Here is a 57,671-nt window from a genome sequence, read left to right as displayed (position 1 = left end):
CACAGAAAATGTATCTGGAGCGACGAAATTGGATTGATACGCTGCATTCACTGCATCAGCGCCGTCAACCACGCAGGAGCGGCATCGGGCCTACGCCATGGGGGCAATCGATGACGATTCAGACGAAGTTCGCGGCTTCCCTTACTAGTTAGTCGGGATGACAGAATGGCTCCAAATCTGACGTTTGCGCCGGGCGATGTACTGCCCCCCGGGGCAATCCACACCGGCGGTTCGCCGTCGATCGCCCGGTCGAGCATCGCAACCGGAACGGACATCCTGACCGTCAAGCGCCTGTCGAAGATTTTCGGTCCGAAACCCGAGCGTGCGATCGAGATGATGAAGCGCGGCGTCGGCCGCAACGAGATCTTCGCGGAAACCGGCAACATGGTTGCGGTCAACGACGTGAGCCTGAGCGTGCGCGCCGGCGAGATATTCGTGATCATGGGGCTGTCGGGTTCGGGGAAGTCGACGCTCGTGCGATTGCTGAACCGGCTGATCGAGCCGACGGCCGGGCAGGTCGTGCTCGAAGGCCGCGACATCGCGCCGATGTCGACGCCGGAACTGCGCGACGTCCGGCGCCAGAAGATGGCCATGGTGTTCCAGTCGTTCGCGCTGCTGCCGAACCGCACCGTGCTCGACAACATCGCGTACGGGCTCGAAGTCGCGGGGATCAGGAAGGCGCAGCGCTACGAGGTCGCGCGCGCGGCGCTGGAGCGCGTCGGCCTCGGCTCGTACGAGAAACTGCTGCCGAGCGAATTGTCCGGCGGCATGCAGCAGCGCGTGGGCCTCGCCCGCGCACTGGCGGTGAATCCGTCGGTGCTGCTGATGGACGAGGCATTCTCCGCGCTCGATCCGCTGATCCGCTTCGAAATGCAGAACGAGCTGCTGCGCCTGCAGAAGGAAGAGCAGCGCACGATCGTGTTCATCTCCCACGATATCGAGGAAGCCGTCAAGATCGGCGGCCGCATCGGCATCATGAAGGACGGTTGCCTGATCCAGGTCGGCACGCCCGCCGAACTGATCCAGACGCCGGCCGACGCATATGTGCAGGACTTCTTCCGCAACGTCGACGTGTCGCGCTTCCTGAAGGCGTCGAGCATGATGACGCCGGTCGAGCGCGGGCTGCTCCGCTGCGATGCGCTCACGCCGTCCGACCGCTATCTGAACCAGCTGATCGACAGCGGCGCGGAATGCGGCTACGTGTGCGACGAATCCGGCCGTTACCTTGGCTGCGTCACGCCCGCCACGCTGCACCGGTCCGGCACGAAGCCGATTCGCGACGCATTCCTGAACGACTTCAACGCGGTGTCGATCGACACGGACCTGCATCGGCTCGCGTCGATCGCGCTGACGCAGCAGCACGACGTGCCGGTGACGGACGGAGTGGGACGACTAGCGGGCGTCGTGTCCTGCCGGACGATACTCAAGCAGATGATGCAACGGAGGGCAGCATGAATTCGTCGGTGATCGGGAAGTTCGCGGAGAATTTCGTCAACTTTCTGTTTCTGCATTTCCGTGGCGGCTTCGACACGTTCTCCGCGGGCCTCGGCGCGGTCGTGAAGCTGCTCGAGGACGGTCTCGCCGCCGTGCCGTTCATCGCGATGGTCGTGATCCTGGTGGGCCTCGCGCTGTGGCGCCGCGGCGTCGTGTTTTCGATCTTCGTCGGTTGCGCGCTGCTCGTCATCCAGTACATGGGCCTGTGGGCGCAGACGGTGTCGACCCTCGCGCTCGTCACCGCGGCGACGGTCTTCAGCCTCGTGATCGGTGTGCCGCTCGGCATCTGGGGTGCGCGCAACGACCGGATCGGCATGATCCTGCGCTCGCTGCTCGACTTCATGCAGACGATGCCTGCGTTCGTGTACCTGATCCCGGCCGTGATCCTGTTCGGGCTCGGACGCGTGCCGGCGGTGATCGCGACGATCGTGTTCGCGATGCCGCCCGTCGTGCGGCTGACGACGCTCGGCATCAGGCAGGTCCGCGAGGAACTGATCGAAGCCGGCCGTTCGTTCGGCAGCACCGACTGGCAGCTGCTGTGGAAGATCCAGCTGCCGAACGCATTGCCGTCGATCATGGCCGGAGTGAACCAGACGATCATGATGGCGCTGTCGATGGTGGTGGTCGCGTCGATGATCGGCGCGGGCGGCCTCGGCGAATACGTGTTGAGCGGGATCCAGCGTCTCGACATCGGGATCGGCTTCGAAGGTGGGCTCGGCGTCGTGCTGCTCGCGATCGTGCTGGATCGCCTGACCGAGAGCTTCGGCGTGAAGGCGAAGAAGAAGGTGAAGCGGCCGCTCGCGCGTGCCGGCAAGGCAGGGCCGCGCGGCACGGCACGGACCTGACGGACACGGCAGTCGAAGATCATTGAAGGACGATGAAGCGCCGCGTCCACGGTGCCGCGGCGGAACGGGTGTAGCAGTGCGTGGAGACCGGAAACGCCGATCGAAGGCGTTCCTCACCTTTGAAAGACTCGCGTGATTAAAAAGGAGTACTAGATGAATGCCCATACGTTCAAGTCGCTTCTGGCGAAACTTGCAATATCGACGGTGGTCGCCTGCAGCGCAGGTGTGGGCGCCGCGGCGGCGGCAGAGCCGGTCAAGATAGCGGTCACCAACTGGGCGGACGTGCTCGCGGTGGCCAACGTCGCGAAGTACGTGCTCGAGACGCAGCTCAAGCAGCCGGTGCAGTTCGTGCAGGCCGACATCGGCATCCAGTACCAGGGCGTCGCGCGCGGCGATCTCGACATCATGGTCGGCGGATGGCTGCCGGTCACGCACGGCGCGTACTACGCGAAGTACAAGAACGACCTGGATGATGTGGGCGTTATCTACACCGGCGGCAAGAACGGCTGGGCCGTGCCGACCTACGTTCCGGAATCGGTGCTGTCGTCGATCGCCGACCTGAACAAGCCGGAGGTCAAGAGCAAGCTGAACGGCACGATCCAGGGCATCGAACCGGGCGGCGGCCTGATGCAGGCGTCGGAGAGGACGATCAAGGGCTACAGCCTGGACGGCTACACCCTCCAGGCGTCGAGCGAGGCCGGGATGCTGGCCAGCGTGTCACGTGCGTACCAGTCGAAGCAGTGGATCGTCGCGACGGTCTGGAGCCCGCACTGGCTGTTCCAGAAGTGGCAGATGCGGTACCTGAAGGACCCGAAGGGCACGCTGGGCGGTGAAGAGCAGATCCACGCGTTCGCGTCGAAGAAGTTCGCGAGCAAGTTTCCGCGCGCCGACGTGTTTTTCAAGCACCTGAAGCTGACGCTGGCCGACGTCGAGGCGATCGAGTTCGAAGGCAACAGTACGAACGACTACGCGAGCGCCGCGAAGAAGTTCGTCGACGCCCATCCGGAGAAGCTGAAGGCCTGGCTGCAGCAGTAAGGCCGCGCGCCGGCCATGCGGATGGCGCGATTCGCGCCGTCCGCGCAAGCCGCGCGCGCCGGCCTTGCAGTGTGCGCTGCATGGAATCCACGCAGCACGTAACGAATCGCGTCGCGGAGTCACCCAGTGAACGAGAACGCCCGTTTTTTTGCCGAAACGCTCCAGAGTCGCGATCCGGTGATCGCATCCGAAATCGCATTGGAGTTGCGTCGCCAGCAGACGCAGATCGAACTGATTGCATCCGAAAACATCGCGTCCGCAGCGGTGCTGGAAGCCCAGGGCACCGTGTTGACGAACAAGTACGCGGAAGGCTATCCGTCGCGCCGGTACTACGGCGGTTGCGACCATGTCGACCGGATCGAGGCGCTCGCGATCGACCGCGCGTGCGCGTTGTTCGACACGAGCCACGCGAACGTGCAGCCGCACTCGGGCGCGCAGGCCAACGGCGCGGTGATGCTCGCGCTCGTCAAGCCGGGCGATACGGTGATGGGGATGTCGCTCGACGCGGGCGGCCATCTGACCCATGGCGCGCGCCCCGCGCTGTCGGGAAAGTGGTTCAACGCGGTGCAGTACGGCGTGAGCCCGGACACGCTGCGCATCGATTACGACGACGTGCGCCGGCTCGCGCAGCGCCATCGGCCGAAGCTGATCATCGCGGGCTATTCCGCGTATCCGCGCGCGCTGGATTTTGCCGCGTTCCGCGAGATCGCGGACAGCGTCGACGCGAAGCTGATGGTCGACATGGCGCATATCGCCGGCATCGTCGCGGCCGGCCGCCACCCGAACCCGGTGCCGTTCGCCGACGTCGTGACGTCGACCACGCACAAGACGCTGCGCGGCCCGCGCGGCGGTTTCATCCTGACGAACCACGCCGACGTCGCGAAGCAGATCAACTCGGCCGTCTTTCCGGGGCTGCAGGGCGGCCCGCTGATGCACGTCGTCGCGGGCAAGGCGGTGGCCTTCGCGGAAGCGCTGCGCCCGGAGTTCGCGCGCTATATCGACCAGATGCTGCGCAACGCGCAAGCGCTCGCACAGGTGTTGACGGCCGGCGGCCTGACGCTCGTTACCGGTGGCACCGACAACCACCTGCTGCTGGTCGACCTGCGTGCGCGGCGCATCACCGGCATGCAGGCCGAGAAGGCGCTGGAGCGTGCGGGCATCACCTGCAACAAGAACGGGATTCCGTTCGATACGGAAAACCCGACCGTCACGTCCGGGATCCGGCTCGGCACGCCGGCCGGCACGACGCGCGGCTTCGGCCCCGCGGAATTCGAGCAGATCGGCGACATGATCCTCGCGGTCCTGGCGGCGCTCGAGCGCAATCCGGACGGGGACGAGGGCGTCGAGCGCGCGGTCCGGACTCGCGTGCGCGATCTGTGCAACCAGTTTCCGATCTACGCACACGCGGACGCGTTTGCCTGAGCGCCGGAACCGGATCGGGCGGACACATGGTTCGAACCCCATGACGAATCGATCGGCGTGGCTGCGCGGAACACGCGCGGCGGGCGTCGACGTATTGTCCAGTGCCCGGCTCCTGCGCGACGGCGGGAACCGGGCACTCACTCACCTGAATGAGGAATTGAAATGAGCTTCGAGGGCGTACACACACCGCTGGTCACCCCGTTCGACGCGGACGGCGAAATCGATCACGCACTGCTGGGCCGGCATGCGGCCGATCTCGCCGGCCGCGTGTCCGGCCTCGGCATCGGCGGCACGACGGGCGAATACTACGCGTTGAGCTTCGACGAGCGCGTGCGCACGTTCGACACGGTCGCGGCCGCCGCCGGCGGCAAGACGTTCCTGACCGCGGGCATCAACGCGACGACGACGAAGGAAGTGCTGCGTCTCGGCCGCGAAGCGAAACGCGCGGGGCTGGACGCGCTGCTGGTGGCGGCGCCGTATTATGCGCAGCCGACGCAGCAGGAACTGCTCGCGCACCTGCTCACGATCGACGACGTGCTCGACATGCCGATCATGCTGTACAACTTCCCGGCCCGCACTGGCACCGAAATCGGCGACGGGATTCTAGAGACGCTGCTCGAGCGGAAGAATTTCGTCGCGATGAAGGAGAGCACCGGCGACATCGCGCATCTGCATCACCTGTCTACGCATTTCAGCGGCCGGCTCGTGGTGAGCTGCGGGATGGACGACCAGGCGCTCGAGTTCTTCGCGTGGGGCGCGCGCAGCTGGGTCGGCGGCGCGTCCAACTTTCTGCCGGAAGCGCATACCGATCTGTTCGACGCATGCGTGACGCGCCGCGATTTCGCGACCGGCCGCAAGCTGATGGCGCAACTGCTGCCGGTGCTCGAACTGCTCGAGCGTAGCGGCAAGTTCATTCAGTACGTGCGTTACGGCTGCGAGCTGGCCGGCTTGCCGGTCGGCGTCGCACGCGCACCGCTCGGCGCGCTGTCCGGCGACGAGCGTGACGTGTTCGCGAAGCTCGTGAAGCCGCTGCTGCGCGACGACCGGTAAGCCATCATGCGTTCGAATCTGGAATTCGCGCGGTTTCCTGCGTCGGACGGAATGAACGGCTGGTGGGAGAGCCTGCCGCCGGCGCAGGAAGCCCAAACCGTCACGTCCGACGGCCGGTTCGACTGGGTCGTCGTCGGCGGCGGCATCACCGGGCTGTGCGCGGCGCGCCGGCTCGCGGAGCTCGCGCCGGGCGCGTCGATCGCGCTCGTGGAGGCCGACCGGATCGGCCGCACGACGGCCGGGCGCAATTCCGGATTCTTCGTCGACCTGCCGCACGACATCAGCAGCGAAAGCTACTCGCGCAGCATCGAAGAGGACCGCGCCGACGTGCGGTTCCAGCGGCACGGCATCGACTATGTGCGTGACATCGTGCGGCGCTTCGGTATCGATTGCGACTGGCGCGACGACGGCAAATTCCACGCATCGGTCAACAGGAAAGGCGCCGCCGCACTCGCGCATTTCGCGGACGGTTTGTCGCGGATCGGCGAACCGTTCGAATGGCTCGACCAGCCGGCCATTCAGGCCGTGACCGGCACCGACTTCTACACGGGCGCGCTGTTCACGCCGGGCTGCAGCACGGTGCAGCCGGCTGCGCTGATGCGTGGCCTCGCGGCCACGCAGCCGGACAACGTGACGGTGTTCGAGCTCAGCCCGGTCACGCGGATCGAGCCGCGCGGCGACGCACGCGCACTGCACTTCGCCGGCGGCACGATCGTCGCAAAGCAGGTGATCCTGTGCACGAACGCGTACGCGGCGACATTCGGCATGCATTCGAACGGATTGCTGCCCGTCTATACGTTCGCGTCGCTCACGCGGCAGATGAATGCCGACGAAGTCGCGAAGCTCGGCGGAACGCGGTCGTGGGCGGTGATTCCGGCCGATCCGATGGGCACGACGGTGCGGCGCCTGATCACCGATCGCATTTGCGTGCGCAACCATTTCGCGTTCAGGCCGGACGTGAGGGTGTCGCCTGCGGATCTCGCGAAGGCGCGGCATCTGCATCAGCGCTCGTTCGAGCGCCGCTTCCCGATGCTCGGTGGCGTCGAACTCGAATATACGTGGGGCGGGCCGCTGTGCCTGTCCGCGAACAACGGCGCGCTGTTTGGCAAGCGGGACGACGGTCTCTACGAGGCGATCGGCTGCAACGGCCTCGGGCTGAGCCGCGGCTCGTCGTCCGGCAAGCTGATCGCCGAGTACGCGCTCGGCGAATCGAACAGCCTCGTGCAGCAGTTGTTGAAGCAGCCGCATCCGCGTCCGCTGCCGGTTCGGCCGCTCGTCGACCTGGCCGTGTCGGCGACGATCTGGGCGAAGGAATTCTCGGCCGGTGCCGAACTTTGATTATTGAGGAAACGACATGACGACCCATCAGGATTGGAAGCAGAAGGCGAATGCGTTGCCGCTCGACGGCCGCGCGTTCATCGCGGGCGAGCGCAGTGCGGCGGCGTCGGGCGAGACGTTCGCGACGCTCAACCCGGCGTCGGGCAAGGTGCTCGCCGAAGTGGCGCGCTGTAGCGAACGCGACGTCGATCGCGCGGTCGCGGCCGCGCGCGAAGCGTTCGAGTCGGGTGTCTGGTCGAAGGCAGCACCCGCGCATCGCAAGGCGGTGCTGCTGCGCGTCGCGCAGTTGATCGACGAGCACGCGGAGGAACTCGCGCTGCTCGAGGCGCTGGAAGCCGGCAAGCCGATCGGCGAATGCCTGGGGCTCGACATTCCCGAGTCGGCCGCGTGCATCCGCTGGCATGCGGAATTGACGGACAAGCGCTACGACGCGTTGTCGCCGTCCGGCACCGGCGTCGTCAGCATGATCACGCGCGAGCCGATCGGCGTCGTCGGCGCCGTGCTGCCGTGGAATTTCCCGGCGCTGATGCTCGCATGGAAAATCGGTCCCGCGCTGTCGGTGGGCAATAGCGTGGTCGTGAAGCCGGCCGAGCAGACGTCGCTGTCGACGCTGCGCATCGCCGATCTCGCGATGGAAGCCGGCGTGCCGCCGGGCGTGTTCAGCGTCGTCACCGGGTTCGGCGGCGAGGCCGGCGAGGCGATCGGCCGCCATCCGGACGTCGATCTCGTCGCGTTCACAGGCTCGACTGCGACCGGCAAGCGCTTCCTGCACTACTCGGCCGATACGAACCTGAAGCGCGTCGTGCTCGAATGCGGCGGCAAGAATCCGCAGGTGATCCTGCCGGACGTCGCGAACCTCGACGCGGTCGCCGAGCAGGCGGTCGCGGCCGCGTTCTGGAACATGGGCGAGAACTGCAGCGCCGGCTCGCGGATTCTCGTGCCGTCGAGCCGCAAGGCGGAACTGCTGGACAAGGTTCAGGCGGTGCTCGCCGGTTGGAAGACCGGCGATCCGCTCGATCCGGACGTGAAGCTCGGGGCGCTGATCGAGCAGAAGCATTACGAGAAGGTTCTCGGCCATATCGAGAAGGCGAAGGCGGAAGGCGCGCACGTGGTGTGCGGCGGGAACGCAATTCTCGCGGAAACCGGCGGCTGGTTCGTCGAACCGACGATCTTCGACCAGGTGACGCCCGAGATGAGCATCGCGCGCGACGAGGTGTTCGGGCCGGTCGTGTGCTTCATCGAGTACGGCGACGTCGATGACGCGGTGCGGATCGCGAACGATACGTGCTACGGGCTCGCTGCGTCGCTGTGGACCGACAACGTGAACAGTGCGCACAAGGTCGCCGCGCGGATTCGCGCGGGGACGGTCACGGTGAACTGCTTTGGCGAAGGCGACCTGTCGACTCCGTTCGGCGGATTCAAGCAGTCGGGATTCGGCGGCCGCGACAAATCAGTCTACGCGCACGACCAATACTGCGAACTGAAAACGACCTGGCTCAAGCTCGACTAAGTGGCTGGGACACGCACGCAGCGCTCGGGCGTGCGCGGCCCGACGCGGGTTTGGGGGCGGCGCCGACGTCCGCCTTGCATTGCTCATCATCGCTTTCGATAATAGCGATGCGGTGCACAATCGATCGAAAATGGCGTAAGCGGGGCGCCGTTGCGGCGGCTGAGCCGCTCTTGCCAGCCGCCCGACCGAATCGCAAGCTGCAAGATCAGATAATCGCAAGGTTTGCGACGAGACTGCCTGCGGGCAGCCGGCGGGACTGCCGTCGACGGGTTCGTCGACGCAGCGTCCGACCTCCGTTTTGAGAGTGAAAGCCATGTTGAAGAAGCAATTGTTTGCCGACCGACTTCTCGCGCAGATGCCGTCGCTTCGCGCGCTGCGGTGCTTCGTGACGGCGGCGCGCTACGAGAGCTTCACTCAGGCAGCCGAGGTTCTGTGCGTGACGCAGGCCGCGATCAGCCGGCAAATCAAGGAGCTCGAGGATTCGCTCGACGTCGCGCTGTTCGAGCGCACCGGCCGGCATATCGCACTGACGGATGCCGGGCGGATTCTGTACAACGCGTCGTATCTGTCGATCATGAACATCGCCGAGGCGGCGGAGGCCGTGCGTCGGACCGACAAGCACGCGCTGATGGTCTGCGTGTCGCACACGTTCTCCGCGCTGTGGCTGTCGTCGCGGCTGCCCGCGTTTCGCGAGCGGTTTCCGGATATCCAGCTGCACGTGATCGTCACCGAGCATTTCATGGAGCTCGACGGGCTCATCGAGCCTGATGTGATCATCACGAAGAACCCGCCGCGCGAGCCTGAGTTCGAAGCCGAGCCGCTGTTCCACGACATCGTGTATCCGGTGTGCAGCCCGTCGTTTCACGAGCGGCATTTTCATGGCCGGTCGCTGAAGCCGCTGGATCTGCTGTCGAGCCCGACGCTGAACCTGTCGATGCTCGGCCGTGCGCAGGTGTGCGAGCACGTCGACTGGCGCGTGTGGCGCAATTGGTTCCAGCAGAGCGACGGCACCGATACACTGGCCGCGAACAAGTATCTGGAAAGCAACGACTACCGACTGCTGGTCGCGCAGGCCGAGGCCGGCGAGGGCACGCTGCTGGGCTGGCACCACCTCGTGCACCGGCAGATCGAAGAGGGTGTGCTAGTTCAGCCGGTTCAGGATGTCCTCGTGTTTCGTGACCGCCATCATTACCTGATCACGCACCGGAATGCGCACCCGCGCCCGGAGTACCGGCTGTTCCGTCAGTGGCTGCGCGACGAGGTCGGTATCATGATGCGCGGCTGGCTCGATGCCGGCGTCGAAATCGGTCGATAGCACGCTGCCCGGGTACCTTCGTCAACGCGGGCGAGTGGTTCGTGAGCGACGGAATGAGCAAAGTCGCTCGTGATAAGAGCCGGCGCTGGGCTTCGGTCGGGCGGCCCTCTGCTTGATAGGCGATACCAGACTTCGCTATCGGCAGCCTGATCCACTGGACCAGCCGCTCAAATCTCTAGTTGGGACGCGTCGAGACCGTTTCGTCGTTAAAGGTAGCGACGAGAAGGCATCGCAAACACGCGCACAAATCGGTGAGAACGGTGCGGATGATAGGGACCGTTGTGGGTTCAGAGTCGTTCGCGTCGTCCCAGAACCGCCCTTTGCGGTCGAGTGCCGATTGTGACGTCCGAATGAACGCGCCCGCGAGATAATGCAATTATCACTATGCTGCGATTGCCCGTTCAAACTTAGATTCCGCACAACGCGTGATTGCCACTGTCTGCGTCGCAGGGGAGTTGACACCGCGCTTCGCAAGCCGCGGCCAATGAAAACTTGCCATGCAAACGGTGACGCGTTCAATTCGGTCTACGGCTGTCACGCCAGTTACTCCACCACCTTGAACACGCGGTTCTTCGCGATGACACCGGCTTTCGGCACTTTGCCATCGTCCTCAGCGGCGGGCCGCAGATGCCGATCGTCGAGCGCCGGCCCCGTATAACGGCTGCGCGGCCGGATCACCCGGCCGACGCGCAACTGCTCGATGCAATGCGCGAGCAGCCCAACGCTGCGCGCGATCGCGAACAGTCCGAACGCCGCATCGCGCGGCAATCGAAGCTGCACCGACAGCATCGCGAGCGCGACATCGATGGTCGGGCGCTGGCCGGTGAGCGTCGTGACCTTGTCGACGAAGTGCGCGAGCTCAGGGGGCGGATCGAGTCGCGGGACCAGCGCGGCCGCGCGCGGATCGCCGTCAGGGTAAAGATGATGGCCGAAACCGGGAAGCGGGATCGCGGACTTCAGGTGATGATCGACGACGCGCTCGGCGCCCAATCGTTGCACGTCGGCGAACACCGCACGCACGCGTCCCGACGCGTCGCCGTGCAGCGGCCCCGACAGCGTCGCGAGCCCCGTCAGCAGGCAGCCTGCCAGCGCCGCGCCGGTCGATGCGGTGATGCGCGCGGCGAATGCCGAACTCGTGATCTCGTGATCGGCGACCAGAACCATCGCGCGGCGCAGCAGGTCTGCGCCATGGCTGTCGAGGCCCCAGCCGGCCGCGAGCCGCTGATGGGTGCAGAGCGGGCTTGCGCCGGCATCGTCATGCGCGCCGAACGCGCGTGACACGATCGCGACAAGCTGCCCTGCCTCGATGTGCAACGCGCTGTCGAGCCGGCCCAGCGTCGAATGGTCGTGTGCGGCCAGCGTCGCGAGCATCGTGAACGCGCATTGCCGATCGCGCTTGCCGGGCGGCAGCACGATCGCCGGCGCGTCGAACGATACGGGTGCGGTGGCCTGCCAAAGCAGCGCAGCCGTTTCCTCGAGCGTGGCGGTATCGGCAAGTTGAATGCTGTCGCGGCCGCGATACCACGCGCGGCCCTTCGAGAACGTGGTGATGCCGCTGTAGATGCACGGCTCGGCGCCGAAGATCGTGCTGGCCGCGAGCGCCGACCGCTTGCGGCCGACTTGTTTCTTGCGGCACAGCGCGACCACGTCCTCGGCGCGATACAGGCTCTTGCGTGGATCGTCGGGATCCTGCATCACGGCGATGCTGCCGCGGCTCGCGTACGCGTAGACCGTCTGCGCCCGTACACCGAGCCGCCGCGCCGCTTCCATCAGGGTGATCCAGTTCTGCATGGGGAGTCGTGATGAGGATGCGGCCGGTGCGCGGCCGCTTGCGCCGACTATAGACCGGGTTCAGTTGAATGTCATCTCGGCCGCGCGCCGCTCGAGCACCTCGACGAGGATGTCGCCGGGCGCGCGCACGAAACAGCCGCGCACGCCGGCGCGGATCCGCGTGACGGGCTGGACGATCTCGGCGCCGTTGTCGACCAGATGCGCGTAGGCCGCATCCAGATCCTCGACCAGCACGCCGAAGTGGTCGATCCCTTGCACGCGGGCGCCGTCCGGTACGATCGCCGAACGCGCGTGCGGCAGCGCCGTGATGAACAGGTTGATGGCGCCGATCCGCAGGTCGACGCGGCCCGGGCGCCGCACGATTTCGGCGTTCAGGCAGCGCGCGAACCACGCGGCGGTGGCCTCGGCATCAGCCGAGCAGAGTTGCAGATGATCCCATTTGAATTCGATCATGGTCGTGGTCGGTGGGTGCATGAGCCCCCGGAGGGGCCGATAAAGCGGTTGCATGGGGTCAGAGCTCGATGCGCGAGAGCTTGCCGAGCAGCACGGAGTACGACAGTGTGCCGACGAGGCAGATCGCGCCCATCAGGTTCAGCGCCCAGAAGAAGCTACCGGTGTGCTGGGTCACGTAGCCGATCATTAGCGGCGTGGTCACGGCCGCGATATTGGCCGCGAGGCTCGTGATGCTGCTGGTGAGGCCGACATAACGTTTGGGCGCGATTTCGGACACCGCCGCCCAAGACATCGAGCCGACGCCCTGCGCAAAGAACGCGACGGTCAGGATCGAGATTACCAACGCGTTCGAATGCACGAAGTTGACGAGCACGATCGATGCGCCGAGGAAGGTGCCGATCACGAGCGGCGCCTTGCGCGATGACGACATCGACACACCGCGCCGGATGCAAAGATCGGACAAATAGCCGGCGATCAGGATGCCCAGCGTGGCGCCGATGAACGGCATCGCCTGGAAGAAACCGACCTTGATCATCGACATGTGCCGTTCCTCGAGCAGGTAGGTCATGAACCAGGTCGTGAAGAACACCAGCAGCGTGTTGTTGCAGAACTTGCCGAGACAGATCGCGAGGACCTGCCGATAGCCGAGCAGACGCAGCGCCATGCGCCAGTCGAATGGATCGCGCGCGGTCACCACCGGACGACCTTCGGTGATGTAATCCAACTCGGCTGCGTTGACGCCGCGATGGCGCGACGGGTCGCGATAAAGCCGATACCAGACGACGCTGAACAGGACGCCGAACGTGCCTGTCGCGAAGAACACGGCGCGCCAGCCGAATGCCGACGAGATCCACAGCAGCAGGCCGGTGAAAAGCGGCGTGCCGATGTACTGGCCCATCACGTACACGCTCGTTGCGAAGCCGCGCTCCTGGACCGGAAACCACATCGTCACCACACGCGCGTTCGACGGGAATGCGGGCGCCTCGAGCGCACCCATCGCAAGCCGCGAGCCGAGCAACATGTGGTAGCCATGCGCAAGCCCCTGCGTCAGCGTCGCCAGCGACCAGCCGACGAGCGACAGCGCGTATGCCATGCGCGAGCCCAGCCAATCGGTGAGCACGCCCGCCGGCAGTAGCGCCATGGAGTAGGCGAGGCCGAACACGGCGAACAGCTCGCCCATCTGCACGCGCGTGAGCGCGAGATCCTTCGATAGTGCGGGCGCGACGATGCCGAGCGCCGAGCGGTCGACGTAGTTGAGGATCGTTGCCACGAGCAGCATCGACAGTACGCCGTAACGCACCCTCGAGCGTCTTGCGGCGCCGGCGTGTGCTTCGAGTCCGCCCATGGCCGAAACCTGCTCTTCTGCGGTTTTCAATGTCGTCTCCTATTTTTATGGGGGTTGCGCCGGCGCACTTGCCGTGTGCGCGCGTGCGGTCAGCCGCGTCCGACGAAGGGCATCGCGCTCGCCATGATCGTCATGTTCAGAATGTTGGCTTTGAGCGGCAGGTTGGCCATCTGCACGATCGCACTCGCGACATGCGCAACGTCGACGCGCGGCTCGGGCGCGATGCGGCCGTCGGCCTGCAGCACGCCCCGGTCCATGCGTTCGGTGAGCGAGGTCGCGGCGTTGCCGATATCGATCTGGCCGCACGCGATGTTGTACGGCCGGCCATCGATGGCAAGCGAGCGCGTGATGCCGAGGACGGCGTGCTTCGTGGCCGTGTACGCGATCGTGTTCGGGCGCGGGCTGTGGGCTGAGATCGAGCCGTTGTTGATGATGCGCCCGCCTTGCGGCGTCTGGCGCTTCATCTGGCGCCACGCGGCGCGTGCGCACAGGAACACTCCGGTCAGGTTGGTCGCGACCACGTCGTTCCAGAATTGCAGCGTGTAATCGTCGATCGGCACGGCGCCGGCGTTGCGGCCCGCGTTGTTGAACAGCACGTCGAGGCGCCCAAACGTGCGCGCGATCTGTGCGAAGCTCGCGTCGACCGATGCTTCGTCGGACACGTCGGTCGGAATCGTCGCTGCCACGCCACCGGCACGCTCGATGGTCTCTTGCGTCGCGAGTAGTGGATCGATGCGCCGGCCGAGCAGCGCGACGCTGAAACCTGCTTGCGCGAGCGCTACTGCAGCGGCCTGTCCGATGCCGGTGCCGGCGCCCGTCACCGCCGCGATTTTTTTTCCTATCTGCATTTTCACGACCTCGTGTTCGGTTCGTTGAGCATGAGAAAAGGATTGCGCGGCGGCGACGCCGCAGCAATCTTGATTCGTTCAATCAACATCAACTGCCCCGTCCTGACGGGCGCAAATCAGGGTTTTCCTGAGTTCGTGGCGGTGCCGCGCGCGCGCTGCCGCTGCCTCGCACGACGGGGATATGCCCGGAGGCGTTCGGGCCATCCGGCGGCGCGCACGGCCGTGCGGACATGTTGATCGAATCAATCAAGATTGACCCGCGCCGACCGCGATTCGTAGGCTGTGCTCCGTTATCCGAACCAAGGACGAGACCATGCCTGACAACAATCGCACCCAGCTGCTGGTTGCGCGACGCGTTCCCGCTACGGTGGCCGCACGCGCGGCAGCCGAATTCAACGCCTATGTGACGGACGCCGACATGGACGCCCCGTCCGTCGTCGAGTTCTGCAACCGCTATCAGACGCCGGCGGTGCTGATCGGCAAGAAATCAGGACTGCAGGCCGAGCACATTGCGGCATTGCCGTCGAGCGTGAAGATCATCGCGAACGCGAGCGCCGGCTACGACCACATGGATGTCGCCGCCGCACGCGCACGCGGAATCGTGGTCAGCAACGCACCCGACGCGCTGACCGACTGCACGGCCGATTTCACGATGCTGCTGATGCTGGCCGCGTGTCGGCGTGCGTCGGAGTACGAGCGCATCGTGCGGGCCGGATGGGGAAAGTCGTTCGGCATGACCGACATGCTCGGCACGCGCGTGAACGGCAAGACGCTCGGGATTGTCGGTTTCGGCCGGATCGGCCGTGCAGTCGCGCAGCGTGCGCGCGGCTTCGGGATGAAGATCGTCTATACCGACCGGCGTCCCGCAGCGCCCGAGATCGAGGCTGGCGCGCGCTATTACGGGGATCTCGACACGCTGCTGCCGCAGTGCGACGTCCTCACGTTGCATGTGCCCGGCGGCGGCACGCCGTTGATGACACGCCGCGAATTCGGCTTGCTGCATGATGGTGCGGTGTTCGTGAATGCGGCGCGCGGCAGTCTCGTCGACGAGGATGCGCTGTACGACGCGTTGACCTCGCATCGGCTGTTCGCCGCGGGGCTTGACGTTTATTGGAACGAGCCCAACATCGATCCGCGCTTTGCCACACTCGACAATGTGTTTCTGTCGCCGCACATGGCCAGTGCGACCATCGAGACGCGCGACAAGATGGGGCTTACCGCGCTCGACAATGTCGCGGCCGTGCTTGACGGGAGGAGAGCGCCGAACGCGCTGTGAGGACGGCGGCCGCGTGCGCTGGTCCATGCCGGGGTATCCGATCGCGGGAGCCCTGGCAGTCGGCGCGTCGTTACTTCAACAACCCGTGCGCTATCAGCACCTCGTGCGCGGCCCTGAACGGGCGGAGGCCATGCGGAATACCCGAATAAGCAGCCAGATGCACCAGCGTCGCTTTTGTCTCGTCAAGGGACGACGGACGCCCTGGCCGGTCAGCGCGGCGACATCGTCAGATGTGAAGAAGCGCCCGATCAGCGGCAGGCGGGGAGACATTGCCGTGTGCGGCGGACTACGCTGGACCGGCGTGTCGGTCGCGTCGGGCGCGACGACATTGACGGTGATGCCTCTCGGCTTCGGTGCACTTGCCGCGTTGTCCGTCGACCTGCTTGCGCTCGGCATCGGTGTCTCGCTCGACTATGCGGTGACCCCAAATACGACTTGTCGCCGCGCCTGATGAACGTGGTGCTGCCGATCCCGGGCAAGCGCGACAGCGATTCGTGCTATGCAGAGGTGCCGTTGACCGCCCGGGTGCTAGGCGGTCGCCGCGCGTGACCGGCCCATCTTATCCTGGGCACCGCTACCGATCTCCTGCGGTCGCCACCAGCGATTTCAGCTTCACGTCGACGTTTGCAATCGCCGCCGGCGTCACGTCGATTCCGTGTTCGACCAGCATTCTTGCCACGCGCATCTCCTTCACGAATCCCGCTGCGCGGCCGAAGCCGCTCGCGGCGACGAGCCGCGCACCTGCATCGAAATGGAAATGGATCTCCGCGTCGTCGCCGAGCACACGCGCGACCGTCCGCACGCCAAGTGCCGGTTCTCCGGCCACCTGCAGTTGCGCGTCGTATTGATCGGACCAGAACCACAGCATCTCGCGATACGGTTCGTCGGCGCCGAGCATGTTGCGTGCGGCGACGCGCGCCTGCGTTTCAGCGCCGTGCCAGGTTTCCTGACGCACGAGCCGCCCTGACGCCCTGCTCGGGAACACCGCGACATCGCCGGCTGCATAGATGCCGCGCGCCGACGTCTCGAGCCGCGCGTTCACGACGATCCCGCGTTCGACGACGAGGCCCGCGTCGCGCGCAAGTTCGTCGGCCGGTTCGATCCCGATGCCGGCCACCACCGTGTCGGCGATCAGCGTGTCGCCGTCGTCGAGCACGACGGCCAGCGCGCCGTCCGGCCTGCGCTCGATCGCGACGGGCCGGCGGTTCAGGCCGATCGCGACGCCTCGCGCCACATGCAGCGCATGCACGCGTGCCGCGATCGGCTCCGGCACGGCGCGCCCGAGCAGGCGCGATGCTGCATCGAGCACGGTCACGCGGCAGCCGCGCGAGCGTGCCGACGCCGCCACTTCGAGACCGATGAAGCCGCCGCCGATCAGCACGACGCGCGCACCGGGCACGAGCCGCGCGCCGAGCGCCGCCGCGTCGTCGAGCGTGCGCAATACGAATACGCCGTCCAGTTCCGCGCCCGGAATCGCGAGGCGGCGCGCGCGAGCGCCGGTCGCGAGCAGCAGCGCGTCGTAGTCGAAGCGGCGGCCGCCCGACACATGCAGCACGCGCGCCGCCGGATCGATCCGCTCGACCGTCGCGACGATCGGCTCGATGCCGTCGGCGCGCCACGCATCCGGATCGCGCAGCCCGCATTGCGCGGCGCTGCGCTCGCCGGTCAGCACACCCTTCGACAACGGCGGCCGCTCGTACGGCAAGTGCGCCTCCGCGCCGATCAGCACGATGCGCCCGCGCCAGCCGCACTCGCGCAGCACCTGCGCCGCCCGGCCGCCCGCATGGCCCGCGCCGACGATCGCCATCACCCGCTCGTTCGCCATCGCGTCACACCTCGATCAGGATGCGGCCGTCCTCGACCTTCGCGCGGTAGGTGCGCAGCTTTTCGCACGCGGGCGCCGACAGCGCCCGGCCGTCGCGCACGTCGAAGCGCCCGTTGTGCTTCGGGCATTCGATCACGTGATCGATCACGAGACCGTCCGCGAGATGCACGTGCTCGTGCGTGCACAGCCCGTCGCTCGCATAGACGTTTCCGTCGATCCGGTAGATCGCGTACGTGCGGCCGTCGTGGTCGAAGCGCGCGACGTCTTCGTCGTCGATGTCGTCGAGGGCGCCGGTGTCGATCCATTGCGTCATGATGTGTGTCTCCTGGGTTGGAATACGGGTGGCCGGTCACGCCCGCACCGCGTCCGGCACCGGCCGCACGACGAAATGGGACGGATCGCGCGTCTGCCGGACGAGCGCCGGCACGATCTCCGCGTATGCGGCCAGCGTGCTGCGGTACGGCGGCGGCATGTCGGCCTCCACGGCTTCGTGCAGTTTCGGCAGCGCGTGGAACGGCACCATCGGGAACATGTGGTGTTCGACGTGATAGTTCATGTTCCAGTACAGGAAGCGGAACACCGCATTCATCCTCACGGTCCGGCAGTTGCGCCGGTGATCGAGCACGTTCTCCGGCATGCCGGCGTGCTGCGTGAGGCCGAAGTACAGGTACAGCCACGCGCCGTAGAGGCTCGGCAGCCCGATGTACAGCAGCGGCAGGATCGTGTGCCAGTACAACGATGCGCCGATCACGATCGCATAAACGCTCAGATGAACGCGCGCCTCGCGCACGGCCTTCGGCCACTCCGACTCGGGCACGTAGGTGCGCTCCTCGTCGTCGAGCCGGCCCGCGCACGCCAGCACGACCATCTTGCGCAGCTCGCTCGCCACATGCTTGAGCGCAACCACGTTCAGCGCGAGCCCGAGCCAGTCGGTCGGCTTCGGTGCGGCGATTTCCGGATCGCGCCCGACGACCAGCGTGTCGGTGTGGTGCCGCGCATGGCTCCAGCGCCATACCGTCGCGCGGCGGAACACCTGGAACGACGCGATCTGGTACAGCACGTCGTTCATCCAGCGCGTGCGGAACGCGGTGCCGTGTCCGCACTCGTGCCAGCGCGAGTCCGCCGGGCTGCAGTAGAGCGTGCCGTACACGAAGAACGCGGGGATCGCCCACGCGGAATGCGCGCGCCAGGCGAGCCACGCGAGCACGCCGCTCGCGACGATCGCCGCGTACCAGATCAGCGTGTCGCGGATCGCACGCGCATCGTCGCGCTGCATCAGCTGCTTCATCAGCGGCCGCGGCACCGGGCACCGGTACCACTCGGCGTTGACGAGGCCCGCGGCCCGCGCACGCTCGGCGGCGCCGCCGATCATTCGGTATTCCTGACGGCGCGCCGCCGCGTTGCGGTCGTGCGCCTGGTCGTCCGTATGGGTCACGCGTGTCTCCTGGTTGTTCGTTTGCGGGAAGCGCGGCGAACGCTTCGCATGCGTTCGAAATTAGGCGACGGCCATGACCCGCTCAATCGAAACGTTGACGAAATTTCGCCATCGCTTTAGCGTTCCGGACAGCGCCACACCCCGCAGGCGACGACAGACAAACACGGAGACGACCATGGCCGACCCCACCGGTCCGCGCTGGCGCAAGCGCACCGCGCGCTTCGACGAGATCGCTGCGCTCGCCGGGGTCAGCACGACCACCGTCGACCGCGTGCTGAACGAGCGCGGCAGCGTGTCCGCGCAGGCGCGCGAGCGCGTGGTCGCGGCCGCGCGCCAGCTCGGCGTGCCGCGCCAGTTGCCCGACACGCGGCACGGGCTGCTTCACGTCGACGTGCTGCTGCCCGACACCGACGCGCCGTTCTTCCGGCGGCTGCAGCTGGCGGTGCAACGCTCGCTGCAGATGCTCGACCGGCGCGTGGTCGTGCACCGGACCATCCTGCCCGCCGCGGACGACGAGCGCGCGGCCGCGCTGATCGAACGGCCCGCGTACCGGCGCGCGGCACTGATCGTCACCGCGCGCGACACGCCGCGCGTGCGCGACGCGCTGGCCGGCGCGATCGCGCGCGGCGAGACCGTCGTCACGATGGTCACCGACATCGGCGGCGTCGACCGCGTGCACTACGCGGGCATCGACAATTACCGCGCCGGACGCACGGCCGGCTACTACATCGGCCGCCTCGCGGCGCGCCCCGGCCGCGTGCTGCTGCTGGGCGGGCGCATGGGCTACCGCGCGCACGCCGACCGGATGGCCGGCTGCATCGACCAGTTGCGGGAAGCATTTCCCGATCTCCGCTGCGACGACGCACCGATCGAAACGCTCGACCAGGACGATCGCTGCTACCGCGCGGTGACGAACGCGCTGCACGCGCCCGACGACATCGTCGGGATCTACAACAGCGGCGCCGGCTCGGCCGGCATCGAGGCCGCGCTGCGCAAGGCGGGCGCGGCCGGGCGTGTCGTCTGGATCGGGCACGAGATGATCGACCTGCACCGCGCCTACATCGAAGCCGGCTCGATGGACATCGCGATCGACCAGGATCCGGACGGCCAGGCGATTTCCGCGCTGCAGCACGTATTGCACGCGTGCGGCATCGTCGAACAGCCGCCGCCGGGCGACCCGGTCGAATTCCGCGTGTTCTGCTCGGCCAACGTGCGCACCAGCGCGTACCTGCCGGCCTGACGCCCGCCGCGCATCGCGCGGACGCGCGCCGCAAAAAAAATCGACCGCCGCATGGGCGATTTTTCGTCAACGTTTGTCATGCAGGCCGCGCCGCACGCTCGTACATTTGGCAGCCATCCAGAACAGGAACGGATGGAGACGATGGCTGAAGCGATCCTCATCGGCGTGAACCTCGACGGCGTGCTCGAACACGACGGCCTGCCGCTGCCCACGCCCGCCGAGCGGTTCCGGATGATCGCTGCCGCCGGCGTGTTCGACTACGTCGAGAAGAACCCGGTGCGCGGCGAGGACCTGTCGCCGTACTTCGCGCTCGTCGACCGGCACGCGCTGCCGATCCGCGTGATCGGCGGCATCTGGTGCGCCGGCCGCGACGAAGCGCACGTCGCGGAGATCGTCGACGCCGGCGCGCGGTTCGGCAGCACGGTGCTCAATTGCCAGCTGTATGCGCACCATGCGGACGGCCATCCGCTGTCGGACCGCGAAGTCGCCGATTTCTACCTGCGCGCATACGAACGCGGCGAGCCGGTCGGCTGCCTGCCGAGCCTCGAAGTGCACGTCGACATGTGGAGCGAGGATTTCATGAGGATCGCGCGCGTCGCGCAATGCGTCGAGCAAACAGGCGTGCCGTTCCGGATCACGCTGGACCATTCGCACCTGCTGTTCAAGATCGGCAATCGCCCCGAACTCGATGCGTCGGGCCTGCGCGGGCCGGTCGACAGCGTGCGGCAGCTGCTCGACCCGGCCTCGCCGTCGGCCGTCTACGCCGACTGGATCGCACGCGGCTGGGTCCGGCACGCGCATGCGCGCAGCGTGATTCCGAACAATCCGGAGAACCGCTGGATGCGCCGCGCGGACGGACGGCCCGGCCGCGGGATCCAGTACCCGTTCGTCGAACCGGTACCGGGCGCGTATCACGGCGAATGGCGCGCGGCGCCGCTCGACACGTGGAAGACGGCGCTGCGGCACCTGCTGCAGTGGCAGGTTCACGCGCGGGCGACACGGCTCGAACAGATCAGCTGCGAGTTCATCCCGTTTCCCGACTACGGTGGCGGCGCGCGCTATTCGATCTTCGACAACAACGTCGCGTGCGCGCAATGGCTGCGCGACACGTGGCGCGCACTCGCGGCGCAACCGGCGGATGCGCCGGCCGATCCCACAGCGCGCGAGCTCACGTAATCCTGCCTAGCCCCACTCGACACCGAGGAAAGAACGATGACGCAACCCGCCTTTCATTTTTCGCTGAACCGGATGAGCGCGCCGCGCCTGCCGTTCGACCGCTATGTCGCGCTGTGCCGCCGGCTCGGCATCGACTCGATCGAGATCCGCAACGATCTCGACGGCGTCGAGATCACCGACGGCACGCCGGCTTCGGCCGTGCGCGCGACGGCCGAAGCCGGCGGCGTGACGATCCTGACGATCAATGCGCTGCAGCGCTTCGAGCAATGGAATGCCGAGCGCGCGGACGAAGCGACGGTGCTCGCCGACTACGCCGCGCAATGCGGCGCGCGCGCGCTGGTGCTGTGCCCGACCAACAGCCACGGCGACACGCGCGACGCCGACGCACGCCATGCCGATCTCGTGAACGCACTGAAGGCGCTCGGGCCGATCCTCGCTGCGCGCGGCCTGCTCGGCTTCATCGAGCCGCTCGGCTTCGAGGAGTGCGCGCTGCGCCGCAAGTCGGACGCGGTGAAGGGCATCCATGCAGCGGCCGGCGAACGGGTATTCCGGCTCGTGCACGATACGTTCCACCATCACCTGTCCGATGAGGACATCTTCTTCCCGAACCTGACGGGCCTCGTGCACATCTCGGGCGTCGACGAAAGCGATCTGCCGGTCGACCGGATGCGCGACAGCCATCGCGTGCTGGTCGGCGGCGCCGACCGGCTCGGCAATATCCGGCAACTGCGCGAGTTGCTCGCGCGCGGATATCACGGCGCATTTTCGTTCGAGCCATTCGCGACCGAAATCGCGGAAGCGGACGACATCGAAGACCGGCTGCGCGCCAGCATCGAATATATCCGCGAGGAGCTGGCCGCTCGCTGAGCGTCGCGACGGCATGGATCGGCGGCGCGGCCGGTGCGTGCCGCGCGCTCGCGACACGACGGAATCAACAGGAGAACGGCATGATCGAATTCGCTTTGTTCGGTGCGGGAAGAATCGGGAAGATTCACGCGGCGAATCTCGCGCGCCACCCCGGCGCGAAACTCAAGTACGTGATCGACCGCCATGCGCCGTCGGCCGACGCCCTCGCGCTTGCGCACGGCGCGCAGGTCGCCGATGCCGAACGCGCGCTCGGCGACGCGGCCGTCGACGCGGTCGTGATCGCGTCGAACACCGATACGCACGCAGACCTGATCGTCGCGGCGGCAAACGCGGGCAAGGCGGTGTTCTGCGAGAAGCCGGTCGATCTGACCGTCGCGCGCTCGCGCGAATGTGCGGAGGTCGTGCGCCGCCGCGGCGTGACCTGCATGATCGGCTTCCAGCGTCGCTTCGATCCGACCTTCGCCGCACTGAAGGCGCGCGTCGAGCGCGGCGACATCGGCGCGCCGGAAATGCTGATCGTCACGAGCCGCGACCCGGGCGCGCCGCCCGTCGACTACATCCGCAGCTCGGGCGGCATCTTCAAGGACATGCTGATCCACGACTTCGACGTGTTCCGCTGGATCCTGGGCGACGAAGCCCAAACGCTGCATGCGACCGGCAGCTGCCTGACCGATCCGGCCGTGCGCGACGCCGGCGACATCGATTCGACCGCGGACACGATCCGCACGCGGCGCGGGTTGCTGTGCCAGATAAACACGTCGCGCCGCGCGGCGTACGGCTACGACCAGCGCTTCGAGCTGCTCGGCAACAACGGGATGCTGCAGGCCGGCAACGTGCGGCCGACCGAGGTCACCGCATGGTCGGCGAACGGCATCGCGACCGACGTGCCGGAGCCGTTCTTCCTCGAGCGCTACCGGCACGCGTACGCGGCCGAGATCGCGCACTTCGTCGATGCGCTGCGCGACGGCACGGCACTCAGGACCACGATCGACGACGGGCTCGCCGCGCTCGAGCTGGCCGAGGCCGCGATGACATCGTGGCGCACGGGGCGCGTGGTCGAGCTGTAATGGACGCGGCGGCGGCCGGCGGCGACACGTCACTGTGGCCTTGTGGCACTGTCGGCGCGAACCCGATACACAGGATCCGGCGGGTGGTTGGGGCGGCTCGCCGGATGGCTTGCTGGAGAACGCGCGGCGGAGCCGTGAAAGAAACCGTGCCATTACGCAGCGATCGTCCATTCGAACTCCGGTTCCGCACAACGCTCGGCAGTTGGCTGCTAGCGGCCCAGGGGAGCTGCTACTGATCTTGGTGACGCTGGGCGCTGTGACAATTTAAATTCGCTGCGTCTTATATGAGCAGCAGTTCGGCCCACGCACGCGAGGAGCGAGTGCATCCGACGTTGCAGGATGGGCGGCTAAAGGCGATTGTGAGGGATCAGCACGGTGTTCGACGCCAATGCTTACGAGCTCTGCGTCATCGCCGTCTACATGGGGTACTTCGCGAAGCTGCTGAGAATTGACTTCAACACCAATCGAGCCGAAGCTTTTGATGTTATGTCGATTGGGTTGCGCGACCGGAACGGAACGTAGCTTCCGACATTCGAGCCGGGAGCACATCTACAGATAGCGATTCCCTCTGTCGACGGGCATGGTTGGCATATCCGTCACTATTCGTTAAGCAACATGACCCTGAACCAGAATTTGGTCCCGGCTGGACGCGGAGATTTCCGACTCGTGAGGCTGGCGCAATTTCCGTCCCAGTCTTAGCTGGAAAATTCCGGCTCTTCGGGGCGGGCCGAACCGGCCCGATCGGCGCACTGGCGGGCGAATTCCGCCGGTGTCATCCACTGCGGCGCGGAGTGAGGGCGCGCCTCGTTATAGTACTCGCGCCAGACTTCAATTTTGCGTCTGGCGTCCTCGAGCGACAAGAACCAGTGTGCGTTGAGGCATTCCTCCCGAAAACGTCCGTTGAAGGTCATGTGGCGTCTCCCATGATTTCATGGGTTGTCGCCACCCAGATGCCACGAGCCGACCAGGAACCGCCAGCACGACGCGAGAAGAGTGGCAGACTACGAAGACAGGCGCCCGCCTGCCGGCATGGTGTCGCACCGGACGGACCGCGGCTTCTTCAGAAGCCGAAAAGACGCTGCGGATTGTCGACGAGTATCAGCTTGCGGGTGGATGCATCGGGAACCCATTCGGCCAGCCTGTTCAGTCCGCCCCCATCATCGATGTCGCGCGGCGGCGCGACATCCGTCGGCTTGCGGCCGGCCACGGGTGCGCTGCCCGGATGAGGCCAGTCGCTGCCCCACAGTATGCGCTCGGGATTGGCCGCCACGAGTGCCCGGGCAAACGGCGCGATGTTGCGGTAATCGGGAAGGTCGTCGGACGAGTAGTAGGGCCCGGAGATCTTGACGTATATCCGGCCCGAACGCAGCAGGTCCAGCACCATTGGGAATCCCGGCTGGTCCAGCGAAGCGGACGCGTCAAGGCCGGCGAAGTGGTCGAGGACGAGTGGCACGGGCAGATCCGCGAGCTGCGTCTTCAGCGCATTGAGGACGGGCAGGCGTGCATACGTTTGCAGGTGCCAGCGCAGGCCACTGATCTGGCGCGAGGTCGCCGCGAAGCGCCGCACTGCTTCGGCGGGATCGACGTCGGCTGTGAGCCCGAGAAACACACGGACCGCGCGTATCCCGCCGGTGTCTAAGCGTTCGATCTCCTCACGAGAGGTGCTGCCGTTGATCAGTGCAACGCCGCGTGCGCGATCCATGCCCAACTGGGCGATTGCGTCCACCGTCACGCGGTTGTCGGTGCCATACGGCGATGGCGTGACGATCACCGCGCGCCCGATACCAAGCGCCGAATGCAGCCTGCGCAGATCGGAGGCCGTCGCGGGCGGCGCGCTGTAGGTTCGCTTTGCGGCATAGGAAAAGCGCGCCGGGTCGAATACGTGGCAGTGCGCGTCGCATGCGTGTGCGGGCACGGCAAAGTCAAGCTTCGTTCGGACGGTGGGCGCGCCGGTCCCGGTCGCCCGCGCAACACTTCCCGTTGCGGCCAGAGCAAGGGATGCACCGAGCTTGAGGATGTCACGGCGGGACAAGGAGGGGTTTGTCATGGGACAGTTGCGGCTGCGTTGCATGAATGGGTCAATCCCGCGGACGGACCTGCCGACGTGCCAAGAAGGACGCCAGGCAGAAAGCCACGGAGCGGCGCACGGATAGGGGGCCGGAAGCGGATCATGCATGCGGCAGGCGTCCTTTCGCAGCAGTTTGCGAAAGGACGGGGTCTAACCGGCCGCCAGCCGGTACCGGTGCGGATGCCGATGCGGAAGGCTGCATCAGGCGGCGCGGAATTCCTCGCTGGCGACTGTCCACGCGAGGGCCTGTTCGCTGAGGCTGAAGCCGAGGCCCGGGCGGTTCGGTACATACATCCGGCCACCCCGCAGTTCCAACCGTTCGTTGAACAGCGGCTCCAGCCACTCGAAGTGCTCGAGCCACGGCTCGTTCTCGAACGCGGCGGCCAGATGCAGATGGATCTCCATCGCGAAGTGGGGCGCGAGTCTTAGGCCCTTCAGGCTCGCGAACTGCATGATCTGCAGGAACGGCGTGATGCCACCGACGCGTGGCGCGTCCGGCTGGACGAAGTCCGCGCCGCGCGCCTCGATCAGTTGCGCGTGTTCACCGAAGCTCGTGAGCATTTCGCCCGTGGCGATCGCCGTGTCGAGCGACACGGCCAGCGCGGCATGCCCCTCGAAATCGTACGCATCTAGCGGCTCCTCGATCCATGTGAGCTCGAGTTCTTCGAGCCCGCGGCAGGCGCGCTGCGCCTTCAGGCGATCCCACTGCTGGTTCGCGTCGACCATCAGTGGGAAATCTGGGCCCAGCAGTTCACGCACGGCCGAAACACGCCGGAAGTCTTCGTGCAGGTCTGGCTGGCCGACTTTCAGCTTGATGCCGCCGATGCCGCTTTCTCGGGACCGTTTTACGTTTTCCAGTATCTGCTCAAGCGGCGTGGACAGGTAGCCGCCCGAGGTGTTGTAGCACTGCACCGAGTCTCGATGCGCCCCAAGGAGCTTCGCGAGCGGCAGGTTCGCGCGTTTGGCCTTCATATCCCACAGCGCGATGTCAAACGGAGCGATGGCCTGCGTGGTCAGGCCGCTGCGGCCCATCGATGCGCCTGCCCACAGCAGCTTGTTGAAGATTTTTGCAATGTCATTCGGATCCTCACCTATTAGCGCGGGTGCCAGTTCCTTCGCATGGGCGAACATGCCGTGGCCGCCAGCTCGTTTCGAGTAGCCGAAACCGATGCCCGAGTGTCCCTGCTCGCTGCGCATCTCCGCGAAGATGAAGGCGATTTCCGTGAGCGGCTTTTGCCGGCCTGTGAGTACCTTTGCGTCGCTGATGGGCGCCTCGAGCGGCAAGAAAGTCAGCGACACCTTGACCGACGAAATGCGGTCGGTCGTCGCTTCGCCGGGTTGCAGCGCCGCGAGCGCCTGGGAGTTGAATGTTTGTGTTTGCGTGGACATCCTCGAATCTCCGGGCAGAAATTTAGCGGCTCAGTTCGTCAAGACTGAGACGGTGAATCGTGGGTACGATGAAGAGGTACGCGAATGCTGCGATCAGGCCGTGTGCACCCACATACAGCAGGGCGGAGTTAAATGAGCCGCTCGCATGCAGCAGGTAGCCGATGATTACGGGCGTCACGATGCCGGCGACGTTGCCAAGCGCATTGAATACGGCGCCCGTCACGCCGACCATTTCGCGCGGCGCGGTGTCGGCCACGACGCTGAAACCGAGGTTGCCAAAACCCTTGCCAAAGAACGCGAGGCTCATGACGGCCACCACAATCCACGGCGTGTCGATGTAGTTGCACAAGATCATCGAGGAACTGAGCAGCACGCCCGTCACGATGGGGGTCTTGCGTGCTACGGTGAGTGAGCCGCTGCGCCGCAGCAGTGCGTCCGAGGCGAAGCCAGAGGCGATCGCGCCGATCAGGCCGCATAGCGCGGGAATCGACGATACGAACCCGGCCTGCAGGATGTCGAAGCCGCGCTGCTTGACGAGGTAGATAGGGAACCACGTCACGTAGAACCAGGTAATCGCGGAGACGCAGTACTGGCCAAGGAACATCCCGAGCAGCATGCGGCTGCGAAACAGCAGGCCGATTTCAGCTATCTGCGAACGTTGCGCCTCGCCCGTGCGCGCACGGCTGCGGCTGCGCAGATCCACCAGGCCACCACCGTCGCGGATATACGAAAGCTCGGTTTCCGTCAGGCGCGGGTGGTCAGTCGGCAGGAAATAGTAACGGGACCACAGCGCTGCGATGACAAAGCCCACGCAGCCCATCGCGATGAACACGTACTGCCATCCGAGGGCGTAACACACCCAACCCATGAAGGGCGTGAATACGGCCAGCGAGAAGTACTGCGCGCTGTTGAAGATGGCCCCAGCGATGCCGCGCTCCGAAGATGGGAACCACGAGGCGATGACCCGCGTCGAGGCCGGTCCGACGGGCGACTCTGCCACGCCGAGCAGGAAGCGCAATGCCAGCAGCAACGGGAAGATCACACCGACGAATTCGACCAGTCCCATGCAAACGGTGAAGGCTGACCAGATCGCGACGGCCCAGAACATCGACTTCTTCGAGCCGATCCGGTCAGCGAGCCACCCGGACGGGATCATGAACAGCACATAGGCCCAGCTGAATGCCGAAAACAGGTATCCGATCTCGATGGTTGTAATGCGGAGTTCACGGCCCATATCCGTGCCAGCGACTGAAAGTGCTGCCCGGTCCCCGCTGCTCAGCGCGAGCACGATCGTGATCAGCGCCAGCATACCGAAGCGCCACCGGCCGCGGGCCGCGCCAGCGGCGTCTACGCCTGAGATGTCGGCCGCAGGCGGCCAGGTTCTTTCGTTACCGCTCATAGAACGTCTCCATGATTATTTTCAAATGCCTTGCCGTTCGGCGGATCGGCTCCGCGGCGTGGCGCGCACCGATCTGCCCCGCAGCTTGCATGCCGCCAGCGCTTCGCTGCCGAGGCCCGATGACAACGCTTTCATATGACAGCGTTTACACAGCGTAGAAATGCGGTAATCTCAAGTCAACGACAGATCCGTGCTCAACGGCGCGATTCTGGCGACCAGACCCAGATGATGGAAATCCGGCGCGATGCCGGGAAGATACGACGACCCAACCTGATGGCCGACACCTTCGACAATCCTGATGCACTGCTAAATTCGGCGACGCGGCCGGCGACCTTGCGCGATGTGGCGGAACTCGCCCGCGTGTCTTTCGTGACGGTATCGCGCGTCCTCAACCACCCGGAAAAGGTGTCCGTGAGCACCGCGAAGCGCGTGCGCGCGGCCATCAGGAAGACGGGCTACGTGCCGAACCTGCTCGCGGGAGGGCTGGCCATGCAGCGCAGCCGGCTAGTGATCGCGATCATTCCGACGTTTGCGCACCGCCCATTCATCAGCACGCTGACCGAGCTGGGTCTCGCGCTCGAGAAAGGCGGCTATCAACTGCTGGTGTGTCAATCAGGGTACTCCGGTGACCACGAGGCCTCGTTGGTCGAGTCCATTTTGATGCGCCGTCCGGATGCGATCGTCCTGACGACGCCGCTTCACAGCAAGCCGTTGAAGTCGATGCTGAAGCGACGCGGGATACCCGTGGTCGAAACGTGGCAGTTGCACGAGCATCCGGTGGATGCGCAGGTCGGGTTCGATCACGTCGCGGTCGGGCGCGCGATGGGTGAATTCATGGCGCGCAAAGGTTACGGTGCAGTCGGCCTGATCTGGAGCGGGGACGTCCGCGCGCAGCTGCGCCGCAAGGGATGCGTGACGGCGCTTGCGGGAGCGGGCGTCAAGGTGGTCGGAACCGAAATCGTCCCGGTTCCGGTGAGCGTGCGTGACGGCCGGCGAGCTTGCTCGCGATTGCTCGACGCGCGGAGGAAGCCCGACGCAATGATCTGCAGTATCGATCTGCTCGCACACGGCGTACTGATCGAAGCGCAGAGCCGTGGAATCGAGGTGCCTCGCGGACTGGCCATCATGGGTTTCGGCGATCTGGAACTGTCGGCGGATCTCGAGCCGCCGCTCACGACCGTGCGCGTCGATGCGCGAAAGATCGGCGCGTGTGCTGCCGCCATCCTATTGCGGCGTCTCGGCAGCGAACCGGCTTACGCCGATGCCGACAGTTCCGTCGATGTCGGGTTCGAGATCGTGCCGCGTGGGACCGCATGACCGGCGGGTGTTGCATCGACCGACGGGATGGGGTTCCATATTCTGGAACAGCTGTTCGGGAAACGTGAAGTGTTCCGTTGCCGCACGGGCGTCGCGAGCAGAAAATCGATCATCAGGAAATTCGGACGATTCACCCATGAACGCTTCAGTACTTCCATCTACCTTCAACGGATACGTGCGCGAAGACGGTCGGGTCGGTACGCGCAACTACATCGGAGTGCTGGTGGTCGGCAACTGCGCGGCCACGGCGGCGCGTCAGGTGGCGGCGTGGTTCACACCGAAGCGGCTGGCCGCATATCCGAACGTGGACGGCGTCGTTCCGTTCGTCCATGAGCTCGGTTGCGGGATGGAAAAGAGCGGCGAGCCGATGGACCTGCTGCGACGCACGCTCGGCGGTTCTATCCGCAATCCGAACCTCGCCGGCGCGGTTGTCATGGCACTCGGTTGCGAGCGCAACAATATCTATGGATTTCTCGAACAGGAAGGTCTGGAGCCCGGTCCGATGCTGAAGACGATGGTGCTGCAGGAAGTCGGTGGCACGCGCGCGGCGATCGACGGCGGGATTGCCGCGGTCGAAGACATGCTCATCGCGGCCAACCGGTTCGTGCGCACGCGCGCATCGGTAGAACACCTCGTGGTCGGACTGCTCGCGCAGCCGGATCTCGATGCCTGCAATGTGCACGCGGCACTGGGCCATGCGGTTGATCGACTGGTTGCCGAAGGCGGTACGGCTATCGTGACGGATACGGCGCGGAACGCGCCCAGGCTCGCTGCGCGCAGCGGGTCAGGCGACGTGCGAAACGCGCTAGAGCAGCGGATCGACTGGTGGACGAGGTACACCGCGAATCGCGACACGCCGATTCCAGACATTGAGCCGGTGCGCGAAGCGCCATCGTCGCTCCCTCACAGCGGCTCTACGCCATTGCAGGCGGTCTTTTCCTATGGACAACCCGTCGCGACAAAGGGCCTCGTGCTGATGGATTGTCCCGGACATGAAGCAGCGGCGTCCTCTGGATTGGTTGCGTCGGGCGCGACGATGATTGGAATCGCGTCGCGAGGCGTGAGCATCTTTGGCGCCACCGGCGCCCCGACGCTCAAGCTTGCCGTCAGCGCCGCGCAGTTCGCTCGTTACAGCGACGACCTCGATATCGACGGAAGCGTCGTGGACGCGGGCTCTGTAAGCATCGAAGCACTGGGCGACGCGATTTTCAATCGCTGGCTGGCATGCGCGTCCGGCGACGCGACGCGCAGTGAGGAACTGGGGATCGGGGAGTGCGAGTTCGTACCGTGGTCGATCGGCGTGCTTGCATAACAGGAGATTCAGGAAAATGGCAGCAACGACAGTCGGACCCAAGGCGCTCAACATTACGTCGAACGTGGTGCCGTCGGCGAAAGTGCTGATCAATCCGTTCATTCGTCTCGATCCGAACGACAACGTGGTTGTCGCGCGCATCGACGTTCCGCCCGGCACGACGATTGCCGCCGAAGGCATTGTTACGTTGCAGCAGGTGCCGGCCGGACACAAGGTGGCGACGCGCGACATCCGGCGCGGCGGAGCAATCCTGAAGTACAACACGACGATCGGCTTCGCGAGCGAAGACGTCGCCGCGGGAACGTGGATGCACAGCCATAACATCAGCTTCGGCGAGCTCGTCAAGGACTACCGGTACGGCGAGGATTACGTGGCCACCGAGCTCCTGCCCGAAGCTGAGCGGGTCAGGTTCATGGGGTACGTGCGTGCGGACGGGCGCATCGCGACCCGGAATTACGTCGGCGTTTTCGCATTGAGTCATCGAGGTGCATCCGTCGCGCGAAAGATCGCGGCGTTCTTCGATACCGACGAAATGGCCGTCTTTCCCCGCGTCGACGGCGTCGCGCCTTTCGCGCACGAGCACGGCGCCGGAATGGAGCTGAGCGGCGAGCCGATGCGGCTGCTTCGCAGGACGATCGGTGGCTATGTCGCTCATCCGAACACCGCGGCCGCGCTGATCATCGCCGCGGACGGTGAGGACAACGGCGCCGATGCGCTGCTTGCGGATCAGCGACTTGCGGTGTGCGATCGGCTGCAGATCCTCGATATCGGCACGGCAGGCGGCACGCGCGCGGCAATTGCGCAAGGCATCGAGATCGTACGTGCGATGTTGCCGGTGGTGAATCGGGTCGAACGCGAACCGGTGTCCGTCGAGCACATCAAGGTCGGGTTGCAGTGTGGCGGATCGGATGGATTCTCGGGATTGTCGGCGAATCCGGCGCTGGGCGTTGCAATGGAAATCCTCATCCGAAACGGTGGAACGGCGATTCTCTCCGAGACGTCCGAGATCTACGGTGTCGAGCACACGCTCACCGCACGGGCACGCACGATCGAGGTGGGCAAGCGCCTCGTCGCGCGGATCGACTGGTGGCTCAGGTACAACGAGGGCCGGGACACGCAGATCAACGGGGAGGTTAGCCCGGGGAACAACACGGGTGGTCTCGCGAATGTGCTGGAAAAATCGCTCGGCGGTGCGAAAAAGGGCGGCAATGCGCCGTTGATCGAAGTGTATGAATACGGCGAGCAGGTGACGCAGCGCGGGCTCGTGTTCATGGACACGCCGGGCTACGATCCCGTGTCCGCGACCGGGCAGATCGCGGGCGGCGCGAATCTGATCTGCTTCACGACGGGACGGGGATCGTGTTTCGGGTCGGTCCCGGCGCCGACGATGAAGCTCGCCAGCAATACACCGATGTTCGTGCGCATGGAAGCCGACATGGACATCAACTGCGGCCCGGTGATAGACGGAGAAGCGAGCGTGGCGGAAATGGGCGCCGCAATCTTCGAGCAGATCGTGCGGCACGCGTCAGGCAAGCCGACGAAAAGCGAGGCACTCGGTGTCGGCGCCAATGAATTCGTGCCGTGGCCGCTCGGGATCACCGTTTGACGCATAGTGTGGTCATTTCATACCGAGCGATTGCAAGTGGCGGTCCGCTCGTGACGTGGAGCAACGGCCGCTTCTCGTGCGTGACGACGTTGCCTCCTTCCGTGGACCAGACGATAGCGCGGAGCTTGCACGATCGCATGGCACATTGCATCGATGCCGAAAGGTCACCTCATTGAAGCCACTGGACGCCCTAAGTGGCAGCTCGGCGGCTTGAAAGAGGGCGGTGCGTGGCGAGTTGGTCATCATCGCCTTGATCGGCTCGTATAAGCACCATTTCGTCATGAAAGTCAGCGGTGAGGATCAGTTCCATTCGATCTGCCAGCGTCGCTCCCATATCTATACCGTCACCAGAGCCCTTCAGAGGCATTCCGCGATGCGATCGACCGGATGTCTGCCGGCACGGCCAACGATGCCGACACGCGATTCCTAACGCGTTGAGCGGCACCCGCACGCGACCGACGCACTCTGGAAGCCGGTTCTTTCTCCGGCAGCGTGGCGTTTCGGTATGCGAAAGAGATTCGGCAGGAGCATACGGCGGCAAGGTGTACCGGATGAGCGGCGCCGGGGAGGCAGTCGGACGGGAAGCGATCTGTGCACCGTTGTGTCGCGCGACATCGAGTCCCGCATGCTGAGACTTCGGCGCCATGCTTCGCGGCGCCCCTTGTATCCATCTGCGAGCCGCGTCGCTACCATCCGTCGGACTCAAAACACGAAAGATGGAGACGACGGGTGAAACCTATTTCGCTGACAATTCTCGGCGCCGGGGCGGCATTGGCCGCGGCATTGCCGGCTGCCGCACATGCGCAAAGCAGCGTGCAACTCTACGGGATCGTCGACACGGCGGTGACCTACGTGAACAACGCTGGCGGTGGGGCAGCAACAGCGTTGAGCGCGGGGCCGCTGAAAGGAAACCGGTTCGGGCTGGTTGGCAAGGAGGACCTAGGCGGCGGCATGCGGGCGCTGTTTCGTCTCGAGAACGGGTTTTCTGCGGCCAACGGTTCGCTTGGTCAGGGCGGCTCGATGTTCGGCCGGCAGGCATATGTAGGCCTCGGCACCCGCTTCGGTACGATCACCGCCGGGCGCCAGTACGATTCCATCGTCGATTACGTCGGTGTGTTGAAGGCAGGGGGCGATACCGCGGGCGCGTATGCGAACCACCCCGGCGATCTCGACAACACGGGCAACAACTATCGCGTGAACAATGCGATCAAGTACGCGAGCCCGAGCATCGGCGGCTTGACATTCGGCGGCGTGTTCAGCACGGGCGGCGTAGCAGGCGATTTCCGTCGCAAGCGCATCTTTTCACTCGGCGCTGGCTACACGAACGGTCCGCTGCAACTCGGCGCCGCATACCTCAATGCGCAGGATCCGAATTTCTCGTTCTACGGCAACAACCCGTCTTCCAGCACGACCGGCAACAATATGACTGCATCGCCGATCTTTTCCGGTTATGCGTCTGCTGCGGCATTGCGCATACTCGGCGCCGCCGGCGCTTACACGCTCGGCGGGTGGACCGCGGGCGTCATCTACACGAACACCCGGTTGCGCGATCTCGGTGCCGAACCCGGCCTGAACACGCGCGGTTACGTCGGCAGCGCCGTGTTCAACACGTGGGAACTCAATCTGCGCAAGACGTGGAACACCACGACGATGTTCGGTACGTCCGTGCAGTACACGCGCGCAAGCCACGTCGCCGGAAACGCAAGTGGCGCGGGCTACCTGCAGGCGAACGCGGGTGTCGACTATTTCTTGTCGAAGCGCACGGACGTGTATCTCGTCGGCATCTGGCAGCACGCGACCGGCCACGATTCAACGGGCGGCAGTGCCGTTGCATCGATCTACGGGTTTACCGCCTCGAGGACGTCGAGCCAGGTGGCGGCAGCACTCGGGCTGCGCCACAGCTTCTGACGCGGTTCCAGATCCTGAGAATTTGCAGCAAGCGTTCGCTCGCACGTCGTATTCGTCACGAGCGGCAATGCCTACGATAAGCGAACAGTGTCCCGAACCGCGCGAGCGGATGGAGGATGCAAGCAACATGGATGGAGACTCGAAGTGACCCAACCCTACCGGAAGTACCGGACCACGATCCTTGCGATGCTGATGGCCGCAATGATCATCAACTATATCGATCGGGCGGCTTTGTCGATCGCGATGCCGTTCATCACGCGCGATTTTCATTTGACCGCCGGCGAGAAAGGGCTGATCTTCAGCGCGTTCTCAGTCGGCTATGCGCTGTTCAATTTCCTCGGCGGGTATTTTTCCGATCGTTTCGGTGGCAAGCGCGTGCTGGGCATCTCGATGACGTTCTGGTCGATCGCCTGCGGGCTGACTGCGACGGTATCCGGGTTCTGGTCGATGTTGCTGGTACGGATCGCGTTCGGCGCCGGCGAAGGACCGAACTCCGCCACGGCCAACAAGGTCGTCAATACCTGGTTCCCGATCAGCGAGCGCGCGAGCGCGGCCGGCGTCAATCAGGCAGGCGGCCCGATCGGTGGCGCGCTGGCGGGCCCGGTCATCGGCTTCATGGCGCTGTCGTTCGGCTGGCGGGCTGCGTTCATCGTGATGGCCGTGCTCGGCTTGACCTGGGCGTTCTGCTGGTATCGGCTCGTGACTGAAACGCCGGGGCAACACCCGAAGGTCGGGCCGGCCGAACTAGCCGACATTGATGCAGGGCAGGATCCGGTGACGGCGGCCGACGGTGCTCGCGTGTCGATCCTTGAAGTGATCTCGACGCGCGCCGTGTTGACCACTGGCATTTCGCTGTTCTGCTACAACTACATCCTGTTTTTCTTCATCACCTGGTTTCCGAGCTATCTGGTCGACGCAAAGGGCATCAGTCTGAAGGACATGAGTCTCGTCAGTTCGCTGCCGTGGGTGACCGGCGCGATCGGCTTCCTGTCGGGCGGTTTCCTGGTCGACGCGATCTTCCGGCGCACGGGCAAGCGGATGTTTTCGCGCAAGGTCGTGCTGGTGACGTCGCTGCTGATCGCCGCGGTCTGCATCGGGCTGACCGGCATGGTCAGCGAGGCGGCGACGGCCGTTGGCGTGATGACGGTGGCGATCGGTTTTCTGATGCTCGCGGCGCCCGCGTACTGGGCAATCATCCAGGACAGCGTGCCGCGTCACCAGGTCGGCACCGCGAGCGGCTTCATGCACGGCCTCGCGAACGTATCGGGGATCGTCGGGCCCGCAGCGACGGGCTTCCTGATCCAGGGTACCGGCAGCTATGTGAGTGCATTCGCGCTGGCCGGCGGGCTCGGTCTGATCGGTTCGCTGATTCTGGCCGTCTTCGTCGGACGACCAGGCGCGACGCCGGCGGCCTCGCTCGCCTGAGCACGTCTTCGATCACCGTCGCGTTCGGACGGCGAGCGTGATGGCACCGAACGCGCATGTCCTGTCTGGACATGCGCTTTTTTTCTGGAAGGAAGCCGGATGATTCCCGACACCATGAACCTCAGTGCGGGGATGCGCGCCTTTATCGACACCGCATCGTCGTTTGCCAGCGAGCGCGACGACTGGCCATCACGCCGGGCAGCGTTCGCGCGGCAATGTGCGCATTTCACGCCACCGGCGCCGGATGGCGTGACGGCCGTCGATCGCACGCTCGGCGGCGTGCGTACGCGCTGCATCCTACCGCACGGCCCGGCGCCAGTGAATGGCTGGCCTGTGCTCGTGTTCTTTCACGGGGGAGGCTGGACTGCTGGCGACCATACGACGCACGACTGGTTTGCATACGCATTGCTGGCCCGCATCGATGTTGCGGTGCTGATGATTGACTACCGTCTCGCGCCTGATGCGTGCTTTCCTGCGCCGATCGTGGACGGTCTCACGGTGTGGGACGCGATGTCGTCGGCGGGGTTGCCGTTGGACCCCACGCGGCGAGCCGTGGGCGGTGACAGCGCGGGCGGCACGCTCGCCGCCGCACTGTGCATTGCGCTGAAACGGCGCGGTGCAGCGCAGCCGGCCGCGCAACTGCTGCTGTATCCGGTGCTGAGCGCGCGTACTGAATTCGGATCGATTCGCGAGAACGCGCACGCACCGATGCTTACCGCGCGCGGGCTTGCCGATTCGATCGCGCTGTATGTGCCACGCGAGGTCGACCGGTCGGACGCGCTTGCGATGCCGCTCGAAGGTGACGGCGGCGCACTGGCCCCCGCGCTCGTCGCGGTCGCACAATATGACCCGCTGCGCGACCAGGGGCTCACGTATGCGCAACGATTGGCGGCGGCCGGCGGCGAGTCAGTCGCATGGCACGGCGACGGGCTGGTGCACGCGTGCCTGCGCGCACCGTGGTTGCCCGAAGTCGATGCGATGTATGCGCGCAGTGCGGCGTTTCTGCTCGAACGCGGACTGGCGGTGGCGCGCGGTTGCGTGGACGAACGCGCGCGGTAGACGGAGGGAAACTCGGGAAGAAGAACAGGCAGAAGAACAGGCGCCGGCTCAGTAAGCCGGCGCTTCCACGCAACGATGCACGCGCGTGCGAGGCTCAGGCTCAGCGTGCGCGCAGGAAGCGCGTGACGACGTCTTCGTCGGGAGAGAGCCCGATGCCGGGCGCGTCACCGACCTCGAAGCGGTGGCCATCGCGGATCGGCGAAAGGTCGATCAACTGGGCCGCCGGCTCGACGTACAGATACTCGAGCTGCATCATTTCGGGGAACGCGGTCGCGAGATGCAGTGTCGTGAGAAAGCCAGGGCCGAAGTACGGGCTGTGCGGCAGCACGCCGAGTCCGGAATCGCGTGCGAGCCCAACAATATCGAGAAATTCGGTTACGCCGCCGACCTTGCTGACGCTCGGCTGCAGATAGTCGACGGCGCCTGCTTCGATCGCGTGCCGGAACTGGACGGACGTACACCAGTTTTCGCCGGCCGCGATCGGCACGTGTCGGCCGCGCAGTTGCGCGAGCCGCGCAAAATCCTCGGGCGGGAACACCGGCTCCTCGAGCCATTCGATCCCGCCGAGTTCCCGCAGCCGCGCGAGATTGGCGAGTGCGGTCTCATCGTCCCATGCGCAATTCACGTCGACCGAGACGGTCGCGCGCCCGTCGATCGCCGCATGGCACGCCTCGATCACCGGCATCGCGATCTCGTGCAGCTTGACGTTGCGAAAGCCGTCGTCGAGCGCACGCCGGCACATCGCTGCGGCCGCATCCGCGTGTCCGTAGCGCACGAGGCTTGCATAAGTAGTTAGCGACGCCGGCGTCGTGCCGCCCAGCAAGCGGTAGAGCGGCATGCGCGCGCATTTCGCCGCGAGATCCCACAGCGCCATGTCGACGCCGGAGATCGCGAACATCGTGATCCCGTAGCGGCCGAAGATGTGCAGTTGCTGCTGCGTTTGCCGCGTCCAGTCGGCCACCGACTCGATCGTCGCGCCCTCCGCGAGCGGCTTCACGCGCGTTTCGACGACGCTGCGCGTCGCATCGGCGACGAAGTATCCGAATGCCTCGCCCCAGCCGACGTTGCCGTCGGTATCCTCGACGCGGATCAGCACAGTTTCGAGCGTCTTCCACGCCGACGGCGTGATGCCGAACCCGCTGCCGCCATCTTCGAACGGAATCTCGACGACGCGCGCTTCGACCGACCGAATCTTCATACCGGCCTCCGGACGATCAGCGATTGTGGAACGTAAGGCCCGCCGACGAATTCCGGCCCACTGTCGGCAGGCATGCGATCTCGCGGCACGAAGGTTTCGGCGAGATGCGCGCTGGCATCGTCCTGCGGCAGGTAGCCGAGCGCGATCGCGCGCGCGTTGGCAAAAAAGGGTGCGGGACAACGCGATACGCCATATACGATGTCGTGCGTGATGGCATCGTGCTCGAGCCCGATCCGGATCAACTGCGCAAGGTCGCGTCCGCTGACCCAGATATGCTGACGGCGTCCGTCGGCAACTTCGACATCGGCATTGCCGATCCGGATCGACAGTGCCTTGATGCCGTGTCGATGTGCGTAGAGCGCGCATGCCGCTTCCCCGAACACCTTGCTCAATGCGTAGAAACCGTCTGGCGCGATCGGCGCGTCGTCGCCGGCGAAGCCGTCGATCCGATGATGCCCGACCACGTGGTGGCTGCTAGCGAAGACGAAGCGCGCGATGCCGAACTCACGACAAGCATCCAGCAAAAGGAGCTGGGCACGATAGTTCGCATCCAGCGTCGCCTCGAAGTCGATGTCCAGACCGTAGCTGCAAGCGAGGTGCAGGATGCCGTCGACGCCTTCAGCGGCTTCGTGCACAAGGGCGGGATCGGCGATGTCGCCGGTCAGCGCCGTCTCGTTGGCGCAAAGATCGGTCGGTTCGCGCATATCGAGTAGCTTCAGCCGGTAGTGGTCGCGCAAGTAGGGGCGCACCCGCGTGGCGACGCCACCGGCTGCGCCGGTCACAAGGAGGGTTTTCATCTGAGCGTGTCTCACATCATCATTCGAATAGGCGCCGGTCACGCGTGGGCGTGACCGGCGGGAAAGGGCTCCGCCCTTTCTGCATTCATCGAGTGTAGTCGCAGGCGACCCACTCGAAATACGTCTTCAGTTCCGCGATCAACGCCTGGTGCGCGGGATGCGGCAGGTAGCGCCCGACGGCAGCCGCATTGTCGAACGTCGCCTCGAGCAGGTAATCCCAGCAGATCGGCCGGTCCAGTTCGTTAGCCGACACCCGCCACGCGCGGATGAAGTAGATTTCGCGGTCGAGGCCACGCATGCGCTCGACCAGCGCAGCTTCGCGCGCCGGGTCCGCGGCAACGTGCGGCAGACGTCGGAACATCACGACATGCTGCATCATGACGGCAGCCCTCCACGATATGCGTCGATCGCCCAGCCCGGCGGGTCCTGCAGCGCGACTGGGCGCAGGAAGCGTGCCACGGCAGCGTAGCCGACAGACGTCGATTGCGGGTTCGTCGACGCGGGCCACGGGCCGCCGTGCTGCTGCGCGTCGCATACGGCGACGCCCGTGGGCACCCCGCCGAATAGCACACGGCCGCCGATGCGTGCGGCTGCCGCTGCAAGCGCGCGGTTCTCAGGCGTGTCGTCGGTCGCACCCCACAGCGTGACAGTGAGCGAGCCGCCGATCGCCTCCAGGACCCGCAGCACGTCGGCGTTGTCGTGCACGCGGACGACGAGTGCGGCCGGTCCGAACATTTCCTCCTGCAACGCGGGCTGCGCGACGAATTGTTCTGCAGTCGTCTCGTAGAGGCGTGGCGCAGGTATCGCATCATCAGCATCGGCTGGTGCGAGCCGGGTGTGCACACCCGGCTGGGCGGCGATCGCGCTCGACGCGTGCTCGAAGCCGGCGCGCATGCCCGGCGTCAACATCCGGTGCGGCGCTTGTTTTGCGAGTGCGTCTGCCAGCGCGACGACGAAGTGCTCGCCGTCTTCGTCGTCGCGCACAAGCAGCAGCCCCGGGCTCGTGCAGAACTGGCCGCTGCCGAGCGTGATCGATGCGGCGAGCGTTGCGGCTGGCGCGTCGACGCCATCGGCGAGCGCGGCGGGTTGCACGACGAGCGGGTTGATCGAACCGAGTTCGCCATAGAACGGCACCGGACGCGGGCGCGCATTCGCTGCGCGCCATAGCGCGACACCGCCTTGATACGAACCGGTGAACGCGACGGCGGCGATCGCCGGATGCGATACGAGTGCAGTGCCCGCGTCACGCGGCACTTGGTCGACAAACGCGATTACACCGGCCGGCAGGGCCTGTTCGAGCAGCACGTCGGCGGCAAGCGCATGCACGCGCCGCGACAGCTCCGGATGGCCCGCATGAGGTTTCACGATGACGACACAGCCGGCCGCGAGTGCGGACGCCGTATCGCCGCCGAACACGGAGAACGCGAACGGAAAATTGCTGGCGGAAAACATCGCGACCGGCCCGAGCGGCTCCTGCACCCGCGTCAGCCGCGGACGGCCGACAGGCGGCGTGCCGGGTACGGCTACATCATTGATCGTCTCGAACGGCACACCGGCGTCAACCCGCTCGGCAAAGCCGCGCAACTGAAAGGCCGTGCGCGCGAGTTCACCGTTCAGCCGCGCATGGCCAAGATGCGTTTCGTCGTGGGCAAGCGAGACGAGTTCGGCCGCATGCCGCTCGAGCGCGTCGGCGAGGCCGCGCAGGAGCGCGCTGCGTACATTCGCGGGGGCGGTGGCATACACGGGCTGAGCCTCGCGAGCGAGCGCGACGGCGCGCTCGATCGCGGGATTGGCGATGGGATCAACGACCGCGTTCATGCTTGCGGCTCCAGATGATAGCCGCGACCTGCGTAGTCGAATTCGACGATCTCGTTGATCGCGACCGTCTTGTCCGCCGGCGCTGCATAATACGCGCGGATTTCCTTGATCCGGCAGGATTCAGGCTCGAAGACGTACCACTCATCGCCGCGCAGCGCTGTGCCGAGCTTCGTCTTCCAGTGCGTCCATTCGATGACCGCTTCGTGAGAATCGTGCGAAACGAGGATCTTCTCGATTGTCCAGCGCGAGCCCAGCTCGGCGACGCACCATTGCCACTTGCGCGCGATGGTATCCGCGCCGCGCCACGGAATATCGGGCAATCCCGCCGGGAAGTAATGGATAGCATCGGGCGTGAAGCACGACACGAGTTTGTCGTAATCGGCTTCGTTGCAAGCGTCGAAGTAACGGCGAATCAGTGCTGCGTATCGGGTGGGATCGAATGCTGCCATCGAATGGCCTCCTCCTGGAATGGTGCGGCGGCGACACTGCACGCCGCACGTGGAATCACGCACCGAGTGTAGGAGTGAGGTGTCCTACCGTCACCGATTAGAATTGGGAGCAGAGTCCGCGAGTTCCAGCATCTGGAACGAGGTGGGTTCGGCCGCCGGCTCCCATTCGAGCGAGGCGTGGGCTTCGAGTGTGGCACCGGGCACCAGCACACGCGTGCCGGTGTCGCGGACACCGGCCGCGGCGAGGTTGAAGCCGTTTGCGACGTGGCTGACCGGTTCCACACATAGGTACGGTGCGCCGCGCGGTACATACGCGACGACGTGCGTCAGTGGCTCGCCGGCACGTAGCCGGACACGTCCGCGCGACCGTTCGACGACCGCTTCGCCTCGCCAGTCGCTCGCATAGACGACGCAGTCGCCATCGAGCCAGTCCTGTGCGTCGAGTGTGATGGAGGGCGGGGTGATTATCGAAGTGCCCGTCGGCATGAAGCGCGAATCCAGCATCCAGCGGCGCCAGGCGTCGAAGCGGATCACGGCGCCGGCTTCAGCCGCCAGGAACGGATGCCAGCCGAGCCCGGCCGGCATGGGGCGTTCGCCTGCGTTGCGCACCGACATGCGCACGTGAAGCGTACGTCGTTCGAGCCGGAAACCGAGTTGCGCGTCGAAAGGCCAGGGCCAGTGCTCGCCTTCGTAGTGCAGCGCCAGTTCGACGGTGTCCGCGGCACGGACGACGAGACGCCACGGAAGCGCGTGTGCAATCCCGTGCAACGTGTTCGGCAGATCGAGTGGATGCGGAGGCAGCGCGTGGACTTCGTCGCCGAATGCGAGCTGCGCGCCTGCGATCCGGTTCGAATACGGAATCAGCGGATACGCGCCGGCTTTCGGCCATCCGTGCGGGGGTGCATTCCATGCGTCGAGCGGAACGACGAGATCGGTATTGCTATCGACGGCGACGAGGCGGGTAACGCGTGCACCGAGGTGCGGCGCAATGTCGGCACGAAGCCGATCATTCACGATGGTGAGGCAGGAGGGTGAAGTCATCGTTGAACCGGAAGGAGATCATGAAGCCGATGGACATCAGCCATCGATTTTCAGTCGGAGCAGGTGCCCCGACAGAGGCGCACTGGCCAGCGATTCGATCGGCTGGTGATTACGGTCGCTGGTGATGTAAATCGATGCGCCGGCAGCGTTGCGGACGAACGCGAGGCCGGTCGGCGCCGCCACCGGCAGGCTGACGATCCGGTCCAATGCGCCGTCGTCGGTGAAGCGCATGAGGCTCCAGCCGTCCTTCAGTGCGACCCAGATGCCGGCGCGATCGTCGAGCGCGATGCCGGACAGCCGTCCGGAGCCGGGTGGCATGGATGTGAACCGACGCACGGTCGCGACGCCACGCTGCAGCAGATAGACCGTGCCGGAAGCGGAGGCGGTCGCGTACGCCGTTGCGCCATCCGCAGACCACGCCAGTGCATCGATCGTCTCGTTGAACTGCCAGCGTGCGTCGAAGCGTTCCGCATCGTTGATGAAACCGAGATGGCCGCCGCCATCGCGTTGCAGCCAGCCCCACACCAGGCCAGCCGGGTCGGCAGCCAGCAATGTCACTGCCGGGTCGCACCAGACGCTCGGCCGGTCATGCGCGATGGGCTCATGTCGGCCGTCGAGCAATAGATGGCGGTCGGCCTGCACCACCAGCAGTCCTTGCGGATGGGCCTGCATGCCGGCAATCGGTGCGTCGAGATGCGCGACGATCCGATCCGTCGTTCCGTCGAATGCATGGACGGCGGGCGCGAGCGTGTCGGCCCAATAGAGCAGCCCGCGCGCGGCGAGGTACACGGGATGTGCGCCGTGGAATGCCCAGGTGCGGCTAGCTGCCTCAACCTCCTGGGGTTCGGCGGCTGCGCGTGCCGGGAGCAACTGGCTGCCGACGCGACGTGCCGCTTCCGCCAGTTCGGGACCTAGGAGTTCCAGGCGAGCGACGGACATCCGGTAAGCGGGCCCTGCGACACTCAGCGCGCCGCGAACGTGGCCCTCGGTATCGACGATTGGCGCCGCGACACAGCGCACGCCCAGCACGATCTCTTCGTCGTCGAACGCGAAGCCGCGCGTCGCGGTGATGCGCAACTCGTTTTGCAGCTGGCGACGGTCGGTGATCGTGCGCGGGGTGAGGGGCGCGAGCGTAATGCTGCGAAGCAGTGCATCGCGCTCGTCTCGACCCATGCGTGACAGGATTGCCTTGCCCTGACCCGTGCAATAAACGGGTTTGCTGCGGCCCAGGGCGGCTGCCGAGCGTTGAGAATGCGCACCGTCGCAACGTTCGAGTGAGATCACCTCGTTGCCGTCGAGCGCGGCCAGATAGGTCGTCTCCCCGGTGAGATCGCGCAGCGCGCGCAGTTCCGGTGTCGCCGCGGCAACGAGGTCCGGCATCAGGTACGCGTTGCGCACGAGTTCCAGATAGCGGAACCCGAGGCGGTAAACGCGATGGCTGGCCTCGCGGCGCAACAGTCCGTGCTCGATCAACGTCGCGAGAATGCGATACAGCGTCGTCTTCGGAAGCCCCGCCTTTTCCAGCAGTTCGGCGTTCGTCATTCCGCGCGGCGCTGCCCCTACCAGTTCGAGCACCGTCAGCGCCTTACCGAGGGATGCGGTTCCGTCTCCAATACCCATATTTCCACCTTCTGGGATTCGTCTGCCTGATTGGCAGATCGGCATAGTTCATGTCCCAGACTTTATCAGTAGCATGAACTCCGTACCGGCCATGGTGCTGGCCGAGTTCCATTATCTGGAACTCGTTCATCTCTTCGTTTCAGCATGGGGACACAACGTGACCATTCATTCGTATTCCGAGGGACTCGATCGGGAGATCGACCGCACCGCTCACGTGAGCGACGAAACGCTTGCGCGCCTGGCGAAGGTCAGCAGCGGATCGTTGACAACGCAGTTGTTCAAACGCGGTTTTCGCCAACCGGCGTTGGTCGGATTGCGCGCGCTGAACCACGAGGTCAAGCCGTTCGCCGGTCGTGCGTACACCATGCGGTTCATTCCGGCGCGAGAGGACATCGACACCTACGGCACGATGACGACACGGCCGAACGCGGACAACCTGCAATGGCAAGGCATCGAACAGGTGCGCGATGGCGACGTGCTGGTCATCGACAGCCGCGACGATCCGCGCGCGGCGTCCGCCGGCAACATCCTTGTCACGCGTCTGCTGGCGCGCGGTGCGCGCGCGATTGTCACCGACGGTGCGTTACGCGACGGATCGGAGATTGCCGCGATGCCGTTGCCCGCCTATGCGCGTGAGGTGACCGCGACGACGCGAATTTCGTATCACCATGTCGCTGATCTTCAAGTGCCGATCGGCTGTGCGGGCGTGGCCGTCTATCCTGGCGATGTGATCGTCGGTGACCGCGACGGCGTCACGGTGGTGCCCGCGCATCTGGCGGAGGAACTGGCTGAAATCTGCGAGAAGCAGGACGACATCGAGGCATATCTTGCCTTGCGCATCGCGGCCGGTGAACCGCTGTGGGGCGTCTATCCGCCGAGCGCGCAAGCTTATGCCGATTACGAGGCTTGGGTGGCGCGCGGGCGCGGCAGCGTGCTGCGTTGAATCATTGATCAGAGGAGTGTCGCCTCTTCACGGACTGCTGTGGACTGGAAATTCAGCAAACGCCAGTCGCCGCCGCCAAGGCGCCACACCTCGGTTACGTAGCTGTACGTGCAAAACTCGCGCGGCGGATCCGTTTTCAGTTGCGCGCGCATGCGCAGAAACAGCCCGATGCACGCCATGTCGCTGCCTTCCGCGACATGGACAACGCGCGTTTGAATGTCCTGCACGTGCAGCGTCTGCGTCAAGAAATCGATCAGTTCGGCTTTTCGCTGTACGAGACCAGTGGAATGAACATAGATCAGATCGTCGTCCAGCAGGTCGTCGATACCGGCGAGGTCGCCGTCAACTAGCCGACGGATGCGCTCGCCGTGCCGCGCGAGCGTGGCATGACGCAGTGCCACGTCCCCGTTCACGCGGCCTCCGCGTCGAATGCCGACAAGCCACGGTTCCAGGCGGTCATAAGGTCGGCGACGAGCACGGGCGCGTCACCGCTCCCGAATACGTAGAAGTCCGGCCGCACGAGCACTGCGGTAGTGCCCAACTGATCGAACCAGCGTGCGTAGGTGCCGTCGATGTCGCGGGCTGCCTCGGATCCACCGATGCCGATCGCCGTTGCGCCGATGCGGGCGAGAAACTGGCACTGCTCGGCGGTGAGCGTATTCGTCGGATCATGCCCGTGCCCGATCAGTACGAAGCCCGAGCCGATCAGGTCGTCGAGGCGGGCCGTCCGGTCGCCAAGATGCACGCGTCCTTGCACACTGAGCCATCCAGAGCACGGGTCGTCTTCGCGCAGGAGTGGCGAGCTGCCGAGGCGCGGCGCCGGCCACTTCTGTTCGCTGCGTCCGGCGTCGTTGCGCAGTTGCTGGTCGCGCTCTTCCGCTTTGGCCGGGTCCAGCACGCAGATGATCTTGCCGAGCATCACGGCGAACTCGATGAGCGCAGTGGCATGCACCTGCCGTTCCGGTCCATAGCAGTCGAGCAGCGTCTCGTTGGCTTCGCCGCGCAACACGGCGTCGAGCCGCCACGCGAGCGCAATCACGTCGCGCAGGCCCGCGCAGAGGCCCTGAGCGGCGAAGGGCGGTGTAAGATGGGCGGCGTCGCCGGCAATCATCAGTCGCCCGCGCCGCCACCGGTCGGCCACGGCGGCGCGGAACGTGTAGACCGCATGGCGTTCGAGAATCGCGTTGGCGGGCGTCCAGCCCCACCGTTCCAGCCGGACCCATGCGGCCTGCGGGTTGTTCTGCTCGTTCTTGTGTTCGCCCTCGAGCATCATGAATTCGAAGCGACGGCGTCCCGGGCCGCCGGGCACCATCGTCGTCGGGCCCTGCGGGTCGCAGACCTGGATGACGTCCGCGCTCCATTGCGATGGGTCGCGCGGCTGCACGTCGACCACGAGCCAGTCAGCAACGAAGCCCAGGTCCACGAGCGCCGCGCCCATTGTGCCCCGTACGAAGCTTCCGGCGCCGTCGCATCCCACCACATAGCGCGCGGCGATGAGGCGGGGCTCGCCGTCGATATCTCCGGTAGGCCGCGTTTCGAGCACCACCTTATCGGGGTGCTCGGTGGCGGCCACCACCGTGAGGTTGCGGTGCACCGTGACGCGATCCGCGTGGACACCGCCAATGCGATCGTCGAGCAGACGTTCGAGCGCGGGCTGGCTGAATCCGAATTGTCTTGGCCAGCCGGACTCAGCTATTTCGTCGAGACCTGGAAAGGCGACCAGCAATTCGCCGTTGCCGTTGCGCCATTCGTAGACGTGGCTCAGGCACGTGCTGGCTTCGAATTCGTCGATGATCCCGAGCGACTGCAGAATGCGCATCGCCTCGTGATCGAGCCCAACCGCTCTAGGCAGACCATACAACTGCGGCCAGCGTTCTATCACGACGATGCGGTGTCCGCCGAGCGCAAGCTTCAAGGCGAGCGCCTGGCCAACCGGCCCGTAACCTACGATCGCTACATCGGCGAGGTTTTCCGACGTGCCGTCGTCCTGGTTGTGCGATACGGATGTCACTTCGTGTCTCCAATGGAATGTCGTGAATTCGGTGAGAGCCCCGTCCTTGTCCCGGCTCAGGGCCGCGTGCTGACGGGATGTTCTTCGATATCCGCCAATAGTGTCGGTTCGCGGACGCCGAACGCCACGATGGCGGTGCCCATGGCAATCGCGATCAAAGCGACGACGGGAATCACCGCAATGCCCATTGCGTGGGCTAGTGCGCCGGTGACGGCGGGCGCCATTGCCCCGCCCACAATTTCGCCGACGCCCACCACAAGACCCGTGGCGGAAGCCGCAAGGCGGGGGGGAACGGCCGCGCTAGTGAGCGGGCCCACCGTGATTGCGATGGCGCCGGAATTCATGAATGCGATGACGAACAAGGCGGAGAACAGCTTGATCGGCTCGGCGCCGATCGTCCGAAACATCCAGAGCGCTACGAGTTCCGCCAGTAGTGCCGCGATCAGAAGCGGCTTGCGCCCGAACCGGTCGGACAACGCGGGAATGACCACCATCCCGATTAGGCTGCCCGCGCCTTGGCCCGTGAGCACCATACCCATTTGGTCCAGGTTTAGCCGAAGGTAGTCAGTGAGGTAACTTGGCATGAACGTGGAAAGCGGGATCACGCAGGTGAGATAGCAGAGCATGGTCGCCGTATTTACGCGCACGGCGCCGTTCGTAGCGACGGTTCGCCACTCGTGCGCGTCGTCGCGCGGCGTACCCGCAATACGAGCAGGATCGCGCAGCACGCGAGCCATGACGGCCGCAAGCAGCAAGCCGGGCACGGCGACCGCGGCGAACACGTAATGCCAGCTTGGCAGCACCTTGAGCAGGCTGATCGCAATGATCGGGCCCAGGCCCAGACCGACGAGCGGTTGAGCCATCTGTTGCAGCCCGATGTTGAGACCGACGCGCGACGGCTTCGAAGCGTTCACGGTCGCTACGATGCTGGCCGGTACGTAAGCACCTTCTGCCAGACCCATGACCGACCGAATGACGAGCAGGCTAGCAAGACCTGTTGCAAGCCCGGTCGTCGCCGCGAGCAACGAGAAGGCGGCCATCGCGGCGATCAACACCCGGCTTGGACCCAGGCGGTCCGCGAGCCGTCCGCTGACGATTGACGCCGCGCCCCACGTAAGCGCCAGCGCGGCCGAGATAACGCCGAGGTCCTGGTAGCTCAGCCCGAGTTCCTTCTGCATCACCGGGAACAGCGGATTGATGATGAAGCGGTCGAGTCCGACCATGCCGAGTCCCAACGCAAGCAGGCAAACGGCCTTGAACTCGGATGCCCGGTGGTGGACCGGAGTTGTGTGAGGTTGCATCTCGTTGTCTCCTTTTGTTTGTGAGCGGTTTGCTGCGGCAAAGTCCGCCCCTGCCGCGTCGTGCGCAGCATCTGTATCTTGATCGGGGATAGTTCGCAGGCAGGTCCGCGCCGTCAGCGAGGCGGACTAATGCCTCCCGCGCTTACGTCTCGCCGCGATTGCTGCGCGGTTTGCGGCCGGGGCCGCGTTTGGCCGTGCGCGCGGTTGCGTCGTCGTTGAACACGGCCTTCAGGATGATGCCGGTAGTTTCCCAAAAATGCCCGGCGAGCAATTGGACCGCACGCTCGGCGTCGCGCGCCATGGCGGCTTCCATCAACTCGCGATGCTCGGTCGCGGCGTCGCGGTTCTTCTCCGTCGTGTACTGCTCGGCCAGATTCCGATAGCGCTCCGACTGGTCGTACAGCAGTCGGCACAGCCGCAGCATCCACGGCGACGCGCATCCCGCGATGAGCGCCTCATGGAACTGGCGATGCGCTGCCGCCCACGCGTCGTGCAGCTCGGGGGAGCTGGGCGGCGGCGTACGTTGCAGCCGGTGAAATGCCGACAGCACGGTGGACTCCCAGTCGATGCCGCCGTGCTCGAGCGCGAGCCGCAGCGCGCTGCATTCCACTTCGACGCGCGTTTGCGTTAGGTCGGTGAGGTCTTCCCGGGACACAGGCGTGACGCAAAAGCCGCGCTGGTCTTCGGAATCCACGAGGCCGTCTGTGACAAGGCGCGACAGCGCTTCCCGTATGGCCGTAGCGCCGATGCCGTACCGCTCGCAGAGAGCCTGGATTCGCAGCCGTTCTGCGGGACGCAGCTGTCCGGCAAGGATGTCGCCGCGGAGGCGCTCGACTGCGAGCGAAGTCAGGCTTTTTGCGCCGGGCGAGGTGAGGGTCGTATCCATGAATGCAAGCGTTCTTACGTGTAGGGAGCTTGCCACGATTCTCTCTTTCGTCATCGACGTTCGTCAAGATTATGGAATTCCCTATATTTTATCGATTTTATTGAGGTTAATCTTTGATCGTTGTGTTTGTGGATTTATTGTGCGGCGATACGGCAGCTGAGCTGCAACGACTGACGCAAAACTAGGAGACGCGTTCGTGATGACTGTGCAAGACATTGCCTTCGTGCGGTATCAGGTCACCGACCTCGATCGCATGGAGAACTTTTTGCTCGACTTCGGTCTGCACCGAGCGGCCCGCAGCGAGCATGCGTTGTACATGCGTGCCGCCGCCACTGCACATCATGTGCATGTGAGCGAACTCGGTCCCGATAACGCTACCGTAGGCTTCGGCCTGCATGCGGCCGAAGCAGCGGACCTCGACCGGCTGGCCGCGCATCACGGCGTCCAGGTGGAAGACAACCCGGAGCCGGGCGGCGGGCGCCGCGCGCGCTTGCGCGACCCGGACGGCTTTGTCGTGGACGTGCTGCACGGGGCCGCGCGGCACGCACCGTTGCCGTTGCGCGACCCGATCGCCATGAACTGCAGCGGCGCGCGGCGGCGTTTGGGCACGCCAGTGCGCCTGCAGCCGCGTCCGAGTGCCGTAATGCGGCTGGGCCACGTCGCGCTCCAGGTGCGCAATTTCCCCGCCATGCTGGCGTTTTATCGCGACGTTCTCGGCTTTCGCGCTTCGGACACCTACTGGGTCGGCAGCGAGCAGAACACCATTGCCGCATTCCTGCATTGCGGTCTGGGTGCGCAGTGGACGGACCACCACACGATTGCGCTGATTTCTGCGCAGGACGGCCGTGCGCGCTTCGACCACACCGCGTTCGAAGTACTGGACATCGACGACGTCATGCTGGGCGGCGAGTACCTGAGGGCGCGCGGCTACCAGCATTCGTGGGGTGTGGGCCGCCACGTGCAGGGCAGCCAGATCTTCGACTACTGGCGCGACCCGTTCGGCAACAAGATCGAGCACTGGACCGACGGCGATCTGGTGAACGACAGCACGCCGGTGGGGCACACCCAATTGTCAGAGGACGAACTGCGCCAATGGGCGCCGCCGCTTGCGCCCGAATTTTTTGCCTGAGCCCATTTCTCTTCTTATGTGTAGGAGCACTTTGTATGAAACTTGCCCGTTACACCCATGATGGTGTGACCACCATCGGCGCCGTCGACGGCGATCGAGTCGTCGCGTTGACGACGCTGGATCCTTCCGCACCCGCTTCGATCCGTGAAGTTCTGGCCGCCGGGCCTGCATTCGTCAGCCGTCTCGAGCAAACGCTTCGCGACGTGAAAGACGGCGTGCCGCTGGCGCGCGTCAGGCTCGAGGCCCCCATTCCGGATGCCCAGAAATACCTGGCCATCGGCATGAACTATCAGGACCATGCCGACGAAGCGGCGCGCGCCGGCATCACCATTCCGCCCCATCAGTTGTGGTTCAACAAACAAGTCAGCTGCATCACCGGCCCGTTCGATCCGGTCGTGAAACCGCGCGTGACGGACAAGATGGACTACGAGGCCGAAATGGGCGTGGTGATCGGCAAGCGTTGCCGCTACGTCAGTGTGGAGGAAGCGCCGTCCGTGGTGGGCGGCTACTTCGTTGCGAACGATGTGACCGCACGCGACTGGCAGTTCAAGAGTCCCACATTCACGCTCGGCAAATCGTTCGACACGCACGGGCCAATCGGCCCGTGGATTACCACGGCCAACGACATAGCCGATCCGCATGCGCTTCAGATGAAGCTGTGGGTCAACGGCGAGCTGCGCCAGAGCGCGAGCACGGGCGGAATGATCTACAGCATCTGGGAACAGATTCACGAGCTTTCGCAAGTGATGACGCTCGAGCCGGGCGACCTGATCGCGACCGGCACTTGCGCGAATGTCGGCATTGCGCTCGGCAAGTTCCTCCAGCTAGGTGACGTGATCAAGGTCGAGATCGAGGGCCTTGGTCACATCGAGAACACCATCGCGGTCGAGCACGCGTGAGCGTCGCGACGAGTGTCGTTTACTGGAGACAGGAGGTCCATCCCCATGGTGTATGAAGTCAATCTGCTAGTAGGTGGAAAGGATATGCAGGCGTCGTCCGGCATGTCGTTCGAACGGCGCAACCCGCTCTCGGACGCAGTGGTGTCGGTTGCTGCAGCGGGCACTGCGAGTGACGCCAAGGCAGCGGTCGACGCCGCCGCCGCGGCGTTTCCCGTGTGGTCGGCGCTCGGCCCGAGTGAGCGGCGGGCACGGCTGAATGCGGCAGCGGATGCGCTGGAGGCGAAGGCGCAGCAGTTCGCCGCGGCCATGTGCGCCGAGACCGGCGCCACCGCCGCGTGGGCGGGATTCAACGTGCAGGTCGCTGCGGCCACGCTGCGCGAAGCCGCATCGCTTACGACCCAAGTGAGCGGCGAGACGATTCCTTCCGACGTGCCCGGCTGCCTTGCGCTGGCCGTCCGACAGCCCGCCGGCGTTGTCCTCGGCATGGCGCCCTGGAATGCGCCCGTGATTCTCGGGGTGCGTGCCGTGGCTGTGCCGCTGGCGTGCGGCAATACCGTCGTGCTCAAGGGCTCGGAGCTGTGTCCTTACACGCACAGCCTGATTGCCGAAAGCTTCCTCGATGCTGGCTTGCCGGCGGGCGCTGTGAACTTTGTCACGCATGCGGCCACGGATGCTGCCGCGGTGGTGGAAGCCATGATCGCGCACCCCGCGCTGCGGCGAGTCAACTTCACCGGCTCGACGCGGGTGGGGCGCATCGTTGCATCCACCTGCGCGCGGTACCTGAAGCCTGCCGTGCTGGAGCTGGGCGGCAAGGCGCCGCTGGTGGTGCTCGACGACGCCGATCTCGATGCTGCGGTGAACGCCGCTGCCTTCGGCGCCTTCGCAAACTCGGGGCAAATTTGCATGTCGACAGAACGCATCATCGTGGATGCCACGATTGCCGACGACTTCGTGCAGCGTCTCGCGACCAAGGTCCGCTCGCTTCCCATGGGTGACCCGCGTGGAGATGCACCCGTCGTGCTGGGGGCCGTGGTCGACATCGCCACCGTGGAGCGTTGCAACGCGTTGATCGACGACGCGCTCGCGAAAGGCGCAACGCTGCTGTGCGGCAGCAAGGCATCGAACACGGTGATGCCTGCCACCTTGCTCGACCATGTGACGCCTGCGATGAAAGTTTACCGTGAGGAATCGTTCGGCCCCGTGAAGCCCATCGTGCGCGTCAATGGCGTGGAAGAGGCGATCGCCTGCGCCAACGACAACGAGTATGGCCTTTCTGCGGCGGTATTCGGCTGCGACGTAAGCCGCGTCCTTGACGTCGCGCGGCGCATCGACTCCGGCATCTGTCATGTCAACGGGCCTACGGTGCACGACGAGCCGCAGATGCCGTTTGGAGGCGTCAAGGGAAGCGGGCTGGGCCGCTTCGGCGGTCGTGCCGGCGTACATGAATTCACCGAATTGCGTTGGTTGACGGTGCAGACAGCACCGCGCCACTACCCGTTCTAAACCTGTCAACCCAACAAGGAACATTCGATCATGACCGTCGAATTCAAACCGGGCGTGCGCTACCGCATGCCTGCCGTGTTCGGTCCCGCGCCGGGGCCGCGCCAAAAAGCCGATGGGACGCTGTGGACGCCCGGGGAAGCCGGCACCATGAATGCCTCATGGATGACAGTCAAATACCGCACTCACCGCGAGCAACTGGAGCGTATCCTGCCGCCGGGCTTTGAGTTACAAGGCGAGGCCGAGGTTCACGCGTCGCTCGCGTTCTTCAGCAACCTGTACTGGCTGGCGGGGCGCGGCTATGGGATCGTGATGATTGAGATTCCTGCCACTTACCACGGCAAGGCAGAAACCATCAACGGCGCGTTCTGTCCGGTGCTTTGGGAAGGCGTACCCGATGCAATCATGACTGGGCGTGAGGAGCTCGGTTTCCCCAAGCTGTTCGCGGACATTCCTGCCCTCGAAATTGACCATTCGCTCGGCACAGCTGGCGGATCGGCCTCGTGGTTCGACTTCAAGTTCTTCGAGATCGCGCTTCACGGCCTGGTTGAAGTGCACGAAGAGCCTAAGTTGCCCGGGCCGGGCGGGGCGGCGCTCTTCTACAAGTACATGCCGCGCACGGGTAGCTTCGGTCGTGGCGGCTGCGATGTCGCCTACGCTACTACCTCTCAGCCCGAGCCCGGCGCCGCGGGCGATACGTCACCGATCAAGTTCGGCGGCGCGGAGTTCAGGACATGGAAAGCGTCGGGCGGATCAGTGAACTGGTATCGGGCGACGTTCGAGCAATTGCCCACCACATTCCACGTCGTCAACGGAGTTGCCGACCTCGACATACTCGAATATCTGGGTGCCGAAATGGTGCAGTTTTCCGCACCTGGGCTGGCTGTGTCCGCGAATGTGATTCGCCCGCTGCTACCGCGGGATTAGTTAAAAAAACGATCGATATGAGCGCGGGCAGGAAGAATGGCCCGCCGCAATATGAAAGTGTATGACAGCGTAGTTTATCTATAAAAACGAAGGCCGGTATCATCCGGTACGTTTGGAGACAAGCATGATACTTCGGATCACTGATTTAATATTGCGACTTTTATGCTGGATCGCGATCGCACTATCGACTTCATTAGCCGGCCCGGCATTTTCGCAGACAGCGGTAGGACGTCCGCCGACGGTGTCGGAGCCATCGGGCCTCAATCTCGGATCCACCAGCTTCTTCGACGGATTTTCGGGATTGGCAGGCTGGTCGTACCTCGGTGAAGCTCGCTACTCGACTGCAGATTCGATCAAGAACGCAGATGGCAGTACGAACAACGCGTTTCGTCATCCCCGTGTCGAAGCATTTACGTGGATCAATCACGTGGCCTTCACATCCCCATGGCACTTGGCGGGGGGGACATTGGGCTTCAATGTCATCGTTCCGGTGACTCGGCTGCATGGGAGTTTCGACCGGCCTGGAGCAAGCTTGTCGGGCGGCGGCACGGCGCTTGGTGATATTACGTTCGGACCGCAACTTCAGTACGCGCCAATTCTCGGCTCTTCGGGGCAGCCTCTGTTTGTCCAGCGCTTCGAGTTAGACGTGATCGCACCTACCGGACAGTACAAGCACAACGCTGATCTCAACCAGAGTTCCGGGTATTTTTCCCTGAATCCGTACTGGGCAGCTTCGCTATTTCCGCTCCCCAAGATCGAGATCAGCTGGCGGCTGCATTACCTGTACAACTTCAAGAATCACGATCCGGCCGCAAGTTATCCGCTCGCGTTCGACAACCAGCCGGTCAGTGATACGCAAGCGGGTCAGGCAGCCTGGCTCAACTTCACGACATCCTACGCGCTTACGCCATCCATGCATCTCGGCATCAACGGCTATTATTTGCGGCAGCTAACGGACCACCGGATCAATGGCACATCGGTGGCTGGGCGGGAACAAGTGTTGGGTATCGGTCCGGGCATCTTTTGGCAGATGAAAGGTAATCGGGCGCTCTGGCTCAATGCCTATACCGAAACCGCCGTGCGAAACCGCACGCGCAACAGCCTCATCGTACAGGCGCAACTTGCGACTCCGTTTTGATGAAACGCTCGTGCGATTGCGCCAAGTTCGCACGAGAATCCCTAACCGGTGACATCATCGGATACGTAATGAGCGGGGGAACGTACAAATGCGGCCTCGTCGCATCACGTGCCCCCGCTTCGGGCGATCCTGCCGCACAGAACTGTCCGTTAAAAATTGGAAAATTGCGGGATGTTGTTGAGACGACAACGAGGAACTCATGGCGGGACGCAGAGGGTTCACGCACGAGCAGCTTGTACACGCTTCATGACGTCTGGCCGTCCGAGGATCGTTGGACGTCCGCAGTCGCCTGCTTTCCCTTACTCACGAACTGGCTCGGCGGAACGCCGCAGATACGCTTGAATACGCGACGGAACGCTGTCTCTGACGTATAGCCGAGACTTTCGGCGAGACGGCTAATGTTGCAATGACCGCTCTTTAGCCTCAGGCGCGCCAGGTCGACACGCCATTCCGTCAAGTAATCGATGGGCGAACTGCCGACGATCGCCGCAAAGCGGACTGCAAAGGCGGTGCGGGACATTCCCGCATGGGCGGCGAGACCGGCGACTGTCCACGCATGACCGGGGTCCTTATGCATTGCTGCCAATGCTTTCGCAATACGATAGTCGCCTAGTCCGCGCACCCATCCCGGTCGATCACTCGACTCCGTGACTAGATAGCCTCTAACAGCACTGAGCAATACTGTCTCCGCAACAGCGCGTGCCATGGCTGTGTAACCCGGCAGTTCATTCGCACATTCTCGTGCGAGGAAGCGAAGCGATTCTGCCGTCCATGGAGATATATGCGGATCATCAGCCCGGAACATGATCAGTTCCGGAAGTGCGCTCAGCACGCGGTGGCGTAGCTCGCTCTTCATCCCGAACGCTATGCCCAGCAACACAGTGGACTGGCCCGAGCCGCCCCAATTTAGAGTCACCGGCCTGTCAGGCTCCATGTCGCGCAGGTGATCGAGCCGTACTCGACGAAACAGATCACCGATGTCCGTAGGCGGAATATCATCGCTACTGCAGAGCACCACCGAATCGCTCCCTGCGGTCAGCAGCACAGTTGCGCCCGGCTCCAACCACTGTGGTATCGCATCCCCGTATCGCAACCAGCATCCTCCCCCACTTGCGACGGTATAGCTCGCGACGGAGGGCGCGTCCACAAAGCGCAGGCTCCAAGGCTCGCACAGACTGATGGTGCCGATGGCCGCTGAGCCCAGCGAAAGCGACGCCAATATTTCACTGACCGAGTCCATTTCTACTCTCGAACGAATGCGGTGCTTCTCTGAACGATCAGTACGCACCGACGACCAAATCCACCGGCATCATACGCGTTCCTGAGTGCATGCCGTCGCGCTATATGACAAATTCATCTGCGAATTTTTATCGACAGTCGAATCCCCAACGCGGTATCAGTTTGCGTATCGCCCTGTTCCAACCCGGAGCTTGGGCCGCAATATGAAAAGAGAGGTCTGTCGAGGTCTGTCGGCGTCGATTTCAATCATCGCGGCATTGGCTCTTTCAGGTTGTAGCGGGGACATCCTTAATCCTAAAGGTAGCGTCGGAGCCGCCGAGAAGGCGCTGATCGCCACCTCGACATGGGCGATGCTGATCGTCGTCGTGCCGGTGATCCTGCTGACGGTATGGTTCGCGTGGCGCTACCGCGCGTCGAACCGCAACGCCACGTATGCACCGAACTGGTCGCACTCGACCGCGATCGAGGTGGTGATCTGGACGGTGCCGACGCTGATCATCCTGTTCCTCTGCGTGCTCACGTGGAAAACCACGCACGAACTCGATCCATACAAGCCGCTCGAGTCGTCGGTGAAGCCGATCGACGTCGAGGTCGTCGCGCTCGACTGGAAGTGGCTGTTCATCTATCCGGAACTCGGCATCGCGTCGGTGAACCAGCTCGCGATTCCGGTCGGCACACCGGTGAATTTCCGCATCACGTCGGATTCGGTGATGAACTCGTTCTTCATTCCGCAGCTCGGCGGCCAGGTCTACGCGATGGCCGGCATGCAGACGCGCCTGCACCTGATCGCCGACGAAGCCGGCGACTATGCGGGCACGTCCGCCAACTTCAGCGGCCGCGGCTTCTCCGACATGAAATTCCGCACGCTTGCCGAGCCGCGTGAGCAGTTCGACGCCTGGGTGCGGAAGGTGAAGGCCTCGCCCGACCGGCTCGACGCGACCGTGTACGGCACCGTCGCGCAGCCGAGCGAGAAGGCGCCCGTGCGCTACTTCTCGTCGGTCGATCCGCGGCTCTTCCACAACATCATCGCGAAATACAACGATGGCCACGTCCTCGATCTGAAGGACGCCGCCTGCGGCACGAAGGGGTAACGCATGTTCGGCAAACTCACACTATCGGCGATCCCGTTCGATCAGCCCATCATCATGGTGGCCGGCGCCTTCATGGGGCTGGTCGTGCTGGGCATCCTCGCCGCGCTGACGATCACCGGCCGCTGGAAGTGGCTGTGGACGGAATGGCTGACGACGGTCGACCACAAGAAACTCGGCGTGATGTACATCATCGTCGCGCTGATCATGCTGCTGCGCGGCTTCGCCGACGCGATCATGATGCGCATGCAGCTCGCGCTCGCCTACAACGCGCCCGGCTACCTGCCGCCGCACCACTATGACCAGATCTTCACGGCACACGGCGTGATCATGATCTTCTTCATGGCGATGGTGTTCATGGTCGGCCTGATGAACCTCGTCGTGCCGCTGCAGATCGGTGCGCGCGACGTCGCATTCCCGTTCATCAACTCGCTCTCCTTCTGGATGACGGCCGTCAGCGCGATCCTGATCAACATCTCGCTCGTGATCGGCGAGTTCGCGCAGACGGGCTGGCTCGCATATCCGCCGCTGTCGGAGCTGCAGTTCAGTCCGGGGGTAGGGGTCGACTACTACCTGTGGGCGCTGCAGATCTCGGGCGTCGGCACGCTGCTGACCGGCGTGAACTTCTTCGTGACGATCATCAAGATGCGCGCGCCCGGCATGACGCTGATGAAGATGCCGGTGTTCACGTGGACGGCCCTTTGCACGAACGTGCTGATCATGGCGTCGTTCCCGATCCTGACCGCGACGCTTGCGCTGCTCGGCCTCGACCGTTACCTCGGCATGCACTTCTTCACGAACGAAGCCGGCGGCAACGCGATGCTGTACCTGAACCTGATCTGGGCGTGGGGCCATCCGGAGGTGTACATCCT

The 57,671-nt window shown here is 64.9% G+C and carries 51 protein-coding genes and 1 pseudogene; 29 read left to right on the top strand and 23 right to left on the bottom strand.

Annotation, left to right across the window (positions count from 1 at the left end; genetic code table 11):
- The first annotated feature begins 165 nt into the window (after nt 1-165).
- From ACTJLD_RS25510 to ACTJLD_RS25475, 8 genes are all read left to right on the top strand, one after another.
- Nucleotides 166-1,455, top strand: a complete 1,290-nt coding sequence (locus ACTJLD_RS25510; RefSeq protein ID WP_151062661.1) for a quaternary amine ABC transporter ATP-binding protein — start codon at nt 166-168, stop codon at nt 1,453-1,455.
- On the top strand, nt 1,452-2,339 hold the full coding sequence (locus ACTJLD_RS25505) for an ABC transporter permease (protein ID WP_151062662.1): 888 nt from the start codon (nt 1,452-1,454) through the stop codon (nt 2,337-2,339). The genes ACTJLD_RS25510 and ACTJLD_RS25505 overlap by 4 nt, the downstream gene beginning before the upstream one ends.
- A gap of 153 nt (nt 2,340-2,492) precedes the next feature.
- Nucleotides 2,493-3,374 carry a glycine betaine ABC transporter substrate-binding protein gene (locus ACTJLD_RS25500; protein WP_151062663.1) on the top strand — a complete coding sequence of 294 codons (882 nt, stop codon included), beginning with the start codon at nt 2,493-2,495 and terminating at the stop codon, nt 3,372-3,374.
- A gap of 126 nt (nt 3,375-3,500) precedes the next feature.
- The gene (gene glyA / locus ACTJLD_RS25495; protein ID WP_151062664.1) at nt 3,501-4,796 is read left to right on the top strand and encodes a serine hydroxymethyltransferase; all 1,296 of its coding nucleotides are present in this window, start codon (nt 3,501-3,503) and stop codon (nt 4,794-4,796) included.
- Nucleotides 4,797-4,958: 162 nt separating this feature from the next.
- Nucleotides 4,959-5,846, top strand: a complete 888-nt coding sequence (locus ACTJLD_RS25490) for a dihydrodipicolinate synthase family protein (RefSeq protein ID WP_151062665.1) — start codon at nt 4,959-4,961, stop codon at nt 5,844-5,846.
- A 6-nt stretch (nt 5,847-5,852) separates the two neighbouring features.
- Nucleotides 5,853-7,184: an NAD(P)/FAD-dependent oxidoreductase gene (locus ACTJLD_RS25485; protein ID WP_151062666.1), complete on the top strand. Its 1,332-nt coding sequence runs from the start codon at nt 5,853-5,855 to the stop codon at nt 7,182-7,184.
- A gap of 16 nt (nt 7,185-7,200) precedes the next feature.
- Nucleotides 7,201-8,694 (top strand): aldehyde dehydrogenase, encoded by a 1,494-nt coding sequence (locus tag ACTJLD_RS25480; RefSeq protein WP_151062667.1) that lies wholly within the window; start codon nt 7,201-7,203, stop codon nt 8,692-8,694.
- 313 nt (nt 8,695-9,007) lie between these two features.
- A complete protein-coding gene (locus ACTJLD_RS25475) occupies nt 9,008-10,009 on the top strand; it encodes a LysR substrate-binding domain-containing protein (RefSeq protein WP_151062668.1) in 1,002 nt (333 codons plus the stop codon).
- A gap of 543 nt (nt 10,010-10,552) precedes the next feature.
- Here the strand turns inward: ACTJLD_RS25475 and ACTJLD_RS25470 are convergent.
- From ACTJLD_RS25470 to ACTJLD_RS25455, 4 genes are all read right to left on the bottom strand, one after another.
- Entirely contained in the window at nt 10,553-11,800 is a 1,248-nt protein-coding gene (locus ACTJLD_RS25470) for a citrate synthase (protein ID WP_151062669.1), read from the bottom strand.
- 60 nt (nt 11,801-11,860) lie between these two features.
- Nucleotides 11,861-12,253, bottom strand: coding sequence for a VOC family protein (locus ACTJLD_RS25465; protein WP_151062670.1), 393 nt, complete (start codon nt 12,251-12,253; stop codon nt 11,861-11,863).
- Between the two features lie 58 nt (nt 12,254-12,311).
- Entirely contained in the window at nt 12,312-13,598 is a 1,287-nt protein-coding gene (locus ACTJLD_RS25460; RefSeq protein WP_151062714.1) for an MFS transporter, read from the bottom strand.
- An 89-nt stretch (nt 13,599-13,687) separates the two neighbouring features.
- Nucleotides 13,688-14,446, bottom strand: a complete 759-nt coding sequence (locus ACTJLD_RS25455; protein WP_151062671.1) for an SDR family oxidoreductase — start codon at nt 14,444-14,446, stop codon at nt 13,688-13,690.
- 313 nt (nt 14,447-14,759) lie between these two features.
- On the opposite strand from ACTJLD_RS25455, the gene ACTJLD_RS25450 reads away from it, so the two are divergent.
- Together ACTJLD_RS25450 and ACTJLD_RS25445 are read left to right on the top strand one after the other, a co-directional pair.
- A complete protein-coding gene (locus tag ACTJLD_RS25450; RefSeq protein ID WP_151062672.1) occupies nt 14,760-15,722 on the top strand; it encodes a 2-hydroxyacid dehydrogenase in 963 nt (320 codons plus the stop codon).
- A 13-nt stretch (nt 15,723-15,735) separates the two neighbouring features.
- On the top strand, nt 15,736-16,173 hold the full coding sequence (locus ACTJLD_RS25445) for a hypothetical protein (protein WP_170297406.1): 438 nt from the start codon (nt 15,736-15,738) through the stop codon (nt 16,171-16,173).
- 123 nt (nt 16,174-16,296) lie between these two features.
- Here ACTJLD_RS25445 and ACTJLD_RS25440 read toward each other — a convergent pair whose 3' ends face one another.
- From ACTJLD_RS25440 to ACTJLD_RS25430, 3 genes are read right to left on the bottom strand one after another with little or no spacing between them, the layout of a single operon-like run.
- On the bottom strand, nt 16,297-17,547 hold the full coding sequence (locus ACTJLD_RS25440) for an NAD(P)/FAD-dependent oxidoreductase (RefSeq protein WP_151062673.1): 1,251 nt from the start codon (nt 17,545-17,547) through the stop codon (nt 16,297-16,299).
- A gap of 4 nt (nt 17,548-17,551) precedes the next feature.
- Complete coding sequence (locus ACTJLD_RS25435) at nt 17,552-17,860, bottom strand: non-heme iron oxygenase ferredoxin subunit (RefSeq protein WP_011657860.1); 309 nt, start codon at nt 17,858-17,860, stop codon at nt 17,552-17,554.
- Nucleotides 17,861-17,896: 36 nt separating this feature from the next.
- Complete coding sequence (locus ACTJLD_RS25430) at nt 17,897-18,919, bottom strand: fatty acid desaturase family protein (protein WP_233629511.1); 1,023 nt, start codon at nt 18,917-18,919, stop codon at nt 17,897-17,899.
- Nucleotides 18,920-19,157: 238 nt separating this feature from the next.
- Between ACTJLD_RS25430 and ACTJLD_RS25425 the strand changes: the two genes are divergently transcribed.
- The 5 genes from ACTJLD_RS25425 to ACTJLD_RS25405 all read left to right on the top strand — a co-directional run bounded on the left by ACTJLD_RS25425 (nt 19,158) and on the right by ACTJLD_RS25405 (nt 23,854).
- Nucleotides 19,158-20,222, top strand: coding sequence for a LacI family DNA-binding transcriptional regulator (locus ACTJLD_RS25425; RefSeq protein ID WP_151062675.1), 1,065 nt, complete (start codon nt 19,158-19,160; stop codon nt 20,220-20,222).
- Nucleotides 20,223-20,363: 141 nt separating this feature from the next.
- A complete protein-coding gene (locus ACTJLD_RS25420; protein ID WP_151062676.1) occupies nt 20,364-21,398 on the top strand; it encodes a xylose isomerase in 1,035 nt (344 codons plus the stop codon).
- A 36-nt stretch (nt 21,399-21,434) separates the two neighbouring features.
- Entirely contained in the window at nt 21,435-22,265 is an 831-nt protein-coding gene (locus ACTJLD_RS25415) for a TIM barrel protein (RefSeq protein ID WP_151062677.1), read from the top strand.
- An 80-nt stretch (nt 22,266-22,345) separates the two neighbouring features.
- Complete coding sequence (iolG, locus tag ACTJLD_RS25410) at nt 22,346-23,332, top strand: inositol 2-dehydrogenase (RefSeq protein ID WP_151062678.1); 987 nt, start codon at nt 22,346-22,348, stop codon at nt 23,330-23,332.
- Nucleotides 23,333-23,707: 375 nt separating this feature from the next.
- On the top strand, nt 23,708-23,854 hold the full coding sequence (locus tag ACTJLD_RS25405; RefSeq protein ID WP_175764484.1) for a hypothetical protein: 147 nt from the start codon (nt 23,708-23,710) through the stop codon (nt 23,852-23,854).
- Nucleotides 23,855-24,027: 173 nt separating this feature from the next.
- On the opposite strand, the pseudogene ACTJLD_RS25400 reads toward ACTJLD_RS25405, so the two are convergent.
- From ACTJLD_RS25400 to ACTJLD_RS25385, 4 genes and pseudogenes are all read right to left on the bottom strand, one after another.
- A pseudogene (locus ACTJLD_RS25400) lies at nt 24,028-24,240 on the bottom strand (integrase core domain-containing protein); the annotation flags it as partial.
- A 152-nt stretch (nt 24,241-24,392) separates the two neighbouring features.
- Nucleotides 24,393-25,379, bottom strand: coding sequence for an amidohydrolase family protein (locus tag ACTJLD_RS25395; RefSeq protein WP_170297407.1), 987 nt, complete (start codon nt 25,377-25,379; stop codon nt 24,393-24,395).
- A gap of 222 nt (nt 25,380-25,601) precedes the next feature.
- Nucleotides 25,602-26,789 carry an L-talarate/galactarate dehydratase gene (locus ACTJLD_RS25390; RefSeq protein ID WP_151062680.1) on the bottom strand — a complete coding sequence of 396 codons (1,188 nt, stop codon included), beginning with the start codon at nt 26,787-26,789 and terminating at the stop codon, nt 25,602-25,604.
- A gap of 22 nt (nt 26,790-26,811) precedes the next feature.
- Nucleotides 26,812-28,188 carry an MFS transporter gene (locus ACTJLD_RS25385; RefSeq protein WP_151062681.1) on the bottom strand — a complete coding sequence of 459 codons (1,377 nt, stop codon included), beginning with the start codon at nt 28,186-28,188 and terminating at the stop codon, nt 26,812-26,814.
- Between the two features lie 273 nt (nt 28,189-28,461).
- Between ACTJLD_RS25385 and ACTJLD_RS25380 the strand changes: the two genes are divergently transcribed.
- The 6 genes from ACTJLD_RS25380 to ACTJLD_RS25355 all read left to right on the top strand — a co-directional run bounded on the left by ACTJLD_RS25380 (nt 28,462) and on the right by ACTJLD_RS25355 (nt 36,815).
- Complete coding sequence (locus tag ACTJLD_RS25380; RefSeq protein ID WP_170297408.1) at nt 28,462-29,505, top strand: LacI family DNA-binding transcriptional regulator; 1,044 nt, start codon at nt 28,462-28,464, stop codon at nt 29,503-29,505.
- 136 nt (nt 29,506-29,641) lie between these two features.
- A complete protein-coding gene (locus tag ACTJLD_RS25375; RefSeq protein ID WP_170297409.1) occupies nt 29,642-30,817 on the top strand; it encodes a UxaA family hydrolase in 1,176 nt (391 codons plus the stop codon).
- Nucleotides 30,818-30,833: 16 nt separating this feature from the next.
- Nucleotides 30,834-32,423: a UxaA family hydrolase gene (locus tag ACTJLD_RS25370; protein ID WP_151062715.1), complete on the top strand. Its 1,590-nt coding sequence runs from the start codon at nt 30,834-30,836 to the stop codon at nt 32,421-32,423.
- Nucleotides 32,424-33,161: 738 nt separating this feature from the next.
- Nucleotides 33,162-34,331 (top strand): porin, encoded by a 1,170-nt coding sequence (locus ACTJLD_RS25365; protein ID WP_151062716.1) that lies wholly within the window; start codon nt 33,162-33,164, stop codon nt 34,329-34,331.
- Nucleotides 34,332-34,475: 144 nt separating this feature from the next.
- The gene (locus tag ACTJLD_RS25360; RefSeq protein WP_244130238.1) at nt 34,476-35,756 is read left to right on the top strand and encodes an MFS transporter; all 1,281 of its coding nucleotides are present in this window, start codon (nt 34,476-34,478) and stop codon (nt 35,754-35,756) included.
- 99 nt (nt 35,757-35,855) lie between these two features.
- Nucleotides 35,856-36,815, top strand: a complete 960-nt coding sequence (locus tag ACTJLD_RS25355) for an alpha/beta hydrolase (RefSeq protein ID WP_151062684.1) — start codon at nt 35,856-35,858, stop codon at nt 36,813-36,815.
- Between the two features lie 100 nt (nt 36,816-36,915).
- Here ACTJLD_RS25355 and ACTJLD_RS25350 read toward each other — a convergent pair whose 3' ends face one another.
- The 7 genes from ACTJLD_RS25350 to ACTJLD_RS25320 form a co-directional block, all read right to left on the bottom strand.
- On the bottom strand, nt 36,916-38,013 hold the full coding sequence (locus ACTJLD_RS25350) for a mandelate racemase/muconate lactonizing enzyme family protein (protein WP_151062685.1): 1,098 nt from the start codon (nt 38,011-38,013) through the stop codon (nt 36,916-36,918).
- Nucleotides 38,010-38,810 carry an NAD-dependent epimerase/dehydratase family protein gene (locus ACTJLD_RS25345; RefSeq protein ID WP_151062686.1) on the bottom strand — a complete coding sequence of 267 codons (801 nt, stop codon included), beginning with the start codon at nt 38,808-38,810 and terminating at the stop codon, nt 38,010-38,012. The genes ACTJLD_RS25350 and ACTJLD_RS25345 overlap by 4 nt, the downstream gene beginning before the upstream one ends.
- An 85-nt stretch (nt 38,811-38,895) precedes the next feature.
- The gene (locus tag ACTJLD_RS25340; protein WP_151062687.1) at nt 38,896-39,189 is read right to left on the bottom strand and encodes a Dabb family protein; all 294 of its coding nucleotides are present in this window, start codon (nt 39,187-39,189) and stop codon (nt 38,896-38,898) included.
- On the bottom strand, nt 39,186-40,628 hold the full coding sequence (locus tag ACTJLD_RS25335; protein ID WP_151062688.1) for an aldehyde dehydrogenase (NADP(+)): 1,443 nt from the start codon (nt 40,626-40,628) through the stop codon (nt 39,186-39,188). Before ACTJLD_RS25335 ends, ACTJLD_RS25340 begins: the two co-directional genes overlap by 4 nt.
- A complete protein-coding gene (locus ACTJLD_RS25330) occupies nt 40,625-41,140 on the bottom strand; it encodes a nuclear transport factor 2 family protein (RefSeq protein WP_333975566.1) in 516 nt (171 codons plus the stop codon). The genes ACTJLD_RS25335 and ACTJLD_RS25330 overlap by 4 nt, the downstream gene beginning before the upstream one ends.
- Before the next feature lie 27 nt (nt 41,141-41,167).
- Nucleotides 41,168-42,118: an aldose epimerase family protein gene (locus tag ACTJLD_RS25325; RefSeq protein ID WP_151062690.1), complete on the bottom strand. Its 951-nt coding sequence runs from the start codon at nt 42,116-42,118 to the stop codon at nt 41,168-41,170.
- Between the two features lie 36 nt (nt 42,119-42,154).
- Nucleotides 42,155-43,738, bottom strand: coding sequence for an IclR family transcriptional regulator domain-containing protein (locus tag ACTJLD_RS25320; RefSeq protein WP_151062691.1), 1,584 nt, complete (start codon nt 43,736-43,738; stop codon nt 42,155-42,157).
- Nucleotides 43,739-43,811: 73 nt separating this feature from the next.
- Here ACTJLD_RS25320 and ACTJLD_RS25315 point away from each other — a divergent pair, with 73 nt between their 5' ends.
- Complete coding sequence (locus ACTJLD_RS25315) at nt 43,812-44,681, top strand: ribonuclease activity regulator RraA (protein ID WP_233629274.1); 870 nt, start codon at nt 43,812-43,814, stop codon at nt 44,679-44,681.
- 8 nt (nt 44,682-44,689) lie between these two features.
- On the opposite strand, the gene ACTJLD_RS25310 is transcribed toward ACTJLD_RS25315, so the two are convergent.
- From ACTJLD_RS25310 to ACTJLD_RS25295, 4 genes are all read right to left on the bottom strand, one after another.
- Nucleotides 44,690-45,094 (bottom strand): DUF4440 domain-containing protein, encoded by a 405-nt coding sequence (locus ACTJLD_RS25310; RefSeq protein WP_151062692.1) that lies wholly within the window; start codon nt 45,092-45,094, stop codon nt 44,690-44,692.
- Nucleotides 45,091-46,692 carry a bifunctional 3-(3-hydroxy-phenyl)propionate/3-hydroxycinnamic acid hydroxylase MhpA gene (mhpA, locus tag ACTJLD_RS25305; RefSeq protein ID WP_151062693.1) on the bottom strand — a complete coding sequence of 534 codons (1,602 nt, stop codon included), beginning with the start codon at nt 46,690-46,692 and terminating at the stop codon, nt 45,091-45,093. Before mhpA ends, ACTJLD_RS25310 begins: the two co-directional genes overlap by 4 nt.
- 56 nt (nt 46,693-46,748) lie before the next feature.
- Nucleotides 46,749-47,993: an MFS transporter gene (locus tag ACTJLD_RS25300; RefSeq protein ID WP_151062694.1), complete on the bottom strand. Its 1,245-nt coding sequence runs from the start codon at nt 47,991-47,993 to the stop codon at nt 46,749-46,751.
- 142 nt (nt 47,994-48,135) lie between these two features.
- Nucleotides 48,136-48,879, bottom strand: a complete 744-nt coding sequence (locus tag ACTJLD_RS25295; RefSeq protein WP_151062695.1) for a GntR family transcriptional regulator — start codon at nt 48,877-48,879, stop codon at nt 48,136-48,138.
- Nucleotides 48,880-49,078: 199 nt separating this feature from the next.
- On the opposite strand from ACTJLD_RS25295, the gene ACTJLD_RS25290 reads away from it, so the two are divergent.
- The 5 genes from ACTJLD_RS25290 to ACTJLD_RS25270 all read left to right on the top strand — a co-directional run bounded on the left by ACTJLD_RS25290 (nt 49,079) and on the right by ACTJLD_RS25270 (nt 54,472).
- A complete protein-coding gene (locus ACTJLD_RS25290; protein WP_151062696.1) occupies nt 49,079-50,008 on the top strand; it encodes a VOC family protein in 930 nt (309 codons plus the stop codon).
- Between the two features lie 35 nt (nt 50,009-50,043).
- Nucleotides 50,044-50,907 carry a fumarylacetoacetate hydrolase family protein gene (locus ACTJLD_RS25285; protein ID WP_151062697.1) on the top strand — a complete coding sequence of 288 codons (864 nt, stop codon included), beginning with the start codon at nt 50,044-50,046 and terminating at the stop codon, nt 50,905-50,907.
- Nucleotides 50,908-50,952: 45 nt separating this feature from the next.
- On the top strand, nt 50,953-52,410 hold the full coding sequence (locus ACTJLD_RS25280) for an aldehyde dehydrogenase (RefSeq protein WP_151062698.1): 1,458 nt from the start codon (nt 50,953-50,955) through the stop codon (nt 52,408-52,410).
- 30 nt (nt 52,411-52,440) lie between these two features.
- Complete coding sequence (locus ACTJLD_RS25275) at nt 52,441-53,334, top strand: acetoacetate decarboxylase family protein (RefSeq protein ID WP_151062699.1); 894 nt, start codon at nt 52,441-52,443, stop codon at nt 53,332-53,334.
- A gap of 124 nt (nt 53,335-53,458) precedes the next feature.
- Nucleotides 53,459-54,472, top strand: a complete 1,014-nt coding sequence (locus tag ACTJLD_RS25270) for a SphA family protein (RefSeq protein WP_151062700.1) — start codon at nt 53,459-53,461, stop codon at nt 54,470-54,472.
- Between the two features lie 244 nt (nt 54,473-54,716).
- Here the strand turns inward: ACTJLD_RS25270 and ACTJLD_RS25265 are convergent, their stop codons facing one another.
- Complete coding sequence (locus ACTJLD_RS25265; protein ID WP_151062701.1) at nt 54,717-55,712, bottom strand: AraC family transcriptional regulator; 996 nt, start codon at nt 55,710-55,712, stop codon at nt 54,717-54,719.
- A 202-nt stretch (nt 55,713-55,914) separates the two neighbouring features.
- On the opposite strand from ACTJLD_RS25265, the gene cyoA reads away from it, so the two are divergent.
- Both cyoA and ACTJLD_RS25255 read left to right on the top strand, forming a co-directional pair.
- A complete protein-coding gene (cyoA, locus tag ACTJLD_RS25260) occupies nt 55,915-56,802 on the top strand; it encodes a ubiquinol oxidase subunit II (RefSeq protein WP_151062702.1) in 888 nt (295 codons plus the stop codon).
- 3 nt (nt 56,803-56,805) lie between these two features.
- A partial coding sequence (locus ACTJLD_RS25255) for a cbb3-type cytochrome c oxidase subunit I (protein ID WP_440659875.1) occupies nt 56,806-57,671 on the top strand: 866 nt, incomplete at its 3' end.

This window comes from Burkholderia sp. 22088, assembly GCF_052045915.1.
GTDB lineage: Bacteria > Pseudomonadota > Gammaproteobacteria > Burkholderiales > Burkholderiaceae > Burkholderia > Burkholderia cepacia.
This window is presented reverse-complemented; position numbering and strand designations above follow the sequence as displayed.

Bases quoted from the DNA above. Each gene is read 5' to 3' on its own strand.
- ACTJLD_RS25430 (WP_233629511.1), bottom strand. From the start codon at position 18,919: ATGATCGGCGGCGCCGCCGAGCGTGCGCGGGCCGCGGGCCTCGTCAAC.
- ACTJLD_RS25295 (WP_151062695.1), bottom strand. From the start codon at position 48,879: ATGGATACGACCCTCACCTCGCCCGGCGCAAAAAGCCTGACTTCGCTC.
- ACTJLD_RS25345 (WP_151062686.1), bottom strand. From the start codon at position 38,810: ATGAAAACCCTCCTTGTGACCGGCGCAGCCGGTGGCGTCGCCACGCGG.
- ACTJLD_RS25470 (WP_151062669.1), bottom strand. From the start codon at position 11,800: ATGCAGAACTGGATCACCCTGATGGAAGCGGCGCGGCGGCTCGGTGTA.
- ACTJLD_RS25290 (WP_151062696.1), top strand. From the start codon at position 49,079: ATGACTGTGCAAGACATTGCCTTCGTGCGGTATCAGGTCACCGACCTC.
- ACTJLD_RS25390 (WP_151062680.1), bottom strand. From the start codon at position 26,789: ATGTCCACGCAAACACAAACATTCAACTCCCAGGCGCTCGCGGCGCTG.
- ACTJLD_RS25300 (WP_151062694.1), bottom strand. From the start codon at position 47,993: ATGCAACCTCACACAACTCCGGTCCACCACCGGGCATCCGAGTTCAAG.
- ACTJLD_RS25425 (WP_151062675.1), top strand. From the start codon at position 19,158: ATGGCCGACCCCACCGGTCCGCGCTGGCGCAAGCGCACCGCGCGCTTC.
- ACTJLD_RS25440 (WP_151062673.1), bottom strand. From the start codon at position 17,547: ATGGCGAACGAGCGGGTGATGGCGATCGTCGGCGCGGGCCATGCGGGC.
- ACTJLD_RS25500 (WP_151062663.1), top strand. From the start codon at position 2,493: ATGAATGCCCATACGTTCAAGTCGCTTCTGGCGAAACTTGCAATATCG.
- ACTJLD_RS25420 (WP_151062676.1), top strand. From the start codon at position 20,364: ATGGCTGAAGCGATCCTCATCGGCGTGAACCTCGACGGCGTGCTCGAA.
- ACTJLD_RS25485 (WP_151062666.1), top strand. From the start codon at position 5,853: ATGCGTTCGAATCTGGAATTCGCGCGGTTTCCTGCGTCGGACGGAATG.
- ACTJLD_RS25450 (WP_151062672.1), top strand. From the start codon at position 14,760: ATGCCTGACAACAATCGCACCCAGCTGCTGGTTGCGCGACGCGTTCCC.
- ACTJLD_RS25460 (WP_151062714.1), bottom strand. From the start codon at position 13,598: ATGGGCGGACTCGAAGCACACGCCGGCGCCGCAAGACGCTCGAGGGTG.
- ACTJLD_RS25315 (WP_233629274.1), top strand. From the start codon at position 43,812: ATGAACTCCGTACCGGCCATGGTGCTGGCCGAGTTCCATTATCTGGAA.
- ACTJLD_RS25505 (WP_151062662.1), top strand. From the start codon at position 1,452: ATGAATTCGTCGGTGATCGGGAAGTTCGCGGAGAATTTCGTCAACTTT.
- iolG (WP_151062678.1), top strand. From the start codon at position 22,346: ATGATCGAATTCGCTTTGTTCGGTGCGGGAAGAATCGGGAAGATTCAC.
- ACTJLD_RS25475 (WP_151062668.1), top strand. From the start codon at position 9,008: ATGTTGAAGAAGCAATTGTTTGCCGACCGACTTCTCGCGCAGATGCCG.
- ACTJLD_RS25385 (WP_151062681.1), bottom strand. From the start codon at position 28,188: ATGAGCGGTAACGAAAGAACCTGGCCGCCTGCGGCCGACATCTCAGGC.
- ACTJLD_RS25455 (WP_151062671.1), bottom strand. From the start codon at position 14,446: ATGCAGATAGGAAAAAAAATCGCGGCGGTGACGGGCGCCGGCACCGGC.
- ACTJLD_RS25340 (WP_151062687.1), bottom strand. From the start codon at position 39,189: ATGATGCAGCATGTCGTGATGTTCCGACGTCTGCCGCACGTTGCCGCG.
- ACTJLD_RS25480 (WP_151062667.1), top strand. From the start codon at position 7,201: ATGACGACCCATCAGGATTGGAAGCAGAAGGCGAATGCGTTGCCGCTC.
- ACTJLD_RS25380 (WP_170297408.1), top strand. From the start codon at position 28,462: ATGGCCGACACCTTCGACAATCCTGATGCACTGCTAAATTCGGCGACG.
- ACTJLD_RS25280 (WP_151062698.1), top strand. From the start codon at position 50,953: ATGGTGTATGAAGTCAATCTGCTAGTAGGTGGAAAGGATATGCAGGCG.
- ACTJLD_RS25465 (WP_151062670.1), bottom strand. From the start codon at position 12,253: ATGATCGAATTCAAATGGGATCATCTGCAACTCTGCTCGGCTGATGCC.
- ACTJLD_RS25350 (WP_151062685.1), bottom strand. From the start codon at position 38,013: ATGAAGATTCGGTCGGTCGAAGCGCGCGTCGTCGAGATTCCGTTCGAA.
- ACTJLD_RS25275 (WP_151062699.1), top strand. From the start codon at position 52,441: ATGACCGTCGAATTCAAACCGGGCGTGCGCTACCGCATGCCTGCCGTG.
- ACTJLD_RS25335 (WP_151062688.1), bottom strand. From the start codon at position 40,628: ATGAACGCGGTCGTTGATCCCATCGCCAATCCCGCGATCGAGCGCGCC.
- ACTJLD_RS25285 (WP_151062697.1), top strand. From the start codon at position 50,044: ATGAAACTTGCCCGTTACACCCATGATGGTGTGACCACCATCGGCGCC.
- ACTJLD_RS25395 (WP_170297407.1), bottom strand. From the start codon at position 25,379: ATGACAAACCCCTCCTTGTCCCGCCGTGACATCCTCAAGCTCGGTGCA.
- ACTJLD_RS25265 (WP_151062701.1), bottom strand. From the start codon at position 55,712: ATGGACTCGGTCAGTGAAATATTGGCGTCGCTTTCGCTGGGCTCAGCG.
- ACTJLD_RS25375 (WP_170297409.1), top strand. From the start codon at position 29,642: ATGAACGCTTCAGTACTTCCATCTACCTTCAACGGATACGTGCGCGAA.
- ACTJLD_RS25435 (WP_011657860.1), bottom strand. From the start codon at position 17,860: ATGACGCAATGGATCGACACCGGCGCCCTCGACGACATCGACGACGAA.
- ACTJLD_RS25325 (WP_151062690.1), bottom strand. From the start codon at position 42,118: ATGACTTCACCCTCCTGCCTCACCATCGTGAATGATCGGCTTCGTGCC.
- cyoA (WP_151062702.1), top strand. From the start codon at position 55,915: ATGAAAAGAGAGGTCTGTCGAGGTCTGTCGGCGTCGATTTCAATCATC.
- ACTJLD_RS25415 (WP_151062677.1), top strand. From the start codon at position 21,435: ATGACGCAACCCGCCTTTCATTTTTCGCTGAACCGGATGAGCGCGCCG.
- ACTJLD_RS25510 (WP_151062661.1), top strand. From the start codon at position 166: ATGGCTCCAAATCTGACGTTTGCGCCGGGCGATGTACTGCCCCCCGGG.
- ACTJLD_RS25270 (WP_151062700.1), top strand. From the start codon at position 53,459: ATGATACTTCGGATCACTGATTTAATATTGCGACTTTTATGCTGGATC.
- ACTJLD_RS25320 (WP_151062691.1), bottom strand. From the start codon at position 43,738: ATGGGTATTGGAGACGGAACCGCATCCCTCGGTAAGGCGCTGACGGTG.
- ACTJLD_RS25490 (WP_151062665.1), top strand. From the start codon at position 4,959: ATGAGCTTCGAGGGCGTACACACACCGCTGGTCACCCCGTTCGACGCG.
- ACTJLD_RS25355 (WP_151062684.1), top strand. From the start codon at position 35,856: ATGATTCCCGACACCATGAACCTCAGTGCGGGGATGCGCGCCTTTATC.
- ACTJLD_RS25370 (WP_151062715.1), top strand. From the start codon at position 30,834: ATGGCAGCAACGACAGTCGGACCCAAGGCGCTCAACATTACGTCGAAC.